General features: G+C 48.2%; 46 protein-coding genes and 1 tRNA gene (2 of these 47 running past the window's edge). 27 read left to right on the forward strand and 20 right to left on the reverse strand.

What is annotated here, in order from left to right; genetic code table 11:
• Window positions 1-540: the 5' portion of a GNAT family N-acetyltransferase gene (locus tag NDI44_RS11670; RefSeq protein ID WP_339380786.1), read on the reverse strand. Its footprint begins 126 nt before the window's first position; 540 of the gene's 666 nt are visible here — the first part of the coding sequence; its start codon is at window positions 538-540; its stop codon lies beyond the left edge, outside the window.
• 869 nt (window positions 541-1,409) lie between these two features.
• On the opposite strand from NDI44_RS11670, the gene NDI44_RS11675 reads away from it, so the two are divergent.
• The 7 genes from NDI44_RS11675 (at window position 1,410) to NDI44_RS11705 (ending at window position 12,210) form a co-directional block, all read left to right on the forward strand.
• Complete coding sequence (locus NDI44_RS11675) at window positions 1,410-5,177, forward strand: response regulator (protein WP_190414952.1); 3,768 nt, start codon at window positions 1,410-1,412, stop codon at window positions 5,175-5,177.
• Window positions 5,178-5,182: 5 nt separating this feature from the next.
• Window positions 5,183-5,863, forward strand: a complete 681-nt coding sequence (modB, locus tag NDI44_RS11680) for a molybdate ABC transporter permease subunit (RefSeq protein ID WP_190414953.1) — start codon at window positions 5,183-5,185, stop codon at window positions 5,861-5,863.
• 43 nt (window positions 5,864-5,906) lie between these two features.
• A complete protein-coding gene (locus tag NDI44_RS11685) occupies window positions 5,907-7,115 on the forward strand; it encodes a hypothetical protein (protein WP_190414954.1) in 1,209 nt (402 codons plus the stop codon).
• 80 nt (window positions 7,116-7,195) lie between these two features.
• Window positions 7,196-7,266: transfer RNA gene (locus NDI44_RS11690), tRNA-Gly, on the forward strand.
• Window positions 7,267-7,568: 302 nt separating this feature from the next.
• Window positions 7,569-7,973: an endonuclease domain-containing protein gene (locus tag NDI44_RS11695; protein ID WP_190414955.1), complete on the forward strand. Its 405-nt coding sequence runs from the start codon at window positions 7,569-7,571 to the stop codon at window positions 7,971-7,973.
• Between the two features lie 199 nt (window positions 7,974-8,172).
• Window positions 8,173-8,493, forward strand: coding sequence for a hypothetical protein (locus NDI44_RS11700; protein ID WP_348235280.1), 321 nt, complete (start codon window positions 8,173-8,175; stop codon window positions 8,491-8,493).
• 39 nt (window positions 8,494-8,532) lie between these two features.
• On the forward strand, window positions 8,533-12,210 hold the full coding sequence (locus NDI44_RS11705) for a helicase-related protein (protein ID WP_242037158.1): 3,678 nt from the start codon (window positions 8,533-8,535) through the stop codon (window positions 12,208-12,210).
• A 190-nt stretch (window positions 12,211-12,400) separates the two neighbouring features.
• Here the strand turns inward: NDI44_RS11705 and NDI44_RS11710 are convergent, their stop codons facing one another.
• From NDI44_RS11710 to NDI44_RS11725, 4 genes are all read right to left on the reverse strand, one after another.
• Window positions 12,401-12,784, reverse strand: a complete 384-nt coding sequence (locus NDI44_RS11710; protein WP_190414957.1) for a low temperature-induced protein — start codon at window positions 12,782-12,784, stop codon at window positions 12,401-12,403.
• Between the two features lie 179 nt (window positions 12,785-12,963).
• Window positions 12,964-13,254: a hypothetical protein gene (locus NDI44_RS11715; protein WP_190414958.1), complete on the reverse strand. Its 291-nt coding sequence runs from the start codon at window positions 13,252-13,254 to the stop codon at window positions 12,964-12,966.
• A 70-nt stretch (window positions 13,255-13,324) separates the two neighbouring features.
• Entirely contained in the window at window positions 13,325-14,386 is a 1,062-nt protein-coding gene (locus tag NDI44_RS11720; RefSeq protein WP_190414959.1) for an ABC transporter permease, read from the reverse strand.
• A gap of 108 nt (window positions 14,387-14,494) precedes the next feature.
• Window positions 14,495-15,007, reverse strand: a complete 513-nt coding sequence (locus tag NDI44_RS11725) for an adenine phosphoribosyltransferase (RefSeq protein WP_190414960.1) — start codon at window positions 15,005-15,007, stop codon at window positions 14,495-14,497.
• A 399-nt stretch (window positions 15,008-15,406) separates the two neighbouring features.
• Between NDI44_RS11725 and NDI44_RS11730 the strand changes: the two genes are divergently transcribed.
• Entirely contained in the window at window positions 15,407-16,033 is a 627-nt protein-coding gene (locus NDI44_RS11730) for a DUF3038 domain-containing protein (RefSeq protein WP_190414961.1), read from the forward strand.
• Window positions 16,034-16,230: 197 nt separating this feature from the next.
• A complete protein-coding gene (locus tag NDI44_RS11735) occupies window positions 16,231-17,628 on the forward strand; it encodes a DUF4335 domain-containing protein (RefSeq protein WP_190414962.1) in 1,398 nt (465 codons plus the stop codon).
• 110 nt (window positions 17,629-17,738) lie between these two features.
• Here NDI44_RS11735 and mrdA read toward each other — a convergent pair whose 3' ends face one another.
• Window positions 17,739-19,535, reverse strand: coding sequence for a penicillin-binding protein 2 (gene mrdA, locus NDI44_RS11740; RefSeq protein WP_190414963.1), 1,797 nt, complete (start codon window positions 19,533-19,535; stop codon window positions 17,739-17,741).
• A gap of 394 nt (window positions 19,536-19,929) precedes the next feature.
• On the opposite strand from mrdA, the gene NDI44_RS11745 reads away from it, so the two are divergent.
• Entirely contained in the window at window positions 19,930-21,057 is a 1,128-nt protein-coding gene (locus NDI44_RS11745; protein WP_190414964.1) for an ABC transporter ATP-binding protein, read from the forward strand.
• Between the two features lie 92 nt (window positions 21,058-21,149).
• Here NDI44_RS11745 and NDI44_RS11750 read toward each other — a convergent pair whose 3' ends face one another.
• Entirely contained in the window at window positions 21,150-21,350 is a 201-nt protein-coding gene (locus NDI44_RS11750) for a hypothetical protein (protein ID WP_190414965.1), read from the reverse strand.
• Window positions 21,351-21,685: 335 nt separating this feature from the next.
• On the opposite strand from NDI44_RS11750, the gene NDI44_RS11755 reads away from it, so the two are divergent.
• The 4 genes from NDI44_RS11755 to NDI44_RS11770 all read left to right on the forward strand — a co-directional run bounded on the left by NDI44_RS11755 (window position 21,686) and on the right by NDI44_RS11770 (window position 27,103).
• Window positions 21,686-22,723 carry a spermidine/putrescine ABC transporter substrate-binding protein gene (locus NDI44_RS11755; protein ID WP_190415041.1) on the forward strand — a complete coding sequence of 346 codons (1,038 nt, stop codon included), beginning with the start codon at window positions 21,686-21,688 and terminating at the stop codon, window positions 22,721-22,723.
• A gap of 189 nt (window positions 22,724-22,912) precedes the next feature.
• Complete coding sequence (locus NDI44_RS11760) at window positions 22,913-23,773, forward strand: ABC transporter permease (protein ID WP_190415042.1); 861 nt, start codon at window positions 22,913-22,915, stop codon at window positions 23,771-23,773.
• Between the two features lie 306 nt (window positions 23,774-24,079).
• The gene (locus tag NDI44_RS11765; protein ID WP_190414966.1) at window positions 24,080-25,921 is read left to right on the forward strand and encodes an SUMF1/EgtB/PvdO family nonheme iron enzyme; all 1,842 of its coding nucleotides are present in this window, start codon (window positions 24,080-24,082) and stop codon (window positions 25,919-25,921) included.
• 330 nt (window positions 25,922-26,251) lie between these two features.
• Window positions 26,252-27,103: an ABC transporter permease gene (locus NDI44_RS11770; RefSeq protein WP_190414967.1), complete on the forward strand. Its 852-nt coding sequence runs from the start codon at window positions 26,252-26,254 to the stop codon at window positions 27,101-27,103.
• A gap of 334 nt (window positions 27,104-27,437) precedes the next feature.
• On the opposite strand, the gene NDI44_RS11775 is transcribed toward NDI44_RS11770, so the two are convergent.
• The 3 genes from NDI44_RS11775 to NDI44_RS11785 all read right to left on the reverse strand — a co-directional run bounded on the left by NDI44_RS11775 (window position 27,438) and on the right by NDI44_RS11785 (window position 30,105).
• Window positions 27,438-28,442: a DUF1517 domain-containing protein gene (locus NDI44_RS11775; RefSeq protein ID WP_190414968.1), complete on the reverse strand. Its 1,005-nt coding sequence runs from the start codon at window positions 28,440-28,442 to the stop codon at window positions 27,438-27,440.
• Window positions 28,443-28,781: 339 nt separating this feature from the next.
• Entirely contained in the window at window positions 28,782-29,003 is a 222-nt protein-coding gene (gene thiS, locus NDI44_RS11780; RefSeq protein ID WP_190414969.1) for a sulfur carrier protein ThiS, read from the reverse strand.
• Window positions 28,996-30,105, reverse strand: a complete 1,110-nt coding sequence (locus NDI44_RS11785) for a thiamine phosphate synthase (RefSeq protein ID WP_190415043.1) — start codon at window positions 30,103-30,105, stop codon at window positions 28,996-28,998. Before NDI44_RS11785 ends, thiS begins: the two co-directional genes overlap by 8 nt.
• Before the next feature lie 564 nt (window positions 30,106-30,669).
• Here NDI44_RS11785 and NDI44_RS11790 point away from each other — a divergent pair.
• Both NDI44_RS11790 and NDI44_RS11795 read left to right on the forward strand, forming a co-directional pair.
• On the forward strand, window positions 30,670-32,631 hold the full coding sequence (locus tag NDI44_RS11790; protein ID WP_190414970.1) for a DUF1565 domain-containing protein: 1,962 nt from the start codon (window positions 30,670-30,672) through the stop codon (window positions 32,629-32,631).
• Window positions 32,632-32,850: 219 nt separating this feature from the next.
• Window positions 32,851-33,405: a L,D-transpeptidase gene (locus NDI44_RS11795; protein WP_347275834.1), complete on the forward strand. Its 555-nt coding sequence runs from the start codon at window positions 32,851-32,853 to the stop codon at window positions 33,403-33,405.
• Between the two features lie 74 nt (window positions 33,406-33,479).
• Here NDI44_RS11795 and NDI44_RS11800 read toward each other — a convergent pair whose 3' ends face one another.
• Both NDI44_RS11800 and NDI44_RS11805 read right to left on the reverse strand, forming a co-directional pair.
• On the reverse strand, window positions 33,480-34,037 hold the full coding sequence (locus NDI44_RS11800) for a late competence development ComFB family protein (RefSeq protein ID WP_190414972.1): 558 nt from the start codon (window positions 34,035-34,037) through the stop codon (window positions 33,480-33,482).
• A gap of 497 nt (window positions 34,038-34,534) precedes the next feature.
• On the reverse strand, window positions 34,535-35,473 hold the full coding sequence (locus NDI44_RS11805; protein ID WP_190414973.1) for a M23 family metallopeptidase: 939 nt from the start codon (window positions 35,471-35,473) through the stop codon (window positions 34,535-34,537).
• Window positions 35,474-35,700: 227 nt separating this feature from the next.
• Here NDI44_RS11805 and NDI44_RS11810 point away from each other — a divergent pair, with 227 nt between their 5' ends.
• Window positions 35,701-38,043, forward strand: coding sequence for a cation:proton antiporter (locus NDI44_RS11810; protein WP_190414974.1), 2,343 nt, complete (start codon window positions 35,701-35,703; stop codon window positions 38,041-38,043).
• A gap of 47 nt (window positions 38,044-38,090) precedes the next feature.
• Here NDI44_RS11810 and NDI44_RS11815 read toward each other — a convergent pair whose 3' ends face one another.
• On the reverse strand, window positions 38,091-38,303 hold the full coding sequence (locus tag NDI44_RS11815; protein WP_190414975.1) for an RNA chaperone Hfq: 213 nt from the start codon (window positions 38,301-38,303) through the stop codon (window positions 38,091-38,093).
• 116 nt (window positions 38,304-38,419) lie between these two features.
• Here NDI44_RS11815 and dapF point away from each other — a divergent pair, with 116 nt between their 5' ends.
• The 3 genes from dapF (at window position 38,420) to NDI44_RS11830 (ending at window position 41,488) form a co-directional block, all read left to right on the forward strand.
• The gene (gene dapF, locus NDI44_RS11820; protein WP_190414976.1) at window positions 38,420-39,259 is read left to right on the forward strand and encodes a diaminopimelate epimerase; all 840 of its coding nucleotides are present in this window, start codon (window positions 38,420-38,422) and stop codon (window positions 39,257-39,259) included.
• Between the two features lie 145 nt (window positions 39,260-39,404).
• Window positions 39,405-40,175: a glutathione S-transferase family protein gene (locus NDI44_RS11825; RefSeq protein ID WP_190414977.1), complete on the forward strand. Its 771-nt coding sequence runs from the start codon at window positions 39,405-39,407 to the stop codon at window positions 40,173-40,175.
• A gap of 194 nt (window positions 40,176-40,369) precedes the next feature.
• Entirely contained in the window at window positions 40,370-41,488 is a 1,119-nt protein-coding gene (locus NDI44_RS11830) for a hypothetical protein (RefSeq protein ID WP_190414978.1), read from the forward strand.
• A gap of 122 nt (window positions 41,489-41,610) precedes the next feature.
• Here NDI44_RS11830 and NDI44_RS11835 read toward each other — a convergent pair whose 3' ends face one another.
• On the reverse strand, window positions 41,611-42,084 hold the full coding sequence (locus NDI44_RS11835; RefSeq protein ID WP_190414979.1) for an ATP-binding protein: 474 nt from the start codon (window positions 42,082-42,084) through the stop codon (window positions 41,611-41,613).
• A gap of 218 nt (window positions 42,085-42,302) precedes the next feature.
• The gene (locus NDI44_RS11840; RefSeq protein ID WP_190414980.1) at window positions 42,303-43,568 is read right to left on the reverse strand and encodes a hypothetical protein; all 1,266 of its coding nucleotides are present in this window, start codon (window positions 43,566-43,568) and stop codon (window positions 42,303-42,305) included.
• 86 nt (window positions 43,569-43,654) lie between these two features.
• Between NDI44_RS11840 and NDI44_RS11845 the strand changes: the two genes are divergently transcribed.
• Window positions 43,655-45,619 (forward strand): dynamin family protein, encoded by a 1,965-nt coding sequence (locus NDI44_RS11845; protein WP_190414981.1) that lies wholly within the window; start codon window positions 43,655-43,657, stop codon window positions 45,617-45,619.
• Window positions 45,620-45,817: 198 nt separating this feature from the next.
• On the opposite strand, the gene NDI44_RS11850 is transcribed toward NDI44_RS11845, so the two are convergent.
• From NDI44_RS11850 to bioB, 4 genes are all read right to left on the reverse strand, one after another.
• Window positions 45,818-48,067, reverse strand: coding sequence for a transglycosylase domain-containing protein (locus NDI44_RS11850; protein ID WP_190414982.1), 2,250 nt, complete (start codon window positions 48,065-48,067; stop codon window positions 45,818-45,820).
• Between the two features lie 208 nt (window positions 48,068-48,275).
• Window positions 48,276-48,779, reverse strand: a complete 504-nt coding sequence (gene lspA, locus NDI44_RS11855) for a signal peptidase II (protein ID WP_190414983.1) — start codon at window positions 48,777-48,779, stop codon at window positions 48,276-48,278.
• 133 nt (window positions 48,780-48,912) lie between these two features.
• Window positions 48,913-49,497: a biotin transporter BioY gene (locus tag NDI44_RS11860; RefSeq protein WP_190414984.1), complete on the reverse strand. Its 585-nt coding sequence runs from the start codon at window positions 49,495-49,497 to the stop codon at window positions 48,913-48,915.
• A 191-nt stretch (window positions 49,498-49,688) separates the two neighbouring features.
• Window positions 49,689-50,774, reverse strand: a complete 1,086-nt coding sequence (gene bioB / locus NDI44_RS11865) for a biotin synthase BioB (RefSeq protein ID WP_190414985.1) — start codon at window positions 50,772-50,774, stop codon at window positions 49,689-49,691.
• Window positions 50,775-51,073: 299 nt separating this feature from the next.
• On the opposite strand from bioB, the gene pstC reads away from it, so the two are divergent.
• The 6 genes from pstC (at window position 51,074) to NDI44_RS11895 (ending at window position 56,918) form a co-directional block, all read left to right on the forward strand.
• Entirely contained in the window at window positions 51,074-51,991 is a 918-nt protein-coding gene (gene pstC, locus NDI44_RS11870) for a phosphate ABC transporter permease subunit PstC (protein ID WP_190415044.1), read from the forward strand.
• A gap of 128 nt (window positions 51,992-52,119) precedes the next feature.
• Complete coding sequence (gene pstA / locus NDI44_RS11875; RefSeq protein WP_190415045.1) at window positions 52,120-53,022, forward strand: phosphate ABC transporter permease PstA; 903 nt, start codon at window positions 52,120-52,122, stop codon at window positions 53,020-53,022.
• Window positions 53,023-53,252: 230 nt separating this feature from the next.
• Window positions 53,253-54,059 carry a phosphate ABC transporter ATP-binding protein PstB gene (gene pstB / locus NDI44_RS11880; protein ID WP_190414986.1) on the forward strand — a complete coding sequence of 269 codons (807 nt, stop codon included), beginning with the start codon at window positions 53,253-53,255 and terminating at the stop codon, window positions 54,057-54,059.
• 384 nt (window positions 54,060-54,443) lie between these two features.
• A complete protein-coding gene (gene psb27, locus NDI44_RS11885; RefSeq protein ID WP_190414987.1) occupies window positions 54,444-54,845 on the forward strand; it encodes a photosystem II protein Psb27 in 402 nt (133 codons plus the stop codon).
• Between the two features lie 135 nt (window positions 54,846-54,980).
• On the forward strand, window positions 54,981-55,115 hold the full coding sequence (locus NDI44_RS11890; protein WP_277877665.1) for a hypothetical protein: 135 nt from the start codon (window positions 54,981-54,983) through the stop codon (window positions 55,113-55,115).
• Between the two features lie 270 nt (window positions 55,116-55,385).
• Complete coding sequence (locus NDI44_RS11895; RefSeq protein ID WP_347276915.1) at window positions 55,386-56,918, forward strand: family 10 glycosylhydrolase; 1,533 nt, start codon at window positions 55,386-55,388, stop codon at window positions 56,916-56,918.
• A 9-nt stretch (window positions 56,919-56,927) separates the two neighbouring features.
• Here the strand turns inward: NDI44_RS11895 and NDI44_RS11900 are convergent, their stop codons facing one another.
• Window positions 56,928-57,671 carry the 3' portion of an NB-ARC domain-containing protein gene (locus NDI44_RS11900; protein WP_348235281.1) on the reverse strand. Its footprint extends 603 nt past the window's final position, so 744 of the gene's 1,347 nt are visible here — the last part of the coding sequence; the start codon falls outside the window, past its right edge; it ends in the stop codon at window positions 56,928-56,930.

Below are 57,671 nucleotides of genomic sequence, written 5' to 3' on the forward strand. Positions count from 1 at the left end.
ATGATTGTTTTCTAACACGTGCAGGTAGAGGTCGCAGAATCCCCATTCCACTGCGGTTCGTTCGCAGCGCAGCAGTAACTGCTGCGCGACTCCCCGTCGCCGACACGAGCGGTGGACAGCCAAATTCGAGATGTAAGGATATTGAGAACTCCACGGTTGCCAGGAACAGGGACGAAGCCCCATTTCAACCGTCCCTACCACGGAATCAGCATTTGTTCCTTGGCGTTCTTGTGCTTTTAGGGACGGGGATGAATCCTCTCCTCTCCCCTGATTGGTACTACCCGGAGCGACAGCGGCTAAACAGATGTAATTCGGAGGAATCAAGCGCAGTCGATTGCGTAAATCTTCGTAAATTCCTAGTCGAAATAACGGATAGGCCAAAGCCCAAATTCCTGACCGAGGGTGAAAGCTATCTGCCAGGATCTCGGTGAGGCTGGTCACATCATTTTGGTGGGCTGCCCGGATGATAAAGTGAGAGGCACCATTCGGTTGTGCGGCTCTTTCAGGTTGGCGGTGCAAGAGTGGAAAGCAGGGATTCACAGCCGAGCGTAAATTGGATATCTAGCAGGTTTCATCCTAGATCATTTTGCAGTGATTTTTGCAGGTTTAAGATCGGGGTACTGGAGCAAAATGAATTAACTGGGAAGATTGACAAGTTGCTAGGCTGGAGAGTTTCTAGGTTGCCCTAGCCTGGAAGAATGCCTACCTTAGGCAAAGCTTCTTTTGTTCCAGCAAGGATACTATTGTACAAGGAGTGCATCGGCCTAGGGAAAATTGGCATCGGACGGTAGAGCCAGCATCGCTATCCTGTCCGGAGCAGCAGCGCTCGTCCAGGTATTTCTCTAACAGCCTGTTATCGATCAATTTCGGAGCAGGGGATATGGAAGCGCGATCGCAGTAGTTATAACTGAGATCCACGCCCAAACGTTAAAGTCAGAAATGAAGAGCGGGTATTTTAAATAAAAAGTAAGTGACAAGTGCATTTTCTCCCCAAAAAGTTATTGAACTGGGTAGGTTCGTTGTCAGTCGTCTGACGACCATAAGCATTGCCTACACCCTACCCCGATTTCTCAGGAACCGCTGTTGGGTAGGACCAAGGCTTCCCCGCAAGGGGAGCGGGGAGCATGAGCCAGAACCGGGGTGTTTCTCGAAAATCGACACCAGAAGGTACAGCAGTACTGAAACTGAAAAATTAAGATTAATTAGGGTGCAACCAGGCAATTTCCACAGCTTCCGGATTCGGAAACAGTGGGATGCGGATAGTAGCTTGGATAGGGAGCGTCTATCTTTATCTCCCATCTGCTTTTCCATCTCAATCGCTGGAATAATCTGTGCATGAAATGGAGACTGTTTTGCATTTGCATGGGCGTAGGCATGAGCTGCACCATACTACAGCAGGAGAGCGGGGCATGAAATCCCAAGCCAGTAAAAAGCCCAAAATTCTGGTCGTCGATGACGAACCCGATAACCTCGACCTGCTCTATCGCACTTTTCATCGAGAATATAAGGTACTCAGGGCAGATAACGGCCCTGCGGCGCTGGAGATTCTGGCGCATGAGGGGGATGTTGCCGTGATCATCTCGGATCAGCGGATGCCCCTGATGAGCGGCACAGAATTTCTCAGCCTCACCGCCACCCAGTACCCAGATATTATCCGGATTATTTTGACGGGTTACACCGATGTGGAAGATTTGGTGGAAGCTATCAACGCCGGAAAGGTCTTCAAGTACGTCACCAAACCCTGGGATGCAGCTGAGCTAAAAGCGCTGGTGCAGCAGGCAATGGATACCCACAACGTTTTGAAGGTTCGGACTGAGGAACTATGCCGGACGCTGCGCCGCGAATCGCTGCTCAATACAGTCACGAATACCATTCGCAACGCCCAGTACCGGCGGGGCGGTTCGCCCCTTCAGCAAGTCCTCCAGACGATTGTGGAAACCGTGGGTCATATGCTGGAGGTCAGCGTGTGCATTTTGCGTCCCTTCCAGGAAGACGGGATGGCAGATGAAGGATTCATTTATCAGCGACAAGAGGCAAAAGGCAAGCGGCAATCCTCAGGACTCATCATTTCCGAACTGAGTCCATCGTCAGGACAGAGAACGGCAGGACAGAGGACGGAGGAAGAAGGCGGGAGTCAGGAGTCACTAGAATATACGGCTCCGTCTTCAGTTTTGCTCCCTGAGTCTTCTTTGGGAGAGAGCGAGACTGGGCAGCACAATGAAGATCCCCACTCAGTCTTGAGTCTTCAGTCCTCAGTTCTCAGCCAGTTGGTGTGGGAAACGCACGATGTAGAAGTCATTAATGATGTCGAAACGGATGAGCGACTTCCAGGCGATACCCCTGTAATTAGGCAACGCCTAGAGGCAATGCGACAGGCGGATATCCACTCTAGCTTGGTGGTGCCGCTGTATTGCCAACTGGAATTGATGGCAGTTCTGGCGCTGCACCAGTGCGGACAGCCGCGCGTCTGGCAGGATGATGAGATTCAGCTGGTGGTGATGGTGGCGGATCAAGCGGCTCTGGCTCTTTCTCAAGCGCGGGCTTACGAACAGGTTTCTCGGCTCGCACAAAGAGAGGCACTTGTCAATACGATTACAACGGCAATCCGCTCCAGCCTTGACCCGCAGGACATCTTTGCGGCGATTACACAACAGTTGGGACAAGCCTTGCAAGTGGATGGCTGTGCCCTGTCTCTGTGGCGTAGGGAGGATGAGTTTGTTCAGTGCGTGGGCTTGTATGACGGGGCAGAAAGCCTGGTGCTGGATACATCGGTGAGCGAGGACCCGATTTTCGACCGTACAAGCGAAGCATTTGTCACCAAAATGCAATTAGCTCCGCATCTCGGCAATCATGCTTCGCCCCTGCAAGCGAAGAATCCTCAATTGCCCCACTCGGTAGTCCCAATTGCCGGAAATCCGGTGTTGCAACAGCTGCTAAATACACAACACCCGGTGGCAGTCCACGATCTGGATCGGAACCCGGAAATGAACGGGTTCGATCTCCCGCTGCGGAGTCCGGCGCGGGCGCTGTTGGTGGTACCGTTACTCTCCGATGGTCAGATTATTGGTAGCATTACCTTGCGCCAAACGAACCGACCTCGCCGCTGGCACGCTTCAGAGGTTGAATTAGCGCAGGCGGTGGCAGCACAGGCAGCGATCGCAGTCACGCAGTCCCGACTGTATCAAAAAACTCGGCAGCAGGCGGAGCGGTTACTGGAATTAGACCGGCAGAAAACCGAGTTTTTCCAGAACGTTTCTCACGAATTTCGCACGCCGCTGACTCTGATGCTAGGGCCGCTAGAGTCAGCGGTCAATCAGCATCAGGATATGCCCTACGACCAAGCTGCGATCGCCCTACGCAACTCCCGCCGCTTACTGCGACTGGTCAATCAACTGCTGGATATCCAACGACTCGACGCCGGTCGAATGCAAGCCAGTTTCCGTCCTTGTAACTTAGTAGAATTTATCGAAACCATTGTCGAAGCTTTTCGCCCCTACTGCGAGAAAAAAGGCTTGCAGCTGACACTCGAAATGAAACCCTGTCAGCCAGTTTATTTAGATTTAGAAAGATTTGACAAGGTACTCTACAACCTTCTCTCCAATGCTATGAAATTTACCGAAGCGGGAGGTACGATAGCCGTGCTAGTGCAACCCGCTGGAGATCATGTCCGAATCCAGGTTTCAGACACTGGCATTGGCATTCGCCCGGAACAAATCCCCCATCTGTTCGAGCGCTTCCGTCAAGCGGAAGGGTCAGTCAACCGCTCCTATGAAGGCAGTGGCTTGGGTTTAGCGCTGGTGAAAGAATTGGTGGAACTCCACGGCGGTCAAATTTCTGTCGAGTCGGTTTACCGAGAAGGCAGCACCTTTACCGTTTGGCTGCAAACTGGAACCGCACACCTACCGCTGGATCAGGTGTTGGAAGTGCCAACTGAAGTCCAATCCAATCGCGCTGCTGTGGAACTGGCAGATTTGGAGGTGGAAGAAGAAACTGGAGACTGGGAACTTTTGAGACAGGATGAAGCAGCATCTTCTCTGAATTCACTACCAACGGAGTCGCAACCAGTATCCGCCTCCAGCGTCAATTCCTCCGTCATCCACACCGTCTTAGTGGTGGACGACAATCCAGATTTACGAGCTTATGTGTCTCGGATTTTGCTAAATGATGGCTATCAAGTTTGCATGGCTCGCAACGGCAACGAAGGATTCGCCGTCGCGAAGGAAAGGCGACCCGATCTGATCGTGACGGATTTGATGATGCCCTTTGTGTCCGGTTTGGATATGATTCGGATGCTCCGAGAAAACCCAGAACTTAAGGGAACGCCGATTATTTTGCTCACTGCCAAAGTAGACGAAGATACTCGCATTGAAGGCACTGAGAGGGGAGCGGATGCTTATCTGGCTAAGCCATTTAACGACCGGGAATTGTTAGCATTAGTCCACAATTTGCTAGCGCTCAAGGAAAATGAGCGCCGGGTGGTGGAGCTGAATTCTTACCTGACTGAGTCGGTGCTGAAACGCTTTTTACCTCCAACGATGGTGCAGAAGGCGGCAAAAGGCGAACTGAAGCTGGATTTGAGTCCAGAACCTAGGTTGGTTACGGTTTTATTTAGCGACATCGTGGGTTTTACCAGTTTGGCAAATACCTTACGAGCGCGACGAGTGGCTGAGTTGCTGAATGAATATCTAGAAGCAATGACCAAAGCCGTGTTTGATAACGGTGGCACGGTGGATAAGTTTATGGGGGACGCAATTTTAGCGTTGTTTGGTGCCCCAGAGGAACTGACACCCAACGAGCAGGTACGACGGGCGATCGGTGCGGCGCGGCAAATGCACGCTTCTTTGGAGCAACTCAATCAGAAATGGTTGGAAGCAGGCATTGTCGGCACGAGCGATCGCGCACCCGTCCAGTTCCGCTGCGGCATTCACCAAGGAACTGCCGTGGTGGGAATGTTCGGAGGCAATCAACGGTCGGATTACACGGCTATCGGCCCTAGCGTGAATATTGCCTCTCGCCTTCAAGAAGCAGCGGAGCCGAATTGCATCCTGGTTTCTGCTGCCGTTGCCGATTACCTGGACGAGCAGGAAATGACCAAGTGCAGCCCACTCAAGCTCAAAGGCATCGATGAAACCGTTCTCACCTTTGCGGTTGAACTTAAAGAAAGTGCTGGGGACTGAATAAAGTGCTGAGTCCTCAGTCCTCAGCACTGTTCTCCGCTTTGCGCTTATCGTTGTGGGTGGCGCTGATTTCCACCGTCTTTGTTGCGATCGCGGGAGGACTGCTGGGCTACCTGTTGGCACGTTACCGCTTTCCCGGTCGAAACTGGGTGGATGCTATCGTCACGCTGCCCTTAATTTTGCCGCCGACTGTGGTGGGATTCTATCTGCTTGTTCTCTTTGGACGCCAAGGGTTAATCGGACGCCCTCTCTACGAAGCGACTGGTTGGACGCCCATTTTTACCTGGCAAGGTGCAGTCTTAGCGGCAAGCATTATGGCGTTACCGCTGATGGTAAAAACTACAAAAGCAGCTTTAGAAAGTGTTGACCCCGTTTACTTACAAGCTGCTGCGACATTGGGTCAATCGAATGGGCAAATACTTTGGCGCGTTTGGTTGCCTTTAGCCTGGAAAGGCATTCTCGCGGGAATTGTCCTGAGTTTTGCCCGCGCTTTAGGGGAATTTGGCGCAACCTTAATGATTGCGGGGAATATTCCCGGTGTCACGCAAACGATGCCAATGGCAATCTACGAAGCCGTTCAGTCGGGACGCGACAACACCGCCTTGATTTTGGTGGTTATTCTCAGTTCGCTGTCTCTGTTCATTCTTTTTCTGACAAATTTTCTGGAACGTAGCGGATTCAGGTGAACGTCTACTGTTTCTAACAATAAGAGTCCTTGAAGTTTTGAGAATGGCACTACCAAACCAGCGCCCCAACGATCCGGCTCAGAGTCCTCCGACTCGGCACTTACATCTCGTTAGCGCATCGGCTCCACCTCCCTTAGAGAAGCCAGATGCGATCGCCTCCCAGCCGCGAGTCGATGCCCGGAATCGGTCTACATCATCCACGCTGTGGAGTATTTACACTCTAATTTCTGTAATTGTCCATGTATTGGGGATGTGGATGTTGCAGCGGGTAATCATGGGATCTGCCAGCGTCGATGTGGCTACGGAACCCATTCCTGTTGAGCTAATTACCTCCGTTCCCTATTCCGAAGAGAGGTTAGAGCCACAAGCGGCAACTCCCCAACAAAGACAAGAGAGCGATCGCAATTTTAACGTTCCAGGTAGAAGCCCTGTACAGCAGCCGATACCCGCGCAGCCTCAAGAAAATCCTCCTGTAAATTCTCAACCGAGGATTCAGCGCTCTTTCAGAATCCGTCTCAATCCTTTCCCTCAAGCGCAAAACCCTACCGCTAACTCGCCTTCTACCCCGCAAAGACAGCAGCCGAACTCTGATGTGGTTGCGACCAGACCCATCATTCCTACACCCGCCTCGCGCCCGCCATTTGTGCCGCAGCAAGCCCCTGAAACGGGTCGTCCCTTGGGGTCATCCTCCCAAGATGCAGGAACGCCCGCACCTGCACCGCCATCTCAACCGCAGCCATCATCGTCCCAACCCGTCGAACCATCCCCAGCTCCTGTCACCCCTCCGCCAGCTCCTCCCGTACAGGCAAGCCCAGCCCCACCAGCTCCAGCTCCCATTCCACCCGCACCGCCTGCTGAGGAGGCACAAAGCGCACCATCGCCCGCACCCGCAGCCCAAGGTAGAGGCGTTGTGGCAACTTTGTTCAATGTCCGCTCTGGTAACGCTGGCACTGATGAGCCGAACCAATTAGCCGTACCGCAGCAACAGCAGAAACAAATTCCCGACCTTGATTATCCGCTGCTAACTGGGCCAGCTCCCGACCAGCCTATCGTCTTGGAAGTTTTATTGTTGATTGATAACACGGGCAAACCGTCAGTTCAGCGAGTGCTGCAAGGAAGCGGAAATTTAAACGATTCGCAGTTTGTCAATGAGCTAATTCAAGGCTGGAGATTTCAACCCGCTTACATGGGAGGTGGAGCCGTTGACAGCTTGCTGGAAGTCTCTATCCGAATTTCTCCTCTCTCCCAGTGAAAAAATGCACGCCTCCCCTACTCAAGCTCTGAAAAATTGTGGTATAGTAATCTAGTTATGGTTTGACCATACCTCAATTTGCGGGTGTAGTTTAGTGGTAAAACCTCAGCCTTCCAAGCTGATGATGCGAGTTCGATTCTCGCCACCCGCTTTTTCTCTTATACAGAATAGTTCAGTGATCGCTTTTTGTCTTTGAAGCAGAATCAGGCGATCGCTCTTAGTCTATGGTGTTAAATTGGGAAGCGATCGCACTTTTCTCATCATCTCAGGTAAAGCGCGATCACACTTCGTTTCTAATAGTCAGCCAGTAATTCTGCTGTGCGTCAAAATGATTTCTCCGAGATTGATGAGAATACTGGAAGAGGGTGCGATAAGCCTAACGGCTGTGCTACCCACGAGTAAATGTTGAACAATTCTTCTCCCCCCTTTTTAAGGGGGGTTGGGGGGATCTAAATGTCTAACACCAACGACTGGAATGATACAGATTTTCATTTACCCTACAACCGACAGCTAGTAGAAAAGGCGAAAGAACTACGAAAAAATATGACGCCAGCCGAGAAAAAGCTGTGGTATGGCTATCTGCGAACGTTCAAGTTTCGGGTTTTGCGGCAAAGACCCATTGATAATTTTATTGTTGATTTTTTCTGCGCTCAGTTGAGGTTAGTAATCGAAGTAGATGGAGAGAGTCATTTTACGGATGATGGCAAGGATTATGACTGGGGAAGAACGCAGATTTTAGAAGGTTATGGGCTGAAGGTTTTGCGGTTTACTAATGATGAAGTGCTGAAGGATTGGGAGGAGGTTTGTAGGCGAATTGAAGAGGAGATCCCCCCAACCTCCCTTCAAAAGGGGGGCTAAGAGGAGTATGTGCGCTCGCGCAGTGTATCGGAAGTAGAATCATGCGATCGCGTCTCTGCACTGCTTGTAGGACTTGACAAATTACCTTTTCATGAATTAGTTTTCTAGCAGTTAGTATTTATGTACTAATCTGAAAGAGAGCGATCGCGCATTGTCTCTGAAGTATAGTCATCCATAAGTTGATTAGCTGATGTTTAATATGTCTCTTGGTTATGCCTGGGAAAAGTTTCATCTATCTGTACTCATACTAGCTGGTGGTCAAGGCAGCTTACATAAAAGGCTTTATGAGGCTTACACTTACCAACTGGGGGTACTCAAAGTAGAGCAAGTTCCAGAAGAATTACAGGAAGCGTTTAGCTTACTAAAAGAAGAATTAAAAACAGTTAAATGTCCTGGAAAGCAAGTAAATATTGCGTCAGTTCAAAGAGCTATAGGCACAGAAAAGGCAAAGGAACTAGCCGAAAGCATTGTCGAAATGTATGACGATATAGCGCAAAGATATGGTCGTACTAAGCAGTAATCCATGAATCTACTCAACGCGAAGTGTAAATTTTGAGTTATGGATAGCCAGAGAAAACCCAACAGCTACTGGGATGAATTGACTAATCTAGAACGCGAACTTATGGCTTTTATTAACGAACACGGTACGCTCGGTTTAATGCCAAGAGCTATAGAATTCGTAAAAGCTGGGCGCAGTGATTTAGCAAACGCCATGCGTAAGCATGGTGGATTTCAGTCGGTAGCTGAAAAATTGGGGTTAACTTACGCTAGAAAACGACCAGGCTATTGGGATGAATTCACTAATGTTAAACAAAACCTATTTGCCTTTATTGAAAAAAATGGCGTTTTTGGTGTGATGCCAACAAAACAAGAACTCCAAACCGCTGGTTATGGTGACTTAGCAAATGCCATTGAGGGAGAGTATGGAGGATATGCAGCAGTAGCAAAGCGGTTAGGTTTGACTTGTGCAAAAAGACAGCGAGGTTATTCGGATGACATAAACAATGTCAAACATGAAATTTTAGCCTTTGTCGAAAAACACGGTACTCCCGGAGTAATGCCGACAGAAGGAGAACTTAAAAAAGCTGGTCAAGGCGCTCTTTTGGGAGCTGTGAAAAAGCATGGTGGAACTCACAAGGTAGCTGAACTATTAGGGCTAGCTTGTGTGAATAGACAGCGAGGTAGCTTGAATGACTTTGAGTGCTTTGCAGGGGAGCTTCTAGCTTTTATTGAGAAACAAGGTACTGCCGGAGTAATGCCGACACAAAAAGAACTTGCAAAAGCGAAGAAAACCAGTCTTGCAAGTGCTATTGCGAGGCATGGTGGTTTTCCCACTGTGGCTGAACGATTGAAATTGAAGTTTACTCATATAGCAAAGCCAACCGATTACTGGAAAGACTTTGCCAATGTAGAACGAGAACTTTTCGTCTTCATCGGGAAAAAAGGTACTCCCGGTATGATGCCGGAATTTTATGAACTTGTCCGCGCTGGACACAGTTCCCTCGCAAGTGCTATTGGAAGGCACGGCGGATTTTCAGCAGTAGCTGAACGTTTAGGGCTGAAGTTGTCGTACACGGCTGGGTGGACAGTGGAAGCTATCCGCAGGTTTGTTGCCTCTCTAATAAACCATCTGGGAACTCTCACGCCTGCCGAACTCTATCTACTCTTCCAGCAGAATGGGATGCTTCAGAGTACAGGCAGCGGGAAAAGCTTTGTGAAGGCTCTTGCTACCGGACGATTCCCGAAAGAAGAGATTGAAAAGTTCGTCAATGGTGAACCGTCAACCGTTGATAAATTCCTGCAAGATAAGCAGCTAACTCTCGAAGCGCTTGAAACTAGCGGCAATAATGACATCCCTGATAAAGGAAATGTAACCTCCCAGGACAATCTTGACGACCAGATTGACGAGACTATTGAACCATCCGAGGAAGAGGACGACCTTGACCTTCCGGTTGTCCAGACGAAGGAAGTGCTGGCATCCTTAGATCACCCCGTTGTATCCTCAGCAGATGAAGAAGCCGTCGAATTCCTCATCGCATCGGCAAAAGCAAAGATTTGGAAGCACGTCTTTCGGGATGAAGCCGCAGCCGTAGCGCAGGCTCAAAGCTACACAGGCGACAGCTACGCCGAAAAAGTTAAATCAGAATTCTTAAACGAATATCATCAAGCCAAGAATCTCCCCATCCCAACTGGCTACGCCTTCTGTATTAACGGCAAAATAGCAGAACCCAACCTCATGCAGCGACTCGCCGCCGTTCAGGTACGCGACAAGAAACGAGTCGGCAATTGGTCGGGAACTGGTGCAGGCAAAACCCTCTCAGCCGTCCTCGCCAGTCGCGTCATTAACGCCCATCTCACCCTTATCTGCTGTCCTAACAGCGTTGTTGATGGTTGGAAAAAAGCGATTCTCAACATTTTCCCAGATAGCGCGATCGCGACCAAAACCTTTACACCTGACTGGGCAAATGCCGTCGGTGACGAAACTGGGTTAGGTGCGGCGCTGAATCTAAATGCTCATCGTTACATCATTGTGAACTATGAGAAGTTCCAGCAGCCAGACTCCGCTGATTGGGTGCGCTCATTTGTGGAAAGTGAGTTAATCGATTTCATCGTTATTGATGAAATCCACTACACAAAACAACGCCAAGTCGAGAACATATCGCGGCGCAAGCAACTGGTAAGCGCACTCATCACCGCCGCAAGCGATCGCAACCCAAATCTACACATCATTGGGATGTCCGCAACACCAGTAATTAATAATTTGCAAGAAGGTAAAAGTCTAGTCGAACTTGTGACAGGAGTCGCCCACGACGAACTCGACATCCACCAAACCATTGCCAACTGCATGAAACTCCACCAGCGACTCGTGACACTGGGGATACGTTGGATGCCCGATTATAAACAACAACTCGGAGAACCCAAGGATTTGTCTATCCCAGTAGACTGTAGTGAATTCATCGACGAAATTCGCGCACTGGGTCGCAAAGGCACCCACCTCGCACTTGAGCAAATCCTCACCCGCGCCCGTTTACCCGTTATTCGAGAGCAAATCAAACCGAAAACCCTGATTTATACCCATTACGTCCAAGGAATTGACAAGCTACTTAGAGACGCACTCGAAGACGACGGCTGGAAGGTTGGCTTCTACACAGGCGAAGTCGAATTCGATTCGCGGCGTGAGATTCTTCAAGAATTCAAGGAAGGCAACATCGATGTTCTCATCGGTTCAAGCGCGATCGCAACTGGCGTTGATGGTTTACAGCAAGCGTGCAATCGCCTAATCATTAACGTCCTGCCGTGGACTCACGCCGAATTCGAGCAACTAATCGGTCGCATCTACCGCCAAGGGCAACAAAACCCAGTAACAATAGTCATTCCCCTAACTTACGCCCATGTCAATGGCGAACGTTGGTCGTGGTGCGACTCGAAAATGCAGCGATTGCGATTCAAAAAGTCGATCGCCGATGCTGCCGTTGATGGTGTAGTTCCAGAGGGATACTTGCGATCGCCTGCCCAAGCCTATCAAGATGTAATCGCTTGGCTAGAGAAGCTAGAAACAGGCGTCCAAGTCATCGCCCGTCCGAAGATTGTAATTCCGATTCCCGATAACGACCCAGCAGACGTGCAGCGGCGGTTGCAGCGTTACGGCGACTTTTCCGCCATGAACCGCCACTGGAACCAAACCCGAAGCGAAACTACTCACCATCGCCTACAGGAGAATCCAGAGGAGTGGTCGAATTATCATACTTTATACACTGAGTCAAGGAAAAATTGGGCGGTCATCCCTTATGAAGAGATGATTCGCTGGTGCCAACAACGTAGCGGCTACACTATCGGTGATTTCGGTTGTGGTCAGGCGAAGCTGGCTGAAGCGGTTTCAGATCGCCATACAGTTTACAGCTTTGACCATGTTGCTGTGAATCAGGAAGTTATTGCCTGCGACATGGCTCATGTTCCCCTTGACGATCAAAGGCTTGATGTAGCGATTTTCTGCCTGTCACTGATGGGAGCGAACTTCACCGATTACCTGCGGGAGGCGAACCGCACTCTGAAACTGGATGGTCAGCTTCATATTATCGAAGCAACTTCAAGATTTAGCGATCGCCCTCAATTCCAAACTGACCTAGAGGCTTTAGGATTCATTGTTGTCAGCGTTCAGGATGCATGGAAATTTACCCATATCCACGCCTTGAAGACTGAACGTAGACCCCAAACCACAGGAGAACTCCAGTTCTAGGGCATTTATTGCCGTTACACGCTCCAACGAGCCAGCGTTTCAGCATCGCCAGCCTAAAAAAAACAAGGCAGACTCCTGCCTGCCCTATATAACATCAAGAACAACCCCTGCGGAGTTGCCCTGATGATGAGACCCTGCATCCGCACTCAGCAGATACTAGGGCGCTCAGTCTTGAGCAAATACTGTCTCCTTAGTCTTTGCCAGTAATGCCTTCTAGAGCCTTCTGAACTTTTTGTTCAACTGATTGGACGCCTTGCGAGTTTTCGTTGGTACTCATCTTGTCAGCATCAGCGGCTCCTTGAATTTCATTCAGACCCTGGCTGGCTTCCTTCTGAGTCTCCTTAAGCGAATAGGGGTCTTTCAGAACCGCCTTTTGTGATTTCTCTTCAATCTTCGTCAGATTGGCTTCTCCGTCTCCGGGGCGACTGTTGGTGCCGCTATATCCTGCGGGGGTTTTTGTGCTGCTGTAGGCTGGAGTTGCATAGCTGAACAATAGTAAAGCGCAAAAACAAGCAGCGATCGCCATACGCACTGGACGTACCCAAGCAGACAGGTTGAAACGGATCGATTTCATAGAGTCCCTCTCTCCTAATTTGTCGAAATTAGCACTATTAAGATTTGTTGATCGGATCAGACGAAACAACTGCCTGAACGACCTCTCTTATTTGCTCAAATTTTGGAGCTTCTGACATCTGTACCTAGGTATACTTGCAATAAATCTTTAGAAAAGGCAATAAAAGTCAATAATTTGGCTTAACTTGGCGATAAAAACTGAATTTTGGGTAATAGTGGGTCTTCAACCATCCCAATTCCCTTAAATCCCCAGCGTTGCAGCAACCCTTTTACTTGGTTTCCAGAGATAGACTCGACAGCGAAGCGATCGCTGACATCTGGGGCATGGGCGTTGAGATAGCTTAGGGCATCAAAATGTTCGCCAAACATCAACAAGTAGCCATCAGTTGATGAAGCACTTCTATCGGGTTGAGCTAAAAGATATTGACCATCAGCTCTCGAACGGATTAGGTAATAAACTTGGGAAAACATAGTAAATGCAAAGGTAGTAGGCTAATCGCTAATTGATAATTGGACAAGTTTAAAACCATTAGCCATTTCCTCATTTAAGATTTTCCAGCTTAATTCTCGGATCGGCTACCTTAAGCAATAAATCGGCGATAAGATTGCCGACAATCAGCATCACTGCCCCCATAATCAAACTTGCCATTACTAAGTAGATATCTTGGATAGTGACTGCCTGTAAAATCAACCGTCCTAATCCCGGCCAATTGAAGAAAAATTCGGCAATAAATGCCCCACTTAACAAACTGGCAAACTCAAATCCCAAGAGCGTTATGAGGGGATTAATCGCATTGCGGAGGGCATGAACATAAATCACCCGGTCTTCGGGGAGTCCCTTGGCACGAGCTGTCTGGATATAGTCTTGGCGGAGAACATCGAGTAATTCTCCCCTGGTAATTCGCTGCAAACCTGCAAAACTGGTGACACTCAGCGCTAGGGTGGGTAAAATCATGTGCCAACCGATATCCAAAATTTTGCCGAACCAGGATAAATCGGCGTGATTGATGCTGGTTCTGCCACCGACTGGAAATAGGGGTGAAGTGTACTGGGCGAAAATTAGCAACACCAGCGCCGTGATGAAGCTGGGAAACCCTTGTCCGGCGTAGCTCAGCACTTGCAGGAGGCGATCGCTAGCGCGATTTTGGTTAACTGCACCGACGATCCCCAGTGGAATCGCGATCGCCCACGTCAGAATCACCGATGCGATCGCGAGTTCCAATGTCGCTTGGATACGCTCCCACAACAGCGATGACACCGAACGCTGATAGACAAAACTCGTACCAAAATTGCCATAGCGCAAAATCTGCCACAGCCACCGTCGGTACTGTTCAATCGCTGGTTTATCCAAACCAAACTGTTGCCTGAGTTCCTCAATTCGTTCCGGGGAAATTTTGGGATTCTGCCTCAAAGTATCTAAATAATCTCCCGGAGCCATCTGACTAATTGCAAAACTCAGCGTCGAGGCTAGAAACAAAGTCAAAATTGCCTGTAATAGCCGTTTTGCCACGTAGAGAAAAGTTTCACTTGTAACCAGCCTTTTGAGCCAATTTAAACTAGCTGTTAACCCATTCTGACCTGAAGAATTTCTAGTAGAAGTCATGAAATATAGAATCCCATATCGCCAAAATTTTTGTAACTTGCTAATCGCTAATTGTTTAATAGCTTGTTTTCCATTAGCAATTAGCAATTAGCCATGAGCAGTTGCTCCCTAATACTCAACCAGCGTCACAATTGGCACATCAGGAAGTCGTTGACGCCCACCTAAATCTCTTAGCTCGATGATAAATCCAAATCCTACTAAGGTGCAGCCAATTTTCTGTACCAGCTCAGCCGTTGCCGTTGCCGTTCCACCCGTCGCGATCAGATCGTCCACAATCAAAACACGGCTTCCGGGATGTAGAGCATCTTGATGCATCTCTAGGCGATCCATCCCGTACTCTAATTCATACTCAACCGTGTGAACAGCACCTGGTAACTTTCCAGGCTTCCGGACGGGGATAAACCCAACTCCCAGTTTGTATGCCAGAGGTGCCCCAATAATAAAACCCCGCGACTCCATCCCAACGACGTACTCTGGAGACAACTGGGCGCACTTTTCGGTTAAGGTTTCAATGGTGTAGCGCAGTCCTTCCGGATCTCGCAGTAGCGTCGTTATATCCCGAAACAGAATTCCTGGTTTAGGAAAGTCTGTAATGTCGCGTATCAGAGACTTGAGATCCATAGCAGCTCGTAAAAAGAGGGTTGTAGGTAAACTCGGTATCCGTTGCATCACAGAGGCAGGATCTCCCCCGGATGTGCAAGGATATACCTGGAAAATCGTACACTAGAAGGCTGCACGGTTTTGGAGCATTCCTAACACTCAAGAGCCAGCGGGCAGCTATTGAGGCGTGTGAGTAGTCGTATCTATATGATTCAAGTACAACCACCTCCAAAATCATCCACTTGCCCGAAGCTTCAATCCCGATCGCGACACCCTGATTTTAGTAAAATCCAGCTGGGCATATAAATAATCGGATAGCAGATGGACACAAATGTAACCGTCAAAAGTCATTGATTTCCATATGCAATTCGTTGTAGCCCGTGCGAGCCATCAACCAGTTCAACTGTCCTGCTATTTGGAATGAATCTTTCTGTGAGCGTAATGCCATTAAACAGTCCTCCACGAGAGTCAATGCCGCTGATTTTAGACAATCTCCCTGACCCACCGATTTCGTCGTCAAGTGGGTGTCCGCGTCGAACTCGGCTACAAATTGACCTGATGCTACTAGCAATAGAAGCCCTGGAATTGGGAGGGTCTGAAGCAATGCTGACAGTGGCGAAGGATTTGGAACTCCAGGGAATTATCAAAAATCGGGTACACCTTTGGCGAATCCGAAGCAGCAACCCGCTACGACGATCTTATACACGCCGTTTGCTAACCCTGGATGAAGCCAAAGCGATGGTGATCCTAGTCTGCCATCTAGCACGGCGGTTAACCGTGTTGATCCGGCAGCTGCTACTGGCTTATCAACAGCTGCGTGACAAGCAGGTGCCATTGGAACATCATTTTCGCTTGTCTGAGTATTTAGAAAGGTTCCGCGCTCACTTCCGGAGCCGAATGAATCCACGACGCGCTGGTGTCGCCGCCTATAACTCTGATGAGAAGTTAAACAATCTGGCTATTGAGCTGTTAAGCGAGCTGCTATTTTGTACGGGAACGTCTGGAATGCAAAGATTTTGGAGCAGCCTTTTTGATGGAGAAGTGTAACTTTCATAGAAAAGGAGTAATCGGTAATCAAGAATAAGAGTGATGAGCATTGGTGTTGCGTTTTGAGACGAGAAGAAAGTTCTTGACTTAAAAACTCAATCCTCAAAACTTAAAACTTTTCCCGAATTACCAGTTACCAATTACCAATTACCTATTAGTTTTTCCCCGAATTACCAATTACCAATCACCAACTGAAAATGACTATTCGCCGTCCGTACAGTCTGCCTAACTGCACGCTGATCCTAGAAGGGTTAAGCGATGCTACAGCTGCTGGTCAGGTGGACACCCGACCCTTAATGTCTATCCTGGTTAATGCTGAGTGCCATTTTGCGGGTAAGGAGAAGCCATTAACGGGAGGACGTGACTTTTTTGAAAGCCTGGTGACAGCAGCCAGCAACTATGCTCAAGAATTCTTGAGTGGGGTGCCTCACTCCCATAGTCTGAAAGACAAGCCGAGTTTAGTGCAGTTTCAGAAAATAGATGCCCATCTGCATCGGTTAATTGTTGAGTCGCCGGGAAGTGGTGGAGACTCGACTCATAGTGGCGCATCCAGTGGGACAGCCACAACCCTCCAAGCAAGACAAGTTGATATCACAACGGTACAGCTGTTTGATTTAGTGGAGGCGGTGGATCAGTTCCTGGCTGATGGTCGCACGCTGCCAGACATCATGCTGTCCATCGCGCCGGTTCCGAAACGCTATGCGAAGGCTGAAGTGCCGGTGGCACAACGCGCCGCACCAGCAGCAGTTGGGGTCACGAGTTTGGCATTGGCAGCGATCGCGTTTTCTAGGGTTCCCCCTCCCGAAGTCAAGAACCTCAAAGATCCCTTGCCCCAGCCCAACAGCTTAACGACCCCTGCTAGCCCTGTCTCGTCCGAGCAGCCGACAGCAAGCCCCACGTCATCTAGCGCTGAAGCTACCGACTTGGAAACCCTGGTGACAGCAGCACCAGAGCTGACCGATCCCACCCAGTTGTACTTCTTACAACGGAAACTGCAAAACAACATTTATCAGAAGTGGACGACCCGCCGCCAGTTTCGGCAAGACTTAGTTTATCGGGTGGGCGTAGGGAAAGACGGAGCTGTGGTGGGTTACAAGCCAGTTAACTCAGCCGCACGCGATCGCTTAGAAGAAACTCCGCTCCCAGAATTGCTCTATATCCCTGCCACTGGTAGCGACATCAGCAAAGAACCCCTGGCTCAGTTCCGGGTGGTATTTACTAGACGAGGCGTCCCCCAAGTGAGTCCCTGGTATGGGTATAAAGAAAAGCCCAGCCTCGGTCCAGAAATTACCGACTCAGCTCAGATAGAGAGTTTAGAAGCTCGGCTTTCCGAACAACTCAAGCAAAATTGGCAAGCCACTCCCAGTTTTCCACGGAGCTTACAATACCGTGTCGCCGTAAACAAAGACGGTGTCGTCGCCGATTACGAGCCACAGAATCAACCAGCCTTTGATTACGAGGATGAAACGCCCCTGCCTAAATTATTCCAGCCGAGCAACTCGCCAGACGCTGTCCCACAGGAACCCCTCGCCCAATTCAGAGTGGTGTTCGCACCCAACGGCACCATCGAAGTTAGGTCGTTGCAGAGAAATTGAGAGCAGTCAATAGTCAGGAGCCAGTTGTGAGGAGTCAATAGTCAGGAGTCAGTTGTGAGGAGTCAGTTGTTAGCCTTTCCTCTAAACACTAACAACTAACCCCTCACAATTTACTTAACGGGTTTAACAGGTTTCTTGACCTGAAAATAAGCCTCCAAAACTTTTAACACCATTGGGGCTGCTACCTTACCGCCGCCGCCTCCAGAATGTTCCGCAAACGCCACAACCACAATCTTTGGCTTGTCCGCAGGCGCATAGGCACCAAACCAGGCGTGAGACAGTCCTGGTGGAGCCTCTGCCGTACCACTCTTCCCGGCAACCGGGGGTAACGTTGGCGCATTCACCGCTTTTCCAGTGCCGCTAGTCACAACGCTCCGGAGTCCTTGGCGCACCACCCTTAGCGTTTCTGGTTTCATATTCAAGGACTCTCGCCAGTTTTTGGACGCCTCATTATCTTTGAGCAGGTGGGGTTTAACTCGGTAGCCACCATTTGCCGGAACCGCAAACATCACGGCAACTTGTAGCGGCGTCGTTTGCAAGAAGCCCTGACCAATGGACATATTCACCGTGTCTCCGATAGTCCATTCCTGCTTCAATCGCTTCTCCTTCCAGGCTGCATCCGCAACCAACCCCGGCAATTCTTCTGAAGCTAACTCAATCCCCGTTTTTTGACCAAAGCCATACTTCCGAGTCCAGTCAATCAAGGTGGGACCACCTATTCCTTTACCAATCTGATAAAAGAAAGTATCGCTACTCATCGCTAGCGCCCCAACAAATCCCAAGGGGCCAAATCCAGCATGGTTCCATTCCCCAAACCGAATCCCACCGACGGTTAAGTAAGGATAGGTTGCTAATACCGTATTCGGAGAATATTTACCCGATTCAATCGCAGCGCTCGCGGTGACAATCTTGAAGGTACTCGCTGGTGGAAAGACTCTTAAAGCGCGGTTGACGAAGGGGTTGCCCTTACTTTGTACTTTCTTCCAAGTTTCTGGGGTGATCCGCTTAGAGAAAACGTTGGGATCGAAGCCTGGGCGGCTGACCATTGCCAAAATTGCCCCATTGTTGGGGTCCATTGCCACGATTGCGCCCTTGCGATCGCCCAATGCCCGCTCCGCAGCCTTCTGCAAATCCAGATCCAGCGTTAACTGCACATCCTTCCCAGCCTTCGCCTTTTTCTGACCAAGAATCCGCAGCACTTGACCCGCACCATCTACCTCAACTTGTTGACCGCCCCATTCTCCCCGTAGCGGTTTTTCAAAAGCTGCCTCCACACCCATCTGACCAATCACATCACCCAAGCGGTAGCCTTGATCTTTCATCTTGGCTAGCTCTTCATCGTTCATTTCCCCCGTATACCCTAAGACGTGAGCGCCCACCTCAGCGTTGGGGTAGTTTCGTACCCCTTCAATATCCACCTCTACGCCCTCTAGTTGGCTCCTGTACTCTTCAAGTGCCGTAATTTGGGCAGGATTGATGTCACGAGCAATTCGTAACAGCGAGGTCGAGGTATAACCGGCTTTTTCTAGTTGCTTTTGAATTTCTTTCTCAGGAACATTTAACAGTTCCGAAAGGCGGCTGAGGGTAGCAGGCCAATCCTTCTGCTTGCGGGCGATGGGCCACAAAAAAACCGAGTGAGACAGGCGACTGCTCGCCAAAACTCTTCCTTTGCGATCGAAAATGGTGCCTCGGGCCGGCTGTTTGGGAATCAAACGAATCCGATTGTTTTCTGCCAGCTGTCGGTTACGTTCCCCCTGAACCACTTGTAAAAAAACTAAACGAGCGCCAATCCCACCCGCCAAGAGTAAGGTAACGAGCAACATGATAATTACAGATTGGAGACGTCGGCCCACAGTTCGGGGGGTGGATTGACGCCCAATTGAGGAAGACCGAGCGATTAAGGTCATAGCAGGAGGCTGAATAAATTGGCTCTAAACAGGGAAACAAAAGGTATTTTGAGTGGGCGGCAATTCACAGAGGGATTGCTCCTACATAGTGTACCGTCACACTTCAATAAGATGAACTGGAGGTGTCCTGAAAATGGGTGCCGTGGAAATAGCATCCAGCACAGAGCGGGAATCACTTGTACTTTGTCATGTACTTTTTCAGGTTCAACGAATCAAAGAATGGCAAATTTTTAAGCGAATCGCAATCGGACTGAGTCCGACAGCTAAAATAAACCAAAGTTAGCAATCAACGCTCAACCAAGCATCACCGGCTCAGCCTTCACAAAACAGACGCGACGGCGTGTGTTGAGCAATTCAAACCTCTGTGGGGCATCGCCACTGGGAATCATCAACTATGTCTCAAACTTCTTTAGCAGAACAACGCTCTCCGGAGACTACAAATGAACTGGATGTGGAACTCCGCAAGGTTTTTAAGGTATTCAATGGAGAAACAGCAGTCCGGGGGGTTGATCTGGAGATCCACCGAGGAGAATTTTTCAGTATTTTAGGCCCCTCTGGCTGTGGCAAGACCACAACTTTGCGCTTAATGGCTGGGTTTGAAACTCCCTCGGCAGGAGAGGTGCTGATTCAGGGGCAGACGATGAACCATGTCCCGCCCCACCGGCGTCCGGTGAACACCGTCTTTCAGAGCTATGCTTTGTTTAGCCATTTGAGCGTTTGGGAAAATATTGCTTTCGGATTGCGGATTAAAAAGCGACCCAGGACCGAAATTGCCGAACGAGTGCAAGAAGCGCTGAAGCTGGTCAAAATGGAAACCTATGCTAACCGCTTTCCTTCCCAGCTTTCTGGGGGACAGCAGCAACGAGTGGCTTTAGCGCGGGCGCTAGTGAATCGTCCAGCGGTGGTTTTGCTGGATGAACCCTTGGGGGCATTGGATTTGAAGCTGCGTAAACAAATGCAGGTGGAATTATCCAATTTACATCAAGACCTCGGTTTGACGTTTGTAATGGTGACGCACGACCAGGAGGAAGCGCTAAGTCTCTCCGACCGGATTGCAGTCATGCGTGGGGGCAAGATTGAGCAAATTGGTTCGCCTACTGAAATCTACGAGCATCCCAAAACACCATTTGTGGCGGATTTCATTGGGGATACCAATCTATTTGAGGGGCGGATTGAAGCTTCTGACTACTCAACGCTCAAAGTTGTCACCAAAAGCGGTTTGCCAGTTGTGGTGCAGCCGTTAGAGCCTTGGGATGAGATTGGTGTCCAGGAGGTTGTGGTATGCGTGCGTCCAGAGAAGATTCAGCTAAGTCTCTATCCGCCAGCGATGCCAATCAACTGCTTTGAAGGTCGTCTGAAGCACGTGATGTACATGGGAACTCATGTTCATTATGTGGTGGAGTTACTTTCAGGCGATCGCTTAACGGTTCGGCAGATGAATACTGTGGGAATTGAGCCTGCCTTGCATACTCCTATCTATGCTCACTGGGCAGCTACCGATTGTCTGGCAATGAATGCCTAGAGCCAATGCAGCGATCGTTACCCGTACGTCTCCCGACATTCCCAGCAGCGACCGGGCTGAATGCAGTTTCAACAAGCGTTAGAATCTCATGGTCAGACCAGTGCGATCGCTTGCTTTCGGGGAACCCGGTCAACCCATTGGTCGTTGGCTAGAGACGCCGGAAGCGATCGCTTCCGGCTACCACCAAACATTAAAAAGTATTCATTCCCATCGATGACTGCCAGCCCTTTGCTGCACTGATTTTGCGCTCCTTTCCCCCAGAACTTGACAAATTGACTCAGCGACCGATTCAATCACTCCGGGGCTATCTCCTCAAAGTCAGGATGACGACTGGAAATTTGAGAAACCCCTACAAATCTAATGTTTGCCTATCAAAATACTGACGCCCGAACTAGGTGAACCGCTCCCTATAGAGCAATCTGTAAGATACTGTTAAAGAGAAATTAGAAATTAAAAATTAAAACTAAAAAATCACCTTGATAGTTTTTAATTTCCTCTTCTAAATTTTGACGATTGACGTGCAATTTTGCTGAATCCCGTGCCTCCAACTGCTCAACGGACGAACCCACAACACTCAACACGACGTAGGTTTTTACAAACGTCAGCTGCTGCTACCCTCGGACTGGCAATGTCTGGTTGCGGCTGGACGCTTGCCCAAGTGCGCTCGGCACCCGCCAACTCTGATGCATCCAACAACAAGTTATTGTATCTCTACACTTGGGCTGGCTATACCGATGAGGATTTGTTAAAACGCTTTACCAAAGAGACTGGAATCAAGGTCATTGCTGATGTCTATGATTCCAACGAAGCGATGCTAGCCAGGATTCAAGCATTGGGAGGCGGGGACTACAGCATTATTTACCCATCTGACTATACGGTGAGGAAGATGGTGGAACTGGGCTTGCTCAGTGAAATCGATCGCTCCCGCGTGGTAGGTTTGGATCGGTTGTTTCCCCGCTTCCAGAATCCCGTCTATGACCCAGAAAACCGCTACAGCATACCTCTGAGTTGGGGAACAACGGGTCTCATTTACAACACCCAGAAGCTGAAGCAACCACCAGCAGATTGGAATTATCTCTGGGACAATCAGCAGGCACTTTCTCGAAGGATGACCTTGCTGAATGATGTTCGGGAAGTAATGGGTGCGGTGTTGAAAATGCTGGGGTACTCTTACAACTCAAAAGACCCGCAGCAGATTAAACAGGCGTATGAAAAGTTAATGGCGCTCAAACCGGCCCTCGCTTCTTTCACCTCTGATGCCTGGAGAACTCAAATTTTAACTGGGGATTTGCTGCTGGCAATGGGATTTTCATCCGATGCCAATGAAATTATTCCAGAAAACAAAAACTTACAATATCTAATTCCTCGGAGTGGTTCTTCGGTGTGGACTGACACACTGGTCGTTCCGATAACAGCTCCCAATCCAGAAGGAGCTTATGCCTGGATCAACTTTATGCTTCAACCTGATGTCGCCGCTCAGATTTGCGAACGTTTAAGTTTCGCGACACCCAATCAAGCTGGCTACAATCAGCTACCTGATGAAATCCGTAACAATCAGATTTTATTTCCCGCAGAGGCGGTACTTGCCCAATGTGAAGGCGTTGCGCCGCTTGGAAAAGTTGCCGAAGTTTATGAATCCTATTGGACTCGGTTGACGAGCAGCTAACATTAAATAATCTTGAGTTTTGAATGATGAATTGAAGCAATAATTGATACTTCATATCAATCATCTTTCATTACTAACTCAAAACTCAAAACTCAAAACTCAAAACTCTTTTCTGTCGTGTCTACCCCAACTTCCCCTCCCTCTATCCCCAATCCCACTTCCTCTGATGGAATAGAATCGCCAGTGCTAATGGGCAGCAGACGCCCAGGCTTGAAGTGGTTGGAACCAATGGCGCTGCTGGGTCCTGCTGGTATCTGGTTGGGTTTGTTGCTAGTGCTGCCAACGCTGGTGATTTTTCAGCTGAGTTTAGTGCCAGGAATCCGGCCTGGGGATGTGGTGAATCCCAGCGGTTTGGATAATTATACGCTGGTGTTTCAACCAGTTTACTTGCAGGTAATCGGGCGATCGCTATTTTTTGCAATTGGCACTACAATCGTTTGTCTTTTACTAGGATTCCCAGTTGCTTACTGGATTGGTCAAATGGCACCAAAACAGTGGCGAAATTTGCTGCTACTAGGCTTTGTCTTGCCTTTATGGACATCATCGCTGCTGCGTTCTTACGCCTGGATTACAATCTTGCGTCCTACGGGTGTCCTGAACACGATGTTAACGACTTTAGGACTTCCAGCTTTGGAGTTGCTGAACCAGAGTTCAGCCGTATTTATTGGGATGGGGTACAGCTATTTGCCTTACATGGTGTTAATTCTTTACGCTTCTGTAGAAAAACTGGATCGGCGGTTGCTGGAGGCCTCTGCCGATTTGGGGGCAAATCCAATTGACACTTTTTGGAAAGTGACTGTCCCGCAAACGCTACCAGGAATTGCGGCTGGTTCTTTGCTTGTATTTATTAGCACTTTAGGGGATTTTGTGGATCCGGAATTGCTGGGCGGTGCCTCCAGCATGACGATATCTCGCTTGATTTATAACCAGTTTTTAGGTGCGACTCAGAATTGGGGATTTGGCTCATCTTTGAGTATGGTATTAATTTTTGCCGTGAGTGTAGCGATCGCGCTTTTAATTAAATACGGCGATAGCACTTCCCAGAAATAAGCTCCATAGATAAGGTGCCTGTTATCACCGACGCACCATTATTATCAGAAATTTTCTGTTAAATCTTCGCAATAGATACTAGACAAGTATTAGCGCAAGTGCTAAATTTATACAATGGGAATATATGCGCCCATATGGAGTCTTTTTTGAATTTAATAATAATTAATTGGTCAGTAAGTGCTGACTGATTTACTATTTACAATAAATGTTGGTTGGGATTCGTTCCCCAACCAAACAAATTGATTAAAGGCGTTGGGTTTCGTTACCTCAAGCCAACCTACGCTTAATCAAATTTTTCAATTATTTATGAGTTATTGCTTAAATCCCGCCTGTCAGAAGTGCCAAAACTCCCACAATGACAAATTTTGTAAAAACTGCGGGACGAAGCTGGTACTTTTAGGGCGTTACCGGGCTTTGGCACCACTTGGACAAGGCGGGTTTGGTAGGACTTTTCGGGCAATTGATGAAGCGAAACCGTCCAAACCAGCTTGTGTAATTAAGCAATTTTTCCCGATACAACAGGGTACGGATACAGCTAATAAAGCAGCAGAGTTATTCCATCAAGAAGCTGTACGGCTAGAAGAATTAGGCAATCATCCGCAGATTCCGGAATTGTTAGCCCATTTTGAGGAAGAGAACCGTCAATATTTGGTGCAACAGTTTATTAACGGACAAAATTTAGCCCATATATTAGAACAACAAGGCGCTTTTAGCGAAACCGAAATTCGCAGCTTGTTGGCAGACTTGCTGCGCGTCTTAGAATTTGTGCATAGTAAGCAGGTAATTCACCGAGATATTAAGCCAGAGAATATCATTCGTCGTCAGGTTGATAATCAACTGGTGTTAGTAGATTTTGGTGCAGCTAAATTTGCGACAGGAACCGCATTAGCCAGAACTGGAACAGTGATTGGTGACTTTCGATATATTGCACCAGAACAAGCAGTAGGGAAAGGTGTTTTTGCTAGTGATTTATATAGTTTGGGCGTCACCTGCATTCATTTGCTGACAAATGTTGAGCCTTTAGAGTTATTTGATACTGATGAGGATGCTTGGGTTTGGCAGAGTTCCTTGCAAAATCCTGTAAGCGATGAGTTTCGTAGCATCTTATATAAGATGATCCAAAGAGGTGCGAAACGGCGATATCAATCCACCGAAGATGTTCTAAAAGCGCTAACTCTACAAAAGTTATCTGTAGCGCCAACAAATCCGAAAAATCCCCAATCCTCGTCTCTACAAACGTTCATTCCGCCAAAGTCATCTGTAGCGCCAACAATTCTGAATATTCCCCAAGCTTCACCGCTAAAAACCTTTGATTTTGATGTGGTGACAGTAGACGCGCAGGGAAGGGAAACTAACCGCCGCCGAATGCAAGCCAAATATTTCTCTGAAGATTTAGGTGGTGGAGTGACACTAGAAATGGTAGAAATTCCAGGTGGTACTTTCCTGATGGGTTCTCCAGGCACGGAAAAGGGGCGAAGTAGTAGAGAAAGTCCGCAACATCAAGTAACTGTAGCACCGTTTTTTTTGGGGAAATTCACTATTACTCAAGCGCAGTGGAAAGCAGTAGCAAATCTGCCAACAATCAAGCGAGTGATGCAACCTAATCCCTATGACTTGCAATATGGAGGTACTACAAATCGACCCGTAGAAAACTTATCTTGGGTAGATGCTGTAGAATTTTGTGCGCGACTGTCGAAAAAAACTGGAAAAATTTATCGTTTACCCAGCGAAACCCAATGGGAATATGCTTGTCGTGCAGGAACAAATACACCATTCCACTTTGGCGACACAATTACAACTGATTTAGCTAATTTTAACGGAAATTATACTTACGCTTCTGCACCCAGGGGAAAATATCGTCAGCAGACAACAGAAGTAGGAAGTTTTCCACCCAATGCCTTTGGACTATACGATATGCACGGCAATGTTTATGAATTGTGTGCTGATGTTTGGCACGATTATTACAACGGTGCGCCTGCTGATGGGAGTGCGTGGGAGTCTGGCGGAAATAATGCGTTCCGGCTGCTACGCGGAGGTGCGTGGAGCAACAATCCCGAACACTGCCGTAGTGCGGTTCGTGACAAGCTTCACCCAGACGGCAGGGGCAGGTTCTACGGGTTTCGAGTAGTGACTGTTCCCTCGGCGTAGACTTCTTAGCCCTTTACTCTCTTCCCTTCTTCCTTCGCGCTCTATAGGGCTAACGCGCATGGCTCGGCTAGTGCGCCTTCGCGGTTCGTAGAAAAATCAATTTACCTGAACGCACAGATTCCCATTCTATAAGTATAACCCTAATCTACGAAAACGCAGTATAAAATAATACAAATATTCAAAACTTTACGGAGACGATAACACTTGAGAGGCGATCGCACTCTTCCAAAGATTCAATCGCATCCAGTAAAGTGAAGAAAGTTGGCATAGAGCGTGTAGCGAAGTGGCTGCTCTGTTCAGCATCGCAAATCCGACAAATGGTGAAATTGAATGACAGGCACCGTCAGCCATCAGCAGGAGGAAATCCCTTTAGAGATTATGTTGAAGCCCCAGGATAAACCTCGTATTTCTTGGCAGGTTATTTTCACACTGCTGATGTTCTTTTATATGTACCTGCCCATTCTGGTACTGACGTTTTATAGTTTTAACGAATCTACCTATAGCGCCGGTTGGGAGGGATTCACCTTCAAATGGTATCTGAAGCTGTTTCAGGACACCCGCGTCCTGACGGCGCTGCAAAATAGCTTAACCGTGGCTTTGTGTGCAGTAGCGATCGCTGCCGTCTTAGGCACCATAATGGCAGTTGGTTTAGCCCGTTATACCTTTCCGGGGAAAACCTTGTATCGCGGCGTTTCTTACCTGCCGCTGATTATTCCCGATATTGCGATCGCTGTTGCCACTCTGGTATTTTTAGCCGTTATTGGTATGCCGTTGAGCTTGTGGACAATTGTGGCAGCTCATGTCGTCTTTTGTCTTGCCTACGTCGCCTTGGTGGTTTCTTCTCGAATTAGCGGTTTAAACCCCCATTTAGAAGAAGCTGCCCTCGATTTAGGAGCGACGCCAGTACAAGCTTTTATCCAGGTGTTGCTTCCAGAATTAATGCCAGCAATTATTTCCGGTTGCCTGTTAGCTTTTGTCCTCAGCATGGACGACTTTCTCATTGCTAGCTTCACTGCCGGTACGGGTGCCACAACATTACCCCTAGAAATCTTTAGCCGCATCCGCACTGGCGTCAAACCAGATATCAACGCTCTCAGCGTGATGCTGATGATTGTGTCAGGTTTTGTCGCTTTTGTTGCTGAATTGCTCCGCTACCGCAGCGAACAAAAACGCTTTAAATAGCTTTGAATTTGTAGAGATGTCACTGCATCTTATTTCGGGATTTTAAAATTTAACAATGAACAAAAAATTGTCATAAGTTAAGCTATTTGTTGGTAAAATTATTCAATGAACTTAAATTTAATTCTTCATAATGGGAATTTAATTTGCTTTAAAAAAATGCACAGATTTTCATTATTTAATTAATACTAATAATACCAGCTCAAGGGAAAACAGTAAATTATAAATGGCTCCTATTGAGCCGCTGTCAAAATTGAAAAAGGAGGCTGATTACCAGCCTCCTTTTCAGGAGAAATAGATAGGGGCGCATAGCAAGAGTGCCCGTATCCGTTGAGGGTTAAACAAGTTTGAGATTGGGATACTCAGCCAGCAAATCATCAGAGGTAAGCGTGTCGCCTTCTGCCTGAGGTGCCCAGAGAATTTCTACTGCAAGTAGGCGATCGCTCCCGATGCCACCAATCTGACGCAAGGCTTGACGCAAATCGTCAGTGCTGTTGATTTTCGGCAGTTGCAGATTGCCTTCGGCACCCACCAAAATCGTCACAATAATGTATTCACTAGGGCCTTCTGCCATCATCTGATTTGCCAGCTTGCCAGCTTCCTCAGATCCCGCCGGTAAAGATGCTTTGGGCGTTGCTGCCTTGAGCTGATTATTGACGTTCGAGAGAGTCTCTTCGGTGACTTTGCTGCGTTCACCCAGAGCTAGCTGATTAAACTTGGCTTCTGCGGCTTGTAACGCTGTTTGCTGAGATTCTGCTGCCCCATACACCCAGTATTCCGGGTGACGTAGCAAAGCTAGGGTACTTTCTTGAAGCACTTGGGCACGACCGATGGCGGAACTCATATCAGATGTACGCGCCAACTCGTCTAATTCTCCTTGCAAGCTGCGAGCTTCTGCCAAAAGACCCACTTGCACCTCTGCCACAGAAACTTTGGGATTGCCGTAGCCCAGCGAATCGGCTTCACCCGCGTCGCCAACACCAACGCGGCGGAAGCTGGAAACCAAGAAGTTAGCGATTCCCAGGAAAATCAAAATTGTAAACAGACCGCCAAATCCGCCCCCGATGCCAAAGAAGGGAAATAGCAACGGGAACCCAAATCCACCCCCAAATCCACCCCCAGGATAAGGAGCCGGATAGTATCCGCCGGATGGTGGCGCGTAGGTGCGGCTAGGAGGCGAATAGCTGCGGCTGGGCGCTCTAAAAGAACCCCCTCCAATCCGACCGCCTGAGCGAGCTGCTAAGGCTCCGTCAGCATGACCTAGCGTCAGGGTAAGGATCAGACCAAAGACGAACAAAGATTTCAAAAGGGGTTTAATTGCTGAAAGCAGTTTATTACGCATACATACTGTGCCTATTCAATCTGATTAAAACTGTAGCGGCTGGCAGCAACTCCTAGCATCTTCCTAACTATCGAGCGATCCGAGCTACATCTTTAATGTATCGCCTCCACCCGACTGGCGCGGGATCAATGCGGGGCGGATTTCCTCACGGGGAATCCGTACTCGAAAGGATGACGGATGAGGGATAACGCGAATCGCTGTGCGTTACCCAGGAACTGGACTAGAAACCACAGATGAAAAGTACAGTATGGGGAGTAAATCTTGTGGCTGTTTTCCGAGAAACAACCGAGAATTTATCTTCAGCCATTCCTTGTTCAATCTTCATCTCTGAGGTTCCAATTAGCCGCCGCCGACGATGGTGACGATTTCAATCGCGTCCCCCTCTTTGATCTCCGTTTGCGACCAAAACTGCCGATGGAGAATCTCACCGTTGTACTCAACCGCCACTAGGCGAGGATTTAACCCCAGATGCTCTAACAACTGGGGCAATTTAGTGTCAGGCGGGCAGGTGCGGGGTTCCCCATTCACTTGTAGCGTGATTTGACCAGACGGACTAAACATAAGATTGGGGAACGCGAACATCAACAGAGCGGAGAGTTTGCAGACGACTCAGCTGGGAGAGGAAATACTGAGTCATTAACATCGGCTGATCTGCCTGCATGATGGCGCGAACCGCTGCGACTCGTTCGGCTCCCGCCTCCAGCACATCATTTAAGTTATTCGCATCAATGCCCCCAATGGCAAACCAGGGAATCGAGGCATTTTCAGCCGCATAGCGGACATAGTCTAGCCCAGCAGCAGCTTTATCTACTTTGGTTGGAGTTTCATAAACGGGGCCAACTCCGATATAGTCAGCACCCTCCTGGATAGCTCGCTGCATTTCTTCCGGGTTCGTGGTGGAGCGACCAACCAGGCGTTGTGGCCCTAGCAACTGTCGGGCGAGGGCGATGGAGATATCTTGTTGTCCCAGATGCACGCCATCGGCATTCACTGCCAAAGCCAGATCCACCCGGTCGTTCATGATAAACAGGGCACCGTATTGATGGCATAGCTGGCGGAGTTTGGAAGCGTGGGCGACTCGCACAGAATCGTCGGCAATTTTTTCGCGATACTGTACCAGAGTCAGTCCCCCTTGCAGGGCGGCTTCAACGATGGAAAATAGCTGTTCTGAGGCAGAAGTAACGAGGTATAGATGCGATCGCAACAGCACCTGATGTCGTCGGTAAGCCAGCAAATTGCTCTCCAGCGTATACACCCGATAGCGCAATTGCTTCGCCGCCGAGCCTAGATCGGGGTCGTAAAGCTTGCTATATTCTTCCAGCACCCGCAGGGCTTCTTCCACGCGAGCAAAATTGGCTTGCAACAGCTGCTGAATACTAGAGCGCTGTTGTTCTTGAGGATGGGTCAACTCCGTGCCCGCATCCCCTGGGGTATCCCGTGCAGCCCGAAGCTCCATGCCATGCCATTTGGCTAGCTCCTGTCGCATTTGCTTGCATTCATTGACTAATTGGGAGCTATTCACGCCAAACCGACACCATTCTTCGATAATCCGCAAGCCTTCTCTGGCTCGGTCTAAATTGGCGTCTAGAATGCGGCAAACCGCTGGCTGTGCTTGTATGAGCAAGTCCCCAACTGGCTCTCGAACGCTGTGTTTCTCGCCCATCGCAACCACTCCATTATTTTTCATCGTAGCAGTCTAGTTTCCTAATTTCTGAAATCTGTGAAGTGACAGGGTAGCACGTACCAACCAAATTTTCTCAATTGCCCCATATATTTTATCCAACTGAATAAAAAATAGAATGCGGGGATTAACAAGGTTGAGCAAAATGAACAATGCTGATATCGTGCGGATTGTGAACTAAGTCATGTGAACTAAGTCAGTAACATTTCGTCTATGGGTTAGGAGCAAGTAGCGTCCTTATCCAATTCTTTAGCCTACGGGTTTCTAGTTTTTTGTACCTACCTATTTAAGAACGTTTAACAGCAGTATTATCATTCAAAGAATGCCCCCACAGAATTTTCTTTTGGAATGCCCATCGAATTCCTCGCTTTGAAGAGGATGCTCAGGTTGATGAGCTGTTAGCGGTTGGGGTCTTTTTAGAAATGTAAGAAATGTAAACAAACGGGTAGCCTCTATCCCAAAATAGGGGTGCATAGACTAAAACTAGGTGCTTTCTTCCATCAGCCTTTACCGATATTGCAGTGCCAACTTGAGAGGAGTAGAGCCGTGAGTTTGAAATGCCCCCACAATCGTCAATTGAATGCCCTAGTCAGAAAATGCCGTCCGTCTGTTCGTACCTGTCGCATATTCTTAGGATTAGTGACTGCGATCGCAATCCCGTGGCTGGACGTTACGGTAATCAAGGCACAGCCGACGGTGGCTCAGGTTCCCCCGGATGGGCAGACGCAGATGTCACAAATGAATCGGTTGTATGTCAACCCCGCTGCGGGAAATGACAGTAATGGCACTGGAGACGAGCAGGAACCGTTCCAAACGATTACTCATGCCTTGCAGGTCGCTCAGCCGAACACCGCCATCGTACTGGCACCCGGCACCTACAGCACCGAAACGGGTGAAACCTTTCCCTTAAGACTCAAAGCCGGTGTAACGATTCAGGGCGATCGCAGCACCAAAGGGGAGAATATTGTCATCCTCGGCGGCGGTCAGTTCCTCAGTCGTTTCTTTGGCGGTCAAAATATCGCGATCGCTGGGGCAAATCAAGCAGGGCTGATGGGCGTCACTGTGACGAATCCGAATCCACGAGGTTACGGTCTTTGGATTGAATCCACCAGTCTGATGGTGGCGGATAACACTTTTACGGGAAGTAAGCACGATGGAGTTGCCGTCACTGGCAATAGTGCCCCCACCATTCGCAACAACTACTTCTATGAAAACGGGGGCAATGGGATTACGATTTACGGGACTTCCCGACCGGAAGTGCGGGAGAACGTGTTTGAAAATACGGGATTTGGCATTAGTATCGGTCATAATGCTGCCCCGCAGCTAATTGCCAATCGCATCAGTGGCAACAAAGATGGGGTCGTCGTAGAAACCAAGGCAACACCTGTTCTCCGGAATAATATTATTGAAAATAACGCTCGTTACGGGTTAGTGGCAGTTTCCCAAGCCCGTCCTGATTTAGGAACTGCTGGCGAACCGGGCGGCAATATTTTCCGTGCCAATGGTCTATTGGACATTAACACCAAGGCTTCAAGCCAGGAGATTCCTGCCTATGGGAATGAGATTACTGCCAAAACGGCAGGACGCATTGACCTGACGGGCATGGCAATCCCCCCCACCCCGCTTGTAGAGGCTCCCATTGCCAGCGGGCTTCTGAAGCCGCTTCCCACCGCTTCCCTGCCGCCACAGGAAGCCCTAGCACCGATTCAGCCAGTAGCGAGGAATGGTGGAAGTTCTCAATCTTTGCCACTCCTCTCTAACCGCCCGAACTCAGAGATTTTAACTCCAGTACAATCGGTACCCACTGACAGCACCGGGATTAAAATTTCCGTTCAACCGCCTGCCCCAACCTCTCAGCCAGCAAGAACGTCAGCTTACGGATTACCAACATTGCAGCCTCCGATGGTGCCTCCGGTGGTGCCGCCCCAGCAGCCCAGAGCGACAGCGTCTCCCTTGCCGATATCGCCTGTGCCCCAGACTGCACCCCTAGAAATTCCCGCGCCGCCTCCGGTTGCTCGGTCGCCGTTGCCGACTTCCCCAAAGCCCAGAGCGACCACATTACCAGCGCTACCGTCGTCAGCTTCTACATTACCGGCGCTACCGTCATCCGCCCCGTCTCAACCGTCGCCTGCCCCCCGGACTCTGGACTTCGGGGTAGCACCACAGGAGCCTCTCCAAGCTTCAGCTTCCTCCGATTTGCTGCCAGTGCCGAGTCCTGATGTTCCTTTGGGGAATATCGGCAACAGTCGGGCTGCTAGCGGGAGAGTGCCCCGCCGAGCGGGCGGTAGTCAACAGGCTCTAGGTTTGCGTTATCGGGTTGTGGTGGAGGCTCAAAATTCGCGCCAAGAGGCTTTAGTGCGATCGCTTGCACCCGATGCCTTCCGCACGCGCTCCAACGGTCGGACGGTGATGCAGGCGGGAGCTTTTAGCACCCGCGATCGCGCTTTGGAAATGCAGCAAATGCTCAACACGAAAGGTTTAGCAGCCACGATTGAGTCAAGGAATTAATATTGTTTGTCAGGGGTTGATGGTTAATTGTCCGTTGTCATTGACCCCGGATGATTACCCACGACCCAATGTTCTACAGTTGGTTATTTTGACCTGTAATCATTCTTAGCTCATACCGCTATGCCAAGAGATGAGTCGCTCTCTCGAAGCTTGATGCTAATTTGTTTTGGAACAGCGGTGGTGTTGTTCTCAGTTTCTAGGCGGACAAGTTTTTCAAGGGTGACGACCGTCAGCTTGGATTCCCCGATTCGGAGTCAGCGCCAAGTCGGCAAGTTGGCAAGTTGGCAGCTTGGAGACTTGTGGAGTAAAAATCGCTCTTCAAATAGCCGCTCAACCGATCGGGAATATTCAGTGCTAGAAACCGCTCAGGCGGCATCCGCTTGGCAATCGCATCTCGTTGTCGATTTGAGCGATCGCTTAGTTTATGTCTACCGTGACGATCGGCTGCAAGCCAGTTACCCCGTAGCGGTGGGGCAGTTAGGTTGGGAAACGCCCACGGGTTCGTTTCAAGTTTTGCAAATGAACCAAAATCCGGCGTGGCGTCAACCGATTACGGGTGAAGTTATCCCATCTGGGGCGAATGATAATCCCTTAGGCGATCGCTGGATTGGTTTTTGGTCGGATGGGCGTCATCAAATTGGGTTTCACGGCACCAACGAAGAACACCTGATCGGGCAAGCAGTCTCCCACGGCTGCTTGCGAATGCGAAATCAAGATATTCGGATGCTTTATCAGCAGGTCGCGAAAGGGACACTCGTACTGGTTCGCAGGTAGGAGGGAAAAGTTTTGAGTTTTGAGTTCTGAATTAATCACTCAAAACTCAAAATTCATCATTCATAACTCTTCCATTATTCGTTGCTATGGTTACTGGATTGAGGTTCAAAGCTAGGTGCGTAGGTTTGGAGTAAGGAACTCACCTGCTTGAACACGTCGCTGTCGTTCGCTTTGCTGAGCGCTTGCCGTTCTGGGAAAAATTCGGGACGATCCAGATTCCGGGCGATCGCTTCGCTCACTTGCTGGGTAATCAGCTCTTGAAGTTCATCCTTTGCCCGCATTCGCTGATAGCTAGCACCTTCCTCCGTCGTGGCATACAGCGGAGGCAAGCGATTGAGCGCGTAGGCGGCAATATCGCCGACATCTAGAACGCGATCGCTGGTTGCCTCAATTTCTGCGACTCTAGCGATCGCTTCCGTCAGCACCAACTCTTCCATGACATTGATGAACTGTTTTCGAGGAACTGCAACCACTTCCCCAGTTAACAGTGCGCCCATCAGACGGTCTAGAGCCATGTATTCTTCAATCGAAAGCTCAGAAGCCGTGTCACAGATGCGCCCCACCTCTGCTTCCATCGCTGGCGTCAGATAACCATCCTGCAGGGCTTGTTCAACAATTTTTTCAATACTCATCTAAAAATCCTGCTGGATACCCCATCCAAACTGTTTTGGTTGGCTAGGAAAGCGAGGCAGGGATTACCGCTTCCCTAAAAGTGCGTGCCCGTTTTCGAGTGTTGATACGCCCTCAACGAAGCCGAAACCTGCGTTGATGTCTTTTCGCCCATGCCCACTCATCTATCCTGGCATAACCAGCGCCTCAAAATACGCAAAACTACGCAGGCTTAACATCAGTCGGTTAGCGAACTAACAATATTGCTTTGACAGTGGGAATTTTCGGGATTTTTCCCAAAGGCTATTCAACATTTACGCTTCTCAGATGACTATCTACAATCCCCGTCCGCAAAGCTTTCGCTTCGGAAAAGCCTACACTAGCTCCCGGTGGGATAGTCGAAGACATTGAAAAATGCTTCGCAATCTCGTTTCGGAGAGGCAACCCTGCCACAATCTTTCCTCAATACAACACCAAATACATTAAAACCTAAAAAAATTCATCAAAACTTCAAAAAACCTCATTCAACTCCTTGAGTTCTCCAAGGTACTGGGTCTACGGCAAGACTATTGACATACAATCCCCAATGTAAGTGAGGACCCGTTGAAGCTCCCGTTGAACCAATTGCCCCAATCACCTGTCCCGCTTTTACAAAATCCCCTTCCTTGACATCAATCCGGCTCAAGTGCATAAAAATACTGGTGACGCCTTGACCGTGATCTACCCCAATTACATTTCCGTGAACTCGGAAACCCTGAGCAACCCGTCCCACCAGCGCCACTCTTCCCGATGCTGGTGCTGTTACCGGCGAACCATACCCACCCGCGTAGTCAACCCCGCGATGGTAGTAGTCATTCGCAAACTTGCCATTGTAGTAACGGCGAACCCCGTAAATACTGGTGATGCTACCTCGGTTCGGCTTGAGAAAAGGACCATTCCAGAACTTTTGCGGCGTCACCAAATTTTTAAAAGCTGCCACGCGGTTGAGTTCAAGTTGGGTTGCTGATTGTCCGGCTTTTCCGGGGGGTAGGGTAATCCGTTGCACCGGGAAATTGCGCGATCGCAATGGCAACGACAGGTTTTTGACTTCCCCATCACCAGCAACCCGAATTTGTAGCGTTCCCGGCTTGTCTAAAGGCGTTGTCGGTAGCAAGACTCGAAAGCGATTTTGACCGAGGGAAAACGCCCGGTAAGTCTTCTGTTTGAAAGAAACCGTGGGACTCTGCGAACCAGAGGAATCCGTCTGAATCATGACCGAGAGCGTATCCCCAAGCTGGGGATTGTTGGGTGCCACCTGTACCTGCAAAGCTTTGACTGGCAAAGCAGTAGAAACTAAAAAAGCAAAAGGCAACAGAAAGAATTCTTTGTTTTTACGGTTCGCTTTGGACTTTTGACTGGACAAGAGTGTAGAAACCAGCCGTCGGTCATGGCGAGATTGAAGCAGAGTCTTAAGCGACATCACAGGCAATTTTCTCCGAGCCAGTAATTGACAAAGCGTCTATGACCTTGTCTATGACCTTGATTACTAGCGGATAGACTATCACCTTGCCTGGACTGTTTCCACCGCCTTCCCTCAATTGATCCCAGTTGCCCAATAGAAACCTGAGGCAATGGCGTTAGCACAGTCCATAAAACTCTGTATTCTAAGTTTATATACCTTTATACTTGTTCTCATAAAACAAACTTGTGCAAGAAGACTTTAGACTGATTGTTGACTTAGTATCTGTTTTGGCAGCAGCAGCCGTTGGTGGAGTGGTATCAGCGCTGCTGCGGCAACCTGCCTTACTGGGTTATATCGTCGGCGGAATCGTCGTTGGGCCTGCGGGGTTGGGACTGATTAAAGAATTGGTTCAGATAGAAACTCTGGCTCAATTTGGCGTCGCCTTTTTGTTGTTCGCCTTGGGCGTTGAGTTTTCGTTTGCGGAATTAAAAAAAGTTAAAGGCATCGCCTTGGGTGGAGGCGGACTACAGATTGCCCTGACAATTGCAGTCACGGTTGCAGTCTGTGGACTCACTGGAGCGTGGGGTACCTTACCAGCGAAGGGTGTCTTCCTGGGGGCAATTCTGTCTTTGTCTTCAACCGCAATTGTCTTTAAGTGTCTGATGGAGCGAAATGAGACGGGGACGCCTCACGCTCAGGTGATGCTGGGGATTTTGGTGGTACAGGATTTGGCATTGGGGTTGATGCTGGCTGTCTTGCCAGCGCTGGATCAACCGCCAGAAGCGATTGGCAAGGCTGTGGCTTTAGCGCTGTTACAGATTGGGTTATTTGCGGCTGTGGCTGTGGCAGCAGGCATCTGGCTGATTCCTCCCTTGCTGCGCCTACTCGCTCGAACGGAAAGCCGGGAGTTGTTTCTATTGGGCGTGGTGGCACTGTGTTTGGGGATTGCGTTGCTCACGGAGGCATTGGGTCTTTCGATTGAAATGGGGGCATTTGTCGCCGGGTTAATGATTTCGGAGGTGGAATACGCCGACCAAACCCTGACTTACGTGGAGCCGTTGCGGGATGTGTTTGCGGCACTGTTTTTTGCGGCGATTGGGATGCTCATCGACCCGATTTTCCTGTGGAACAACCTAGAGTTAATTCTGGGGCTGGTTTTACTGGTTTTTGTCGGCAAGTTTTTGATTGTAACGCCGATTGTTAGAGCGTTTGGCTATCCGCTGAAAACTGCGGTAATTGCTGGTTTGGGGTTAGCTCAAATTGGAGAATTTTCGTTTGTTCTAGCCAGTGAAGGACAAGCTTTGGGGCTGGTTTCTCGGCGGGTTTACTTGCTGATTTTGGGCACGACTGCGGTGACGCTGGTACTGACGCCTTTTGTGATGCGGCTGGTGCCAAAATTGTTGGAGTTGCCTTGGCTGAAGCCATATCTAGATCCGGTGGATGACCCGATGGAAGTGGCGGTAGATGCGCCTTTGCAAAATCATGTGGTGGTCTGCGGTTATGGACGGGTGGGACGGAATCTGATCAAACTGGTGCAGGAGCATAACTATCCAGTGGTGGTGATTGACCAGTCGGAAAGTCGGATTCAGCAGTTAAGAGAAGCAGAAGTTTCTTATGTTTATGGCAATGCGGTGAGTTTGCACGTGCTGGAAGCTGCGGGGGTAGATAAGGCGAAAGGGATGGCGATCGCGCTTCCCGATCCGATGAGTACCCGCCTTTGCCTCAAACGCGCTTTAGAATTGGCTCCGGATCTGGATATTGTCGTTCGCGCTAACCACAACAACGATATCGAACTGCTTTATCAGTTGGGGGCGCGAGAGGTGGTGCAACCGGAGTTTGAAGCGAGTTTAGAACTGGCGGCGCATCTATTAGCCGGTAGTGGATTGCCGACATGGCAGATCCAGAAGGAAATGCAGCAAATTCGCAATAGCCATTACCTGGCATTGCGTCCAGAGCGATCGCCTTCGGAGATTGCTCATGACTTACAAATTGCCACTGCCGAAATGAATAGCAAGTGGTATTCCCTCCCGCCCAACTCTCCCCTGATTGGGATGACGCTACAGGAGACGGATATGCGCCGATTGACGGGTGTCACTTTGATGGCAATTCGGCGAACTGGTGGGGAAGAAGTGGACTATCCAGACAAGCAAACTTCTCTGGAAGTGGGCGATCGCCTCTTGGTGGTGGGAGAATCCAACGAACAAGCTGCTTTTAATCAACTGGCAAACGGTGAAGTGGCAATCCCAAGCCAAACCGCTCCCTGTCAGTGGTTGCAGGTTCCCGAGTCCAGCCCTGTTGCCGGTAAGCCTCTCTCTGAGCTGCATATTCGCCGCCAGTACGGGGTGCAAGTGCAAGCAATTCGGCGAGATGGCAAGTTCATCCGCTTTCCGGGGGGCGATACCGAGCTGCAAGCGGGCGATCAGCTGCTCTTATGCGGCGGCAGTTTTCCCCTCAATCAAGTGCAACAGTTGTTGGCACCCGAATCTGAGCCTTCGGTTTTCCCAGTCCCTACGCTCAACTTGCCAGTAAGCGAAGCGATACAAGAGCATCTTCCCTCTGATAATCAGCGAACAGGCGAATCAAGGTAATCGGTCATTGGGGAACAGATTCCCGATTCCCGATTCCCGATTCCTAATTACTTTGGCTGCACATAAGCGATCGCGTGTCGCCAAACCAGCGTTTGCTGATTCGATTCATCTTGTAGACAAATACAGTTCTGATCTTGCCAACGCAGTTTACCAACGAGTACATCGTTCGTGAGGAGTTTCAGTTCAACCCTTTGTCCCTCTTTCACAAATGTTTGGACGAGACGAGTGCTTGGTAAGCCTGTTTCCAGTTCAGTTGTCATAATGCAAGATTTTTCCTAATGCGAATTGCCAGATTTCAGGATTGAAGGACTGCCATTAACCATTACCCATTCCATAGTTTATGCTAATCGAAAATTGCGAATCGAAGGATTGCTAAATGGGAATCGAGTTTACTAAGTATCACGGACTGGGAAACGATTTCATTCTGATTGACAATCGTTCCTCATCAGAACCCAAGGTAACGCCAGAACAAGCGGTCAAGTTTTGCGATCGCCACTTCGGCATCGGTGCCGACGGCGTGATTTTTGCCATGCCGGGACAAGACGGCACCGACTACACCATGCGGATTTTCAACTCCGATGGTTCCGAACCGGAAATGTGCGGCAATGGCATTCGCTGTTTAGCCCAATTTATCGCTGATTTAGAAGGAAAATCTACTCAAGAAATTCAATATCGGATTCATACCCTGGCGGGTGTCATGACACCGCACATCAAGCCGGATGGGAAAGTCACCGTCGATATGGGAATGCCGGGACTACTGGCAGCGGAAATTCCCACGACGCTGGGTGCCCCTAACGAAAAAGTAATCGCTCAACCTTTAGAAGTCGCTGATGCTACTTGGTTGGTCACTTGTGTCAGCATGGGGAATCCTCACTGCATCACGTTTGTGGAGGATGTTGCCGCGATTCCTTTAGAAAATATTGGCCCCCAGTTCGAGCATCATCCCGTTTTTCCCAAGCGGACGAACACCGAGTTTATTCAAGTCGTGCGTCCGGATTATTTGAAAATGCGGGTTTGGGAACGCGGTGCAGGAATAACTTTAGCGTGCGGTACGGGTGCTTGTGCGACTGTGGTCGCTGGAGTATTAACCGGAAAGAGCGATCGCATCGCCACCGTTGAATTACCCGGCGGCTGTTTGGAAATCGAATGGTCGGAAATAGACCAGAGAGTTTACATGACAGGGCCAGCAGAGCGCGTATTCGCAGGTCAGATATAATCCGATGTGCTTTTTCTTAGCCTTCCGATAAATGAGGGGTTGGGGGAGCAAAACCCGAACGGCTCTGTTGGTTCGATTCCCCTAGTCCCTCGCTCAATTGCCGGGAATTACACTGTAAAGTTGCACATCGCGCGATCTAGCAAAAATGCAAAAGCAGCCAGAAAAGGCTCCCCGACTCATCACCATCTCCGTCAGCCATTACTGCGAAAAAGCACGATGGGCATTAGAACGGCTTGAGGTTCCCTACATTGAAGAACGCCATATGCCGCTTTTTCATCGGCTAGCCACCCGCAAAAATGGCGGCGGACAAACAACTCCGGTTCTAGTAATGGAAGCGGGTACTTTGAGCGATTCTTCGGACATCTTGCAGTATCTAGATGGCATAACGGCTGAAAGTAAAAAATTTTACCCAGCCGATCCCAAACTGCGCCGCGAAGTGAAAAAACTCGAAGATTTGTTCAACAAGCAGCTCGGCCCCAGTATCCGTCTTTGGGCATACTTTTATCTGCTAGATGACCGCCAATTGATGCGGAGGCTGTGGTGCGATGGTGTACCCCCGATTGAGCGGGCGTTATTTCCAATTGTCTTTCCGTTGATTCGCGAGGCGGCACGGCGAGGCTACAATATCACGGCAGAATCGTCAGCCAGTGCCCATGACAAGATTAAGCGCATCTTCGAGAACGTCAACGCGCGGTTGGCAGATGGACGTTCCTACTTAGTTGGCGATCGCTTTTCGGCAGCAGACCTCACATTTGCCTGTCTCGCGGCTCCGGCTGTACTGCCTGCCGAGTATGGGGCGAGTCTGCCCCACTTAGATGAGTTGCCGGATGAGATTGCAGTGGCAATTAAAGAGTTACGAGAAACCTCGGCGGGAGCTTATATCTTGCGACTGTTCCGTGAAGAACGCCAGGGGTAAGGGTTTGTTGCAACTGAGCGTGGCAAAGTGAAAGTGGGAAGCGATCGCATCCTCACGGTTGAACGACCTGGCAGATGTTTGGAAATCGTTTGCTCATAAACAGACTAGCCTGTTCGCAGGCAAAATCTAATCGCTATGTAACATCGAACCTTGAAAACGGGAACCTTAAATTAGGTCAACCCAAAGGAATTGTGATGACAGGCGCTATTTACCTAATTCAAGACAAGGGTCAGCTGGTTGAAATGATCGAACAGCCCTATGACTCGGAAGCTTTGCTGCAAAAACTGCTAGCCGACTATCCCAGTTTGTTAGCTGGTGACCAAATCAACAGTGCGGCACCGAGACGTTGGTTGTTAGTTTCACAGGAGATGCCTGTGCCATCTGAAGAAAATGGTTTCGACCGATGGGCACTCGACCATTTATTTCTCGACCAAGATGGAATTCCAACTCTGGTGGAAGTCAAGCGCAGCTGCAACACTCAAATTCGCCGAGAAGTAGCTGGACAGATGCTCGACTATGCTGCTAATGCAGTGGTTTATTGGCCTGTCGAGAAAATTATTGCCCAATTTAACGCTAATTGTCAGGTAAAAAGTCAAGATTCTGAACAGATACTCAGCAATTTTCTAGGCGCTGATGCTAACCCCTCTGAGTTTTGGGAAAAGGTCAAGACAAATCTGCAAGCTGGCAAAGTCCGTCTAGTCTTTGTTGCTGACAAGATTCCTCCTGAACTTCAACGTATCGTGGAGTTTTTAAATAAACAAATGAATCCAGCGGAAGTATTGGCAATTGAAATTAACCAATACGTTGGTCAAGGTTTAAAAACTCTTGTTCCTAGAATTATTGGTCAAACAGTAGCAGGAAAATCAACGCAATCTCTACTAAATTATGAGAGTAAGCAATGGAATGAGTCCTTGTTCTTTCAAGAATTAGAGGCTAAAAAAGGGAGTGATGTAGCTCAAGCTGCCAGAAGCGTTTTCAACTGGATAAATTGTGAAAAAATGCAGGTGAGTTGGGGGAAAGGAAAAATTGAAGGGTCTCTGATCCCCAGAATAATCAGTTACAAAGGAGAAACCAGAAAGTTTTTCACAATTTGGAGTGGTGGCAAAATTGAGATTTATGCCTACGAACCTCCATTTAACTTGGAAGACAAAAAGACTGAACTTCTCAACCGCTTAAAATTAGTCCTAGGTAACTCGATTTCTGTTAATGCCTATAACTGGTATATTCCCTTGTTTGCACTGAAGGATGAGTTGATAGCAAAGCAATTTTTAGAAGTAATGGACTGGGCGATTCAGGAAATTAAAGCATCGTAATTACGAATACAGACTGTCACGTAATATGAGTTAGTAGCTTTTAACCGATTGCTGGTAGTAATCATCTGCTAAATCAGCCTATTGATATCGCCAGCGATCGCATTTGTTTGTCAAACGTATCACTATCCATCAGCAACCTCATCTTCAGTCCAGGTACGAACCTCAAAAGCGAAGTCACCAGCCATCCGCACGTAGAACAGTTGGTGGAAGCCTTCATTATAAGAAGGGCGTTGTAGCTTCTTGATTGTCGCGTAAATTGCTACATCTGGCACCCGTTTTTTACCTAAGCGCTGCTGGTTACGTTCCCGGCATTGACTCACTGACGATTTAAAGTAATAACCGATAATTTCGGCACCATACATACAACCCAATTCAATGAGAAACGCACGTTCTTCTACGGTTGGGTTAGTATTATCCACAACAACCGATTGTCCCATTTCAAGTGTTTCTTTAATAAGCTGTGTCTGCCTTCTAGAGCGGTTTTTGTTGTTCCGCAACAAATCTTTGCTAACCAGCTTATGCGTTTCAGCAAAATGAGTGTGATAGAAGGTACTTTTCCCAGAAGCCTGCAAGCCGATAAAGATGACTAACTGCATAGACAATAGCCTATCAATAGCCCTTATTTAAGCATAGAGTTTAGAATAAAGGAAATTTTCAAGTAATGGTAATTGCAATTTTAAATTAACACTTAGCAATTTACTCTTAAAAAAATTGCGAATAGAAAAATTAGCGAATACCATCAACTGTTATTTGAATGGAGAAGGCGATCGGACTCAGTCAAATTTGAGCGATCGCATCTTCGTATATTTAAACTTTACGCCGTCACTGCCTCGTCTTCAGCTTCATCTCTGACTTTGAAATACCAGTACAGGTTAGCAACAGCTAAATTTGAGGCTTTCTGTAAATTTGAGGGTACTAAAGTTTTATAACCTGCGATCGCAGCTTGCTGACTAATATAAGATTCTGGCTCTCGACGTAGTTCAGGCTGCATCATAAATTGAAGCTGATTGCAAAGGGATACGAAATGAGACTTTTGCTTTAAATTTTCATAGAGTAAATGTTCTGGAGGTACTGCCAAAGCAGTTGTATCTGTACTAACTATGACTTCTGAATTGCTAAAATCAGCACTTTGGAGTAATTTTAATTCTGAAGGTGGGAGGCTTTGCATCCAATCAACTTGATTTTGCCAAGATTCTAATACAGCCAGATCGTGATCGTGAATGCGGGTGATTTCAGGAAAGAGAAAATCAAGCTCATCCTCTGTTTCACAGCTATTAATAACATTAAGGGAATCTTGACGGATTTTGTTTTGGAGGTGGGAAAGTTGATGACTCACAGCTGCTGGCTGATTCTGTAATTGATAGGTTAAGACAATTGTCTGCTCAATTGCCCAAGCACACTCCATCCGGCGAAGCTGCCCAGCTGCACAAGTTTCAGATAACAGGCGAGGATTATTATAGTCGGCTAAAGCCTCGACTATAATCTGTCGTGCATTTGCTAAGTCAGCAGTTCTGATACTCATATCTTCGCAGCACATAGCTGTTTTCATCAGCTTAGTTGCTTCCAAGAAACGTCCATAAGCCTGAGTTAAAATTGCGCGATGTTGTCTAAACTCAACATCTTCGGCAACTTGGTCAATCCGTTGAATAATTTCGGTTCCTTGCTCTTTCAGAGCTTTTTTTAAGTCAATAAATCCGTCTTTAACTTCGAGCTTCAGTTTTTTTACGTCATCCCTTAGCTTCAAAGTTTGATGAAGATTTACCGCTGATAGCACAACTCCAGCCGCTACACCAATACCAATCACGGCTGTAGTCGCTTGCAGAACTCCCAAGCTAGCCTGGACAGATTGAAATTCTCTGTGCTTTTGATACATCCGTGCCCCGCTCATAGCAAACTGAAAAGGCACTATCAGCGGTGACAAAGGACTGTTGTTAACTACAGCACCGACAGCATGAGCAACGAATTGCCCAGTCGTTGCATCTCTAGCCATGCCTATTGGCACCCCTGCGGATGTAAAGACTTGCACATATTTGTTAGCAGCGATACCAGCCTGGATTATAGGGGAAAATTCAAAAATCATTACTTTTGGTAGATTTACAGATGTAACTGAAGGTTATTTGCAGCTATCCTAGCATTACTCATGCTGATAAAAGGAATCATTAACTAATGGCTAACTTACAGGGCAACCAGCAGCGTCGTGTCTCATCCTTTGCAGAGTTTCAAAAATTTCGGAAAGAACTAGATAAGTTTTACAATCAATTATTTAATATATTTCAAGAAGGCAATCAACATAATTCTCAATTTATTGCCTTGATAACGAAAATAGAGAAGGCATCTAAAAAACTACAATCTCAGAGATTTCGTATAGCAGTAGTAGGGGAGTTTAGTCGAGGAAAATCAACACTAATTAATGCCCTTGTAGGTGAAGAGATACAACCTGTAAGAGCGATTGCATGTAATCGTACAATCACAGTCTTAAAACATGGGTTACAGAAGCGGATTGTATGCCATTACAAAAATGGGCGACAAGAGAATATCTCTTATGATGAGTATAAACTCTTAGTAACTATTTCTAAAGAGGCAGCGCGTGATTACCGAAGTGATGAGTTAGGGCGTTCTGAAATCGAAGAGATTATTTTTGAGCATCCTAATTTAGAGTTCTGTAAAAATGGTGTAGAGCTTGTAGATTCTCCCGGTTTAAACGAACATCCTCACCGTGCTGCCATTACTAAAAAATTACTTAAAGATACTGATGCGGTAATTTTTATCCTTAATGCCTCCCAAATTCTAACTAGCGGAGAACGTAACCTAATTCACGATTTAAGAAGCCAAATTTGTGAAGGTAAAAATGAACCAGCAAACAACCTTTTTATAGTAGTCAACAAGCTGGATCAACTAGAGCATGAAAAAGATAGACAAGAGGTAAAAGAGGAGGTTGAAAATTTTTTGTATGGGAAAAGCCCAATTGTTACGGGTGATAATCGCGTTCATTTTATTTCTGCACTAAAAGCTAGCCCTGGCAAAATTGAAAGTCAGTATTTGAATCTATTTAAAAATTTTTCTTGCTCGGTCGAAAATTTTCTCACATCTGAGCGCGGCTTTGTAGAAATTAAGCAATCTGCAACAACACTTAAGGGAATAATTGAAGGCAGTTTAAATATCTTTCAAGAATTAGAGAATGATTTGAATGACAAGATAAAAGCTTCTGAAGTAGAAAAACAAAAATTTATAGAGCAAATTGGTGAAGTGAGTGGGCAAGGTATCAAAATCCGTCTCCAAATTCAAAAACTCATGTCTAAAATGATGGATAAAGTAAAGCAGGAGGTTTATGAAGATTGGAAAGAGTGGCTGAAAGAAGGTTCGTGGGAAGAAGTATTACGGAAAAAGTCTGAACAATGGAATTCTGATAAAAATCTTATTTTAGACCAAAAAGGTATAGTAACAGACTACGTTAATCAATTCAGCCGAGAACTTTCAGAAGAGATAAATAAATGGGCAGAAAAAAAGATTAAGGAGATAGTTAAGCATAACCTGGAAATTTTAGATAAAGAGGTTAATCATGAAATTCAATCTTTATACAATCAATTAAATATTGATGAGCAAAAATTTCAGAAAAGTTTTAATGATGAATATGGGGACTTTGCCAGTAGTTACACAGGTGGCTTTGCTGGTGATTTTATAGATTATTTAATTGGTGCAGTCCTAGTAGGCCTACTAGGCCTCCTAGGATACATCGTAGCGTTGTCTTTTACACCTGCTATAGGTTTAGGAATAGCAGCAGCAGTCATTGGTGCTGGTGCATTTGGTATGAAGGGTATTTACGATCAGATAAAAAAAGCAGTTTTTGAGGAGTGTAAAAAGCAGTTCTTAGAAGTGGAAAAAGAAATAGTAAATAAGATTATTGATCAGATAAATTTAGTGATTTCAAAACAATTTTTTCAGGCTAGGCTTAGTTTAGTAGATAAAATTGTTGGGCAAGCAATTTCAACTTATGAAGCTTGTTTAGAAGAACAGGAGAGAAAGCAGGCAAAGATATTGGAACAATGCGAAGCTGAAAAAGCTTTTATTGCTCAGAAGCGGCGGGAACTTGAGCAGGTGCAAAAGAATATTAAAGCTATCCTGCCTTCTTGATAACTTAAGGAAGTGGAGAGAAAAGCAACATCCTATTTAACATCTGCCCAAAGTGCTACGCGATCGCGATCGCTAACGCTAGAAAAAAGGAGGGCTAAGAAAAGCGATTAGTTTAGCGGTAAAAAAGTCAATTGCTATTATTAGCCCGCCTGCGCGGGCTTCGTTTGTATAGCCGCGATTTCAATCGCCACAGCTTAATTAACGCACCACTTGCCGCATATAGTTTGCCCAAACTTGGGCAGCTTGTCCGCTACTTCCTCGCGTTGGAGTATTGTCGTCATTTCCCAGCCAGATGCCGGTAACGAGATCCTGACTGGGAACGTAGCCGATAAACCACAAGTCAACACCGCTATTCGTGGTGCCCGTCTTCCCCACCTCTCCGAAGCCAATCGACGCCGCCCGTGCCGTACCCCCTCGCACTGCGCCCCGAAGCATATTCGTCATCGTATCTGCGATTCCCTGAGACAGCACCCGCTTCGTTGCCCCGGCTTCCTCCTCGAAGGAGTAAATCACCCGGCAGGTTTGCGGATTGTTAAAGTCTTTGCAATCGCTGCTGTCCCGAATCCGCTGAATGGCGTGGGCACGATTCCAGACGCCACCATTTTCCAAGGCACCGAAAGCCCCCGTCATCTCCAAGACAGTGGTTTCGCTTTGCCCCAACACCAAACCGGGAACCGGATTAAGCGGCGTTGTGATGCCCAGTCGCCTCGCCATCTCCACCACCCGATCTAAACCGACATCCTGCGCCACCCGCAGCGCGATCGCGTTCTCAGACTGGGCAAGCGCGGTGTACATATCCGTCCCGCTACCCCCTACTCTTTCGCACCCCCGAAAGCGTTGACTCTGCCACACTACAGGGGCGCAAGAATAAAACTTTCCCGGCGAGTTACCTTGTTCAAGTGCCGAAGCATAGGCAAAAATTTTGAAGGTGGAACCCGGTTGTCGCTTGGCTTGAGTCGCACGATTAAATTGACTTTTTTGAAAATCTGTGCCACCGACCAAGGCGCGAATTGACCCGTTGCTGGAGTCGAGGGTGACAATTGCTCCCTCAGAGAACCTGTAACTTCCCCCAATGGTATTAACTCCGTTGCGGAGGGCAGTTTCCGCCTTTTGTTGAGTCTCTAGATCCAGATTGGTTTCGACAAAAAAATTGCCTTCTTTTGCCAGTTGATCTCCCAACAAGAATTGGAGTTCGGTGAAAACGTAGCTGTAAAAATAGGGTGCCTTGATGCTAGCTAAAGCTTCTCTGGCTTTGGGGCTAACGTCAATACGCGATCGCCTTGCTCGTTGAGCTTCTTCCGCACTGATAAACCCTAGATTTGCCATGCGGTTGATAATGCGATCGCGCAGTCCAATCGCCGTTTTATAATCCCGAATCGGATTAAAACTATTCGGTGCTGGCAAAATCGCCACCAGCGTCGCCGCTTCAGAAATATTTAAGTCTCTGGCAGATTTGTCGAAATAAAACTGAGCCGCGTCCTCAAACCCGTTAGCGCCAACACCCAGGTAGATGCGGTTCAGATAATTCCGCATGATCTCGTTCTTACTGTAGAACGTCTCCAGCTTCAGAGCGACGATCGCCTCCTTGATTTTTCGCCCCGCGCTATCTTCTGTCCCCACATACTCCCGAAACAAACTCCGCGCCAACTGTTGCGTAATCGTGCTACCGCCTTGACGAATTCCGCCTCCCTTGACATTCGTCACCACCGCCCGCAGCGTGCCAACAGGATCGACCCCGAAGTGCCAGTAATAGCGACTGTCTTCCGATGCAATCACCGCTTGAGGCAGATACTTGGAAAAATCTGATAATCGCCCCAATTCCCGGTGCGCTATCGTTCGGGGACGCTGTAACGGCGTTCCGTCATCAGAATTAATTACTACTGGCCCTTGTACGCCAGCCGGCAAAGGTCGAATCGGAATATTGCGCCACTCAAAAAGAATCCACAATGCCAATAAACTGGTCAGCCCACCCACCCCATAGAGGGCGTAACGAGTCGCCAGGACGTACCAGGGGGGCGGATTGTGGTATTGAAGCCGAACCGCATCCGCCAATTCCGGTGGTCCTAGGGTGAGGATATCGCCGTGGCGTAGTATGAGGCTATTGAGCCGCCGTCTCCCTCGGTAGATGCCATTGGTAGAGTTTTCATCCTTGATGACAAAGGACTGCCCGCGCCGTCCTTCTCGGTTTAATGAAAGATGAATCTGACTGATAACTGGGTTCCGCACCACGATATCGCAAGATTTAGAACTGCGTCCCAGTAAATAGCGATCGCCCAATAGTGGATAAACCTCTGCCTTAGCAGCACCGGCATCCTGCACCCATAGTTCCGGCACTCTGGCATTGGGCTTCAGCGCCAGCGCATTAAAATTTACCTTAGCTTGAATGGTCTGTACTGCCTGAGTTAGTTGACCCAGGATGGTTTTAGGCGGTTGTTGGGGTGAGGTCATGTCAGAGGCAAAAGGCTCAATGCGACAAGCAAGAGGTTTGTACTAAATATTCTAATCTCTTGCCTAGGGAGGCGTTGTGAAAAAGAGAAAGAGCTTACAAAGATAGGTTTTAACAAATCGTCTTTTAAAAAACTAAAGAAGGGAATTAATTATCAACGGAAAAATCAGCTTTCTCCCACTTCCCTCTGCTTCCTCTGCCCTCATCTCTTCAGCGTGGTCTGCCAGATGAGGAAGGTTGATTCCAAAACCAGGCAATCAATAAACACACCATGCCTACATTAATAAACATATCTGCCAGATTAAATACTGCAAAGTGAATCAGCCGAAAATCCAAGAAATCAACGACGCAACCATTGAAAAATTTGTCATTGATAACGCAACTGTTGAAAAATCGGTCAATTCCATTGCCCACCGCTCCACCTAAGATAAAGCCACAGCCTAATTGTTCCCAACGATCCAAATGGGGGTTTACTAAAGCGAATCCGATCAAGAATAGACTCACCCCCAAAGAAAGCCAGGGCAACCAAACTTCTCCTTGAAACCAGCTAAAAGCTGCCCCAGGGTTCAATTCATAGGTAAAGTGGAATACATTAGGCCACAGCGCCCACGTTTCTTTATAGACAAAATTCTGCACCACCCAATATTTAGTTACCCGATCCAGAATCAGACTAACGAAAGCGGCGAGCCAAAAATAGTGATTTTTAAAATTCATTGTAATTATTCATTAGTCATTAGTTATTCGTGATGAGTGATTAGTCAATCGTTCTTTAGTAATCAGTATCGGTAGACTATCAACCCACTACCCCATGACCAACGAGCGCTTGACTAATGACCGAACCAACGACTTAATAAAGCATTAGCTGGCGTAAGAAATAAGCCAAGACTGTCACTGCACAAACAATTGCCATTTGGGCTGGTAAAGGATAGACGGAGTATTTCAAAACTGCTTCCCATAACGGCAGTAATACCGCTCCCAAGGTTAACAAATGGGTCACGATTAGATAAGTCAAACCAGTGATATGGATGACCAGCAACCCACAAATACAGCTGAAGGACAAAGACTCCAATCGCTGCGGTGCCTTAAAAGCCACTAAGCCACAGATCCACGCACCCGGAATAAAGCCTAGTAAGTAGCCAAAGCTGGGTTCTGTGAGATAGTCGAGACCTCCGCCCTGAGAAAAGACTGGAAACCAGGGAGTGAGACCCAACGCCAGGTAAGCAATTTGAGAGAGTGCCCCGGCATTTTTACCGCCCATACAGCCAACTAGCAGCACGGCACCGATTTGATAGGTCACGCCCAGCGAGTGAGTTTGAATCCCTTGCTGAGACCAATTCCAAGGAAGGCTGGGGACATACGCTTCCAGAAACGTACCACCAATCGTTAGGAGTAAGCCAATCAAGGCCCACAGTAGTTCAGTGGGAGCAAACACAAGGGTAAAGGAGCAGGGGAGTAAAAGAGCAGGGGAGTAAAGAAGCAGAAGCGTCAAAGAGCAGAAGCGTCAAAGAGCAAGGGAGAAATAGTCCTCAGTCCTCAGTCCTCAGTCCTCAGTCCTCAGTCCTCAGTCCTCAGTCCTCAGCCCTCAGCCCTCACCAGGAGCGGGGAGTCCCGCCCCTATAGCACTCATACCTTAGCAGTGTATTCGCCGGGAATGGGTGCTTCGCCACCCGTAAGCCCTAGGGATTCGAGCATAGCATGGTCTTGCTCTGGCGGTTGCCCGATAGTGGTGAGGTAGTGTCCAATCAGCATGGCATTCATTCCCGCTTGAAAGCCCATTGCTTGGAGTTCTCCCATCACGGCTTCCCGTCCGCCAGCGTAGCGCAGAATTTGTTCGGGCAGGATGAGGCGGAAAATGGCGATCGCTTTGAGGGCTTCATAAGGATCGATTTTTGGGCGATCGCTTAGGGGTGTCCCTTCTCTGGGATTTAATAAATTCAGGGGGACGGATTCGACTTCCAATTCCCGTAGCGCCAACGCCAGATCCACTCGGTCTTCCCAGCTTTCGCCCAATCCCATAATTCCACCCGTGCAGGCTTGAATTCCCGCAGCTTTGAGATTTTGGATGGTTTGGACGCGATCGCGCCAAGTATGAGTTGTCACGATTTGCTCAAAGAAGTTCTCCGATGCCTCTAAATTATGGTTGTACCGCGTTACCCCCGCCTCAGCTAGCGCCTGAGCTTGTTCTGGCGTCACTTCTCCCAACGCACAGCAAGGTTTAATCTGGGTTTCGGCAATAATTCGGCTCACCGTTTCCAGAATTTGTTCAAATTCCGTCGATTTGGGGCTGTTGTACTTAATGCCGCGTCCTTGAGAAACTAAACAAAACCGCTTTGCCCCAGATGCTTCAGCTGCTTTGGCTTGGGCAAGAATCTCCTCGGTGGATTTCAAGCCATAGATTGGCGAGTCTTGACCGGGGTGGTGAGCAGACTGGGAACAGAAGCCGCAATTTTCCGAGCAATTGCCAGATTTCACATTGACAATGCTGCATAAATCGACTACGTTTCCGCAACAAGCTTGACGGACTTTGTCGGCTGCTTCGCATAGCAGCAAAATATTTTCTTCACCTTCAATTTGGGATAGAGCGATCGCTTCAGCTCTCCCAATCCGCTCGCCAGCAATAATCCGAGAGGTCAGGTTTTGCAGCCATTGCCGCAGTGACTCCTGAGACTTGCTGTTAACATCCACGTTTGACACCGATGCTTGAACCACGTTCGGCCCTTTTGATCGTATTTATTGAAACGATGGCATTTTATCACTTGGTTTGCAGACAACTAAAGCCATACCTTAACCTGACCTTTACTCTATCCTTTACGATTAGACGGTAGGCTAATAGCAAAACTGCCCCTGCTAAGCTGGAATGTCTGGCAATTGAAAAAATTGCATTCTGAGTAAAAAAAATGGTACGGGTCTAGCTTGCATCAACGAATACAAGCGTTTATTGCTTTTACTAACCAGTGTCTGAGGAAAATAATCCCGTGAGTTCCGTGACCTCCGGTTCGCAGAAAATTATGAAACCCCGCTCCGATTGGGATCGGACGATGGATCGGGGCTTTATTTGGCTAACTCGAATTTTTGCGTTTGCAGTTGCTGTAATCCTGATTTGGATAACGGTACAAGTTGCAATTAAAGCTTGGCCTGCGATTACAGAATTTGGGTTTGGCTTTATTACCTCCACCAATTGGGACCCAGTTCGCAATCAGTACGGAGCGCTGCCTCAACTATACGGCACGATCGCTAGCTCAGCGATCGCCCTGTTGATTGCCGTGCCAGTCGGGATTGGCGTCGCCCTTTTTCTGAGTGAAGATTATTTGCCGCCACGAATTCAGGTGGTGATTGTTTTCCTCGTAGAACTGCTAGCAGCGATTCCCAGTGTGGTCTATGGTTTGTGGGGAATTTTTGTTCTGATTCCCCTTTTGAAGGTCGTAGGTAACTGGCTTAACGCATCTTTGGGTTGGCTGCCCATTTTTAGCACGCCGCTGCGTGGCCCAGGCTTGCTCCCGGCAGCGCTCGTCCTCGCCATTATGGTATTGCCGACTATCGCAGCCCTTTCTCGTGACGCCCTCATCTCGTTACCTCCAGACTTGCGGCAGGCGTCAGTTGGGCTGGGAGCGACGCGTTGGGAGACCATTCTCAAAGTGCTACTCCCGTCCGCTTTCTCTGGAATTGTGGGCGCAGTGATGCTGGCACTGGGTCGAGCTTTGGGAGAAACAATGGCTGTAACGATGTTGATTGGGAATTCTAACAACATCAGTCCTTCTATCTTGGCTCCGTCCAACACGATTGCTTCCCTACTCGCCAACCAATTTGCAGAAGCAAGCGGTCTGCAAGTAGCAGCCCTAATGTATGCTGCGTTAATTCTATTTGTCCTCACGCTGTTAGTGAATATCTTGGCTCAGATACTCATTGAGCGCGTCCAGCGAATTTAATCCGTTCCTTGTTCTGAGATGACAGCAGACTTGCACAGGCGGGTTTATCAGTATAGGAAAGCTACTGGCAGATATCTGGTGAAAGCCGCCCCTCCATAATCGACCACTGACCACCGACCACAAATATGATGTCTAAACCCCAGGCTCAACCAGTTTCCGGATTTCCCAGTCGTAGTTTGAAGCGATCGCCTACTTCCCCCCGGACGCTGTTTGGGATCGTGATGACGGCGCTAACGTTTCTTTGTGCTGTCCTGGCTATCCTGCCTTTGGTGGCGGTGCTTTCCTACGTAATTATCCAGGGTATAAGCCAGCTGAACGCGAGTGCGTTCACGGAACTGCCGCCCCCTCCCTTAGTACCCGGAGGCGGGTTTGGCAACGCCATTCTGGGAACCCTCATCATGGTCGGAATTGCTGCCCTGATTAGCATTCCCTTTGGCATCATGGCAGCCATTTATTTGTCTGAGTTTAGTAATACGGGTAAGTTTTCTTACTGGATTCGCTTCGCCACCAACGTCCTGAGTGGAGTTCCCTCTATCATTGTGGGCGTCTTCGCTTATGCCGCCGTCGTTCTTACAATGGGAACTTATTCCGCATGGGCGGGAGGATTTGCTTTATCAATCTTGATGTTGCCAATTATAATTCGGGCAACCGAAGAAGCTCTAAGATTGGTTCCGCAAGAAATCCGACAAGCATCGGTCGGACTGGGAGCAACTAACTTTCAAACGGTGTCTCGCGTGATTTTGCCAGCAGCACTCCCAGCAATTGTGACGGGAACGACGCTGGCAGTTGCTCGTGCTGCTGGTGAAACAGCACCCCTATTATTTACTTCCCTTTTCACCCAATATTGGCCTAATTGGAACAATCAATTAAAAGAACCAACGGCTTCCTTAGCGGTTTTAGTTTACAACTTCGCTACGTCTCCATTTAAAAATCAGCAAGAATTCGCTTGGGCGGCTTCTTTCATCCTAGTTTTACTGGTTCTGATAACCAGCATGATTTCTCGTTTAGCAACGGCTCGTCGAGTTTATTGATGAACAATTGTTCAAATATGTGTTGCTATGATACGGAAACTTAAACAAAGTAATGCAACAATGAATACATACCGAGGTTTAATAGTATGCTAGGCGCTGTTTTTAACCTTAAGGACGAAGCCGTAATCCCCTTGACTTCCCAAGCAACACAATCCTTCGCCCAATCATCTGCCCAAAAACCTACAGGGTTTTTGTTAGCCTGTTAAACCCAAAAACCGATCTGACTATTTATGTTGTCGAATTCTCAAACCAAGAATCAAACTGAGACTGTTTTACAGACAGAAAATCTAAAGGTATACTACGGAAATTTTTTAGCACTTCGAGACATTTCGATAGATATTCCCAAAAACCGGGTTACGGCTTTTATTGGACCTTCGGGTTGTGGAAAAAGTACCTTGTTGCGGTGCTATAACCGCCTCAATGATTTAATTAAAAGTTTTCGGGCAGAAGGCAAAGTCACTTACCACGGTCAAGATCTTTACGCTCCAGAAATCGATCCCGTAGAGGTGCGGCGACGGATTGGGATGGTGTTCCAAAGACCAAACCCATTTCCCAAATCGATTTATGACAACATCACCTTTGGTGCCCGGATTAATGGATATCGGGGCGATTTGGATGAATTGGTAGAGCGGAGTTTGCGGCAAGCGGCTCTGTGGGATGAGGTGAAAGATAAACTTCGAGCGAGTGGTTTATCTTTGTCTGGGGGACAGCAGCAGCGGTTGTGTATTGCCAGAGCGATCGCTGTTCAGCCAGACGTGATCCTGATGGATGAACCCTGCTCCGCTCTCGACCCCATTTCAACGCTGCGAGTTGAAGATTTGCTCCACCAACTCAAAGAGCAATACACCATCGTGATCGTGACGCACAATATGCAGCAGGCATCGCGAGTATCTGATATGACAGCCTTTTTCAATGTCGAACCAACCGAAAAAGGAGGTCGTATTGGTTATTTAGTCGAGTACGACCGCACCGAGGTTATCTTCCAAAGTCCTCAGCAGCAAGCAACACAGGAATATGTAAGCGGTCGCTTCGGTTAATTTGTCCAGAAAAACGATTGATTAAAAGAAGGTAGGGGCAGGGCTTCTGCCCTTACTCGTTGTGGGATACCTGTCAGAAGTATTCCTATCAGATTATTTGATTTAGCAAAGCTAAAAAAATAGGAACTTCCATTTTTTTCCGCATCTGTTAAAAGGATGAAAATAGTTGAATATAGGGGCACAAATAAATGTAACGGGGGGTAAAAGTTTATGGATTGTTCCTACAAACCATAATTCCTAAACTATGAACCATCGAGAGTCTACGTTTATTTACACCAAACGTCTTATCTCTAAAATTTAAAATCTAAAATTCTAAGGGTTCCAATTCGAGATAGGATAAACTCTGATTTTGCATTTCCATCTCGTTTGGTAAAAAAAATACTTATGAAGCGTTATTGGTCACGTCTCCTAGCCCTGGTTTTGGTAGTTACGATGGGATTGATGGGCTGTTCCTCCAGCAGCTCGCTAGGACTGAGTGGAGATTACCGCCAAGATACCTTGGCTTTGTTGCAAGGTTTGAGAACAGCAATTGAATTGCCAGAGGGTTCGGCAGACAAGGCAGCAGCTCAGTCACAAGCGCGTCAGATTATTAACGATTTTGCCTCTCGCTATCGGCGGGATAGCTCTGTCGCTAAGCTGAGTTCTTACACGACGATGCGAACTGCATTGAATTCAATCGCAGGGCATTACAGCTCTTATCCGAATCGTCCGCTGCCGGAAAAACTGAAGACTCGCTTAGAGCAAGAGTTCCAGCAGGTGGAAGCAGCTTTGAGACGAGAAGCTTGAAGAACTAGCTGGCGAGTTGTTAGCTGTTAGCTGTTCATTCACTGGCTAATCGCTAATCGCTTTTATGGAGATCGCGTCCACTGCTCTAAGACCCGGTTGGGGATGATGGCAGATGGAGTGAATTTACCGTGACCAGTGGAGCGATCGCATCCGCTGCAACACGCAGCACAGACGGCGGATGCGATCGCCGCAGACAAAGCGCCGCAGATAAAGCGCTACAGACCAAGCGCCGCAGACAAAGCAATGACAGATTACGCCATTTTGTTTTAATTTCAGAAGATAAAATCTTGAAATCCTGTTTGGGCTTTGGTTTGAAAAGCCCAAATGACAACAGACGTGGCAGTTGGTATCGTCGATCTTAGGGGTGCCTATTTCTACTAAAAAGCAGAGATTTGCCGGAAAAGCGGGTAAATCTGTGTATAGAGTCAATTGACAAGTGCTCAGACAAGTGCTGATATGATGCTCAACCAGCGAAATCGGTTCGGATGACACCTTATCTTCCATCCTTTCGTCTGATGGGTAGACATGTCTAACAGTTCTATGAGATTGGTGTTTAGGAGGAAGTTCGTGGGTCAGGCATCGTTAAGATTGCCGCAAACTTGGCAGCGTGTCTATCGCGGTTTAGTTGCAGCAGTTCTGACCAGTAGTAGTCTTATCAACCCTTACTTGGGTTCGCAACCCGCTCTAGCTCAAACAAAGGCATATTGCCAGCTTTCAGCAGATGCGATCGCCCAAAAAGAAAGTTTGCGTGTTTCAGCCGTAAAGGGAAACTCGGATTCCCAAGGTCGCTACAGAACGCTCTTGAAAAAACACGCAGAGAGTTTGCAGCAGTGTCGTCAGCAAACTTGGCCCCGCGTACAGGCAATCTGGCTGCGCCTGTATCCTTGTGACATCCGTCCTGGGGCACTAGATGAATTAATGGATCGCTTGGTTAACCGGGGCTATAACCAGGTCTATGTCGAAGTTTTTTCTGACGGTCAGGTGCTACTGCCTAAGGCAGAAAATTCCACACCCTGGCCTTCTGTCATCAGAACTCCAGGCGCTGAGAAAGTAGACTTGCTCGCACAAGCGATTAACAAAGGGCGCGAACGGGGGATGCAAGTCTATGCGTGGATGTTCGCCATGAACTTTGGCTACTCCTACTCCCAGCGACCCGATCGGCAGCAAGCGCTAGCCCGCGATGGTATGGGAAAAACCAGTTTGTCGGTCACGGAGGACGGTTCTCAAGCCTTCATCGATCCTTACAACGCCCAAGCAAAACGAGACTATTACCAGCTGGTTCAAGAGGTGGTTCGTCGCCGCCCCGATGGAGTGCTGTTTGATTACATTCGGTATCCCCGCCAGTCAGGAAGTGCTTCCGTGGTAACGAAAGTCCAAGATTTATGGATTTACGGAGATGGTTCTCGACAGGCTTTGTATGACCGCGCCCTCAACAATAAGGGACGAGAACTGATCGAGCGATATATTACCAAGGGATTCATTAGCGCTGGCGATGTTGCAGGGGTGGATAAACTTTACCCAGATGAGGGATCGCCCCTCTGGCAGGGACGCAACCCCGCTGCCGACGAAATGAAAGCAACCGCCTCACAGCGCCAAGCCCGGCTGCAATGGGAGTTGTGGCAACTGAGTGTTGCCCATGCGGCTCAAGGCGTTGTAGACTTTGTGGCGTTAGCCAGCCTCCCCGCCCAGCGACAAAGAATCCGCACGGGGGCAGTGTTTTTCCCGGAGGGGAATCAAACCGTCGGTCAAGGGGGGTATGATTCGAGAGTGCAACCGTGGGATCGGTTTCCCAGTTATATGGAATGGCATCCGATGTCCTATGCAACCTGCGGCAACACCAGCTGCATTGTCCCGCAAGTTGAGCGGGTTTTGAGTCTTGCGCCACCCGGCACTCAGGTTTCACCCGTACTAGCGGGGGCTTGGGGCAAGTCTTTCAATTCTCGTCCGTCCTTAGAACAGCAGATGCAAGCGATCCGCGCTGGGGCACCGCAAGTCAATTCAATCAGCCATTTTGCCTTTTCCTGGCAAGAACCGGAAGTAGACCGCGATCGCAAGTTCTGTGGTGCCAACTAGCGATCGCTTTTAGCTCCTAGCCGCAAATCTGGGATACTCGTCACTAGACACGATTCGCAGCGGCACTTGGGTAATTTTTTCTTCGATTAATTGGTCGCTTACAAATTCCATAACCACAGGCTGCAAAAAGAAAAATGCAGCCTTTTTTTCGATTAGCGATCGCTCTTCCAATGATTCCAAGGCTTCTAGCAGTTTTTGCGGTGATATCGAGGGCGGTATCTTCTCCCGCAATTGTGAGAATGAAAGGATTTGGTTACTCAGGGCGAGGCAGTTAATAATTATCTTTTCCGTCTCGGACAACCGCTTAAATTGTTGCTCTAAAAGATTGCGAATCTCACCAAACACTGTAATTTTTTGGTTTAAAAAATCAGAAATATTCCCGTGGAATAACTTATGAATCGTCGTCGAGACAATTTTTAATGCCAATGGATTGCCTGCATAGTATTCAATTAGCTGGCTCCAGTCGCTCGGCGAACCCCATAAAGAACTTTTACCCCTCAATATTTCCTGTACTGGTGCTACCTGCAAGCCTTTTAGTTTCAGGACTCGAACGGGTAAAGTTTCTCCTTCCAGGAATCCAATACCTTTTGGCTTCTCCCGGCTCGTCAGCACCAAGCAACTTTGATGGGGTGTTTCTCCTACCCGTTTCAAAAGTTCACCATAATCCTCATAGCCTTCGCGATAGTGTCCAGCGCCATAGCGCCAGGAAGTCTTTGGCAAATCGCCCCCGTGCAGAACTGTCTGAGCATTATC

This window comes from Trichocoleus sp. DQ-A3, from assembly GCF_039961975.1.
Classification (GTDB): Bacteria; Cyanobacteriota; Cyanobacteriia; order Cyanobacteriales; family FACHB-T130; genus FACHB-T130.

What these genes read in the sequence shown, in the direction of transcription:
- dapF (WP_190414976.1), top strand. Translation starts at nt 38,420, where the DNA reads ATGGGAATCGAGTTTACTAAGTATCACGGACTGGGAAACGATTTCATT.
- pstB (WP_190414986.1), top strand. Translation starts at nt 53,253, where the DNA reads ATGTTGTCGAATTCTCAAACCAAGAATCAAACTGAGACTGTTTTACAG.
- NDI44_RS11850 (WP_190414982.1), bottom strand. Translation starts at nt 48,067, where the DNA reads ATGACCTCACCCCAACAACCGCCTAAAACCATCCTGGGTCAACTAACT.
- NDI44_RS11725 (WP_190414960.1), bottom strand. Translation starts at nt 15,007, where the DNA reads ATGGATCTCAAGTCTCTGATACGCGACATTACAGACTTTCCTAAACCA.
- mrdA (WP_190414963.1), bottom strand. Translation starts at nt 19,535, where the DNA reads ATGACCTTAATCGCTCGGTCTTCCTCAATTGGGCGTCAATCCACCCCC.
- NDI44_RS11830 (WP_190414978.1), top strand. Translation starts at nt 40,370, where the DNA reads ATGACAGGCGCTATTTACCTAATTCAAGACAAGGGTCAGCTGGTTGAA.
- NDI44_RS11785 (WP_190415043.1), bottom strand. Translation starts at nt 30,105, where the DNA reads ATGGGCGAGAAACACAGCGTTCGAGAGCCAGTTGGGGACTTGCTCATA.
- lspA (WP_190414983.1), bottom strand. Translation starts at nt 48,779, where the DNA reads ATGAATTTTAAAAATCACTATTTTTGGCTCGCCGCTTTCGTTAGTCTG.
- NDI44_RS11845 (WP_190414981.1), top strand. Translation starts at nt 43,655, where the DNA reads ATGGCTAACTTACAGGGCAACCAGCAGCGTCGTGTCTCATCCTTTGCA.
- NDI44_RS11765 (WP_190414966.1), top strand. Translation starts at nt 24,080, where the DNA reads ATGAGTTATTGCTTAAATCCCGCCTGTCAGAAGTGCCAAAACTCCCAC.
- NDI44_RS11770 (WP_190414967.1), top strand. Translation starts at nt 26,252, where the DNA reads ATGACAGGCACCGTCAGCCATCAGCAGGAGGAAATCCCTTTAGAGATT.
- NDI44_RS11715 (WP_190414958.1), bottom strand. Translation starts at nt 13,254, where the DNA reads ATGTTTTCCCAAGTTTATTACCTAATCCGTTCGAGAGCTGATGGTCAA.
- NDI44_RS11700 (WP_348235280.1), top strand. Translation starts at nt 8,173, where the DNA reads ATGTCTCTTGGTTATGCCTGGGAAAAGTTTCATCTATCTGTACTCATA.
- NDI44_RS11835 (WP_190414979.1), bottom strand. Translation starts at nt 42,084, where the DNA reads ATGCAGTTAGTCATCTTTATCGGCTTGCAGGCTTCTGGGAAAAGTACC.
- NDI44_RS11815 (WP_190414975.1), bottom strand. Translation starts at nt 38,303, where the DNA reads ATGACAACTGAACTGGAAACAGGCTTACCAAGCACTCGTCTCGTCCAA.
- NDI44_RS11745 (WP_190414964.1), top strand. Translation starts at nt 19,930, where the DNA reads ATGTCTCAAACTTCTTTAGCAGAACAACGCTCTCCGGAGACTACAAAT.
- pstA (WP_190415045.1), top strand. Translation starts at nt 52,120, where the DNA reads ATGTCTAAACCCCAGGCTCAACCAGTTTCCGGATTTCCCAGTCGTAGT.
- NDI44_RS11825 (WP_190414977.1), top strand. Translation starts at nt 39,405, where the DNA reads ATGCAAAAGCAGCCAGAAAAGGCTCCCCGACTCATCACCATCTCCGTC.
- thiS (WP_190414969.1), bottom strand. Translation starts at nt 29,003, where the DNA reads ATGTTTAGTCCGTCTGGTCAAATCACGCTACAAGTGAATGGGGAACCC.
- NDI44_RS11710 (WP_190414957.1), bottom strand. Translation starts at nt 12,784, where the DNA reads ATGAAATCGATCCGTTTCAACCTGTCTGCTTGGGTACGTCCAGTGCGT.
- psb27 (WP_190414987.1), top strand. Translation starts at nt 54,444, where the DNA reads ATGAAGCGTTATTGGTCACGTCTCCTAGCCCTGGTTTTGGTAGTTACG.
- NDI44_RS11685 (WP_190414954.1), top strand. Translation starts at nt 5,907, where the DNA reads ATGGCACTACCAAACCAGCGCCCCAACGATCCGGCTCAGAGTCCTCCG.
- NDI44_RS11695 (WP_190414955.1), top strand. Translation starts at nt 7,569, where the DNA reads ATGTCTAACACCAACGACTGGAATGATACAGATTTTCATTTACCCTAC.
- NDI44_RS11720 (WP_190414959.1), bottom strand. Translation starts at nt 14,386, where the DNA reads ATGACTTCTACTAGAAATTCTTCAGGTCAGAATGGGTTAACAGCTAGT.
- NDI44_RS11755 (WP_190415041.1), top strand. Translation starts at nt 21,686, where the DNA reads ATGTCTGGTTGCGGCTGGACGCTTGCCCAAGTGCGCTCGGCACCCGCC.
- NDI44_RS11705 (WP_242037158.1), top strand. Translation starts at nt 8,533, where the DNA reads ATGGATAGCCAGAGAAAACCCAACAGCTACTGGGATGAATTGACTAAT.
- NDI44_RS11675 (WP_190414952.1), top strand. Translation starts at nt 1,410, where the DNA reads ATGAAATCCCAAGCCAGTAAAAAGCCCAAAATTCTGGTCGTCGATGAC.
- NDI44_RS11760 (WP_190415042.1), top strand. Translation starts at nt 22,913, where the DNA reads ATGGGCAGCAGACGCCCAGGCTTGAAGTGGTTGGAACCAATGGCGCTG.
- NDI44_RS11840 (WP_190414980.1), bottom strand. Translation starts at nt 43,568, where the DNA reads ATGATTTTTGAATTTTCCCCTATAATCCAGGCTGGTATCGCTGCTAAC.
- NDI44_RS11895 (WP_347276915.1), top strand. Translation starts at nt 55,386, where the DNA reads ATGAGATTGGTGTTTAGGAGGAAGTTCGTGGGTCAGGCATCGTTAAGA.
- NDI44_RS11775 (WP_190414968.1), bottom strand. Translation starts at nt 28,442, where the DNA reads ATGCGTAATAAACTGCTTTCAGCAATTAAACCCCTTTTGAAATCTTTG.
- NDI44_RS11730 (WP_190414961.1), top strand. Translation starts at nt 15,407, where the DNA reads ATGAATCTTTCTGTGAGCGTAATGCCATTAAACAGTCCTCCACGAGAG.
- pstC (WP_190415044.1), top strand. Translation starts at nt 51,074, where the DNA reads ATGAAACCCCGCTCCGATTGGGATCGGACGATGGATCGGGGCTTTATT.
- NDI44_RS11735 (WP_190414962.1), top strand. Translation starts at nt 16,231, where the DNA reads ATGACTATTCGCCGTCCGTACAGTCTGCCTAACTGCACGCTGATCCTA.
- NDI44_RS11805 (WP_190414973.1), bottom strand. Translation starts at nt 35,473, where the DNA reads ATGTCGCTTAAGACTCTGCTTCAATCTCGCCATGACCGACGGCTGGTT.
- NDI44_RS11800 (WP_190414972.1), bottom strand. Translation starts at nt 34,037, where the DNA reads ATGAGTATTGAAAAAATTGTTGAACAAGCCCTGCAGGATGGTTATCTG.